Consider the following 51,232-nt stretch of genomic DNA (forward strand, 5'->3'; position numbering starts at 1 on the left):
TTAAAGAAGATAGCCAATTGGACATGGCGAGGTCCAAAAATGGCCTAACATAGTGGCTCGAAGAGCCCAAATCTCTTAACCTTTGGTCAAAATTTAAAAGGGAATTTCAAAATGGGTTCGGAATTTTTTAATTCCGAACCCATTTTGTCTACAAACTGAGCACAGCCCCATTTAGGGTTGTGCTTTTTTATTTAAGAACGATGAACCCATACTAGGTCCTCATAAAAGGGCGTTTTTTTGGTAACGTCAAAGTAGGTGTACAAGCATTTCCTAATTAGCACCATAACATATTAGGAGGTGATTAAATTGACAGTTAAATTAGAAACTTTATTGGATCGTTCGGAAAAGAATATGGGCAGCGGAATTCATCCAGTCGTAAAAGAATCAGCATTGGAAATGGTTAGACGGGCATACCAAGAAGGTATTTTCGTCCAAATCAGCGCAGGTTATCGGTCTATGGAAGAGCAAGCAAAGCTATATGGTCAAGGTCGCCTAGGTTATATCTACGATGGTAAAAACTATAGTGATTTATCGAAACCGAGAGTGACAAACGCGATGCCAGGTCAATCTTACCATAACTATGGACTAGCCATTGATTATTTCATAGTCAGCGATGATGGAAAGAATGCCATATGGACAGTTGATTCAAAATGGAAACGGGTAGCGGCTATTGGTAAATCCTTGGGCTTTGCATGGGGCGGGGATTGGTCAAGATTTAAAGATTATCCGCACTTGGATATGACGGGCGGACTGACTTATTCTCAGTTAAAAGCGGGAGCAAAGCCTAGACTGATATCAAAAGTGAATGGAACCACTCCACCAGCAACACAAGTCGAATCGGAAGTCATTGTAAAAGATACGCCTGCAAAGGACAGCGGCAATCAGACTATCAAGTCCATTCAAAGGACATTAAATAGCCGGTATCATGCAAAAATAGATGTTGATGGTTATTATGGTCCTAATACTAAAAAAGCACTGATAAAGGGTTTTCAAACCGAATTGAATAAACAATATGGTGCAAAGATTAATGTTGATGGAATATGGGGACCCCAAACAAAAGCGGCTTCACCGAATGTTAGGGAAGGGTCGAAAGGGAATATCACCTATATCCTTCAAGCTGCACTTTATTTGGAAGGGCATAATAAACATGGCATAGATGGTATTTTTGGAAGCGGAACGGAAATAGCGGTGAAGGCATTTCAAAGGGCCAATGGATTATCTGCAGACGGGATCGCCGGTGAAAATACCTTCGCAAAATTATTTGGATGAAATATATGAAATGTAATAGAATATAATGCTTAAATGCAATTAGTTAGCAAAAGCCCTAAAAATGAGGGCTTTTTTTGTATGAATGAAAAATGATTTTTAAAATAGCAGTTTTTTTTAAAGTACATATCCCAATCGTTTAAAATCGAAGCTGATGATAGATATTAAGGTGAGGAAACGAAAGTAGCTGTGAAAACTTATCGGAAACGAAAAAGGTTAGTTGCTGACGGACACCTCTAAAAAAACCTTTACGTATCCTTTAATATCTCAAATTAAATAGTCATGACGTTTCCCAACCATTTCTGCAACTTCACGACTATCTACCAGTAATTGTTCATATTGATTTACAACCTTTAATTCATTTACCTTTTTTCGGAAATCCGAAGGCTTCAACTTTACATCTACTCAGGTTTTCTTATGCCGTCTTTGTAGTGAGCTAAAAATGATGTATAATGAAAGCGTTTTTAACACTTTGAAAGTGGGTATAGACAGCATGGAAATCATTTCTAACATCTTGCATAAACCGGAAACAAATAATGAAATACACTTTATAGGAAATACCGAAGATGAGATTTCGTTTGTGAATAGTAAAATCAAATTTTGGGGTAAAGGAAATCGGTTAATTATTGAACGCGGAGCAGGATTTAAAAATGCAACGCTAAATTTTAATGGCAACAACTCGCTCATAATCATTGGGAAATCAAAACGCGATGCAACAATGAGCGTCAGTGTTTGGAATGATAATACATTTTTCCTTGGTCGCAACTATTCATTTAATGGTTTAGCGAGATTTATTCTCTCTGAGCAAAAGAATCTATTCATCGGTGATGATAATATGTTTTCAAGTGGTGTAGTCGTTCGTTTGGCAGATCCACATTTGATCTACGATGTAACAACTCAAAAACGGATAAATCCAACAAAGAGTGTGTACTTAGGTGACCACATTTGGATTGGGCAGGACGTCATGATTCTAAAAGGAGCAGAAGTAGGTACAGGTTCAATTTTAGGGGCAAAGTCACTCGTGGCAAAATCTATCCCATCAAATGTAGCAGCTGCAGGAAGTCCTGCACGTGTGGTGCGGAAAAATGTTTTTTGGGCACGCCCATCTGTACATGCATATACTGAAAAAGAAACAGTTGAATCACAAAATTTCCCAGATGGGCGCTTTGTCTATACGCCAAAAGGCTCGACAGCGAAACATTTTGCGAAAATTGAAGAACAGCTTAATACCGTAACTTCTGTAGAGGAGAAGACTGACATATTAACGCCTTATCTTGATGTAACAAGCAAGAATCGTTTCTTTCTTCCTGTGCCTCCAGAGAAAAAGAAAACATTTTTCGATCGAATCTTCGCAAATGAGGCAAGAAGTAAATGAATGAATTTATCTCAAAAAATATATCAAAACTCTGAGTTGCTTTCGTTATTTTTTTTATAAACAGAGCGACTTTCTTTTAAAACCACAGAGAATTATTTGTATAAAAATTTTTGGACATTGATACACTTAAATCACTACAGACAACACTACCAATATGGAAAACCCGAAAGGCTCTTATCGTACCAAAAATAAATCCAGTTTGGACATCTATTACATTTTTCTTCAAAGGAAACATGGTTATTTGAGTTATCAAAGTGAAGATATTTTAAAAGTTGTCCTTTCACAAATATGAATTGTAATATTTATCGAGTATTTATGCTCATTTTTGTTCACTTAAAATTGACTGAAATATAATAGTGTTTTTAATTTTCCATCATATTTCTCCAATAAAGTTAAAGCAGGACATAACTTTATTGGAGGAAAAAATGAAAAAATTATGGAAAAAGCCCATTTTGCCTATCGCCACTATTAGTCTAGCATCTGTGATGATTGTAAATGCCATTCCAGAAACTCCAGTTCAAGCAGAATTGAATGCTCAATTACAAGTGAAGAGTTATGTGCTTCCGTTAGGAACACCTAATTTGAATGAGCAAAGAACTTCCATGAATCCAGCACCAGGAGTGACGTATACCAGAATCCACCGTGGTGAAGCATCTTCTAGTGACTATTTCACAGTGGATGTGGCATTTGTAAAAACAAAGAAGCAGGCAAAGATATTGTTGGGAAATTTAAAGAGAGAGGGTTTCAAAAATGCTCGTATCATAAGAGAACCGGATCGGGCCATGGATGATGGGGAAAAAGGTACACTTGGATACATTGTCCGCATCGGCCAATATCAGCTGGAAGCGGATGCAGCCGAAATGAGAAACAAGTTATCCCAAAAGGGATATTCGGGTTTACGGACTGTTTATACGGGTGAAGACGGAGAGAAAACAACAGGACCATGGGTAGTAAATGTCCTTGAAGTGGATCAGGATCGATTTCAAGGGCATGTGGAGCCTGAATTGGCAAATGATGCAGTGACAGGGAAAGAAACATTGACCCAAATCGCTGACAGAAATGATGCCATTGCAGGAGTTAATGCCGGATACTTTGTTGTAGGAGAGAAGGATGGAACACCAGGCGATCTTGCCGGTATATTCGCCAGCAAGGGTCAACTTGTCAGTGAAGCGATAAATGGCCGTTCAGCTCTGATTTTATCTTCTGTTGAAGAGAAGGCAAACATTGCGTCTGTTTCCACGTCAATTCAGGCTACGTCATCTGATGGTGCGGTCAGGGAAGTGGATGGATTAAATCGGAAACCAGGATTAATCCGCAATTGTGGCGGTGTTGGAGGAGATACGACAACAGAACGGGCGAAACATGATTTTACTTGTAAGGATGAAAGTGAGCTTATCCAATATACGTCCGTATTTGGAGGAAAGACAGAATCGGGTGACGGTGTGGAAGTGGTTGTAAATCATGCCGGAGAAGTGGCGGAAATTCGTAACCAACGTGGAGGAGCCATTCCGGGCAGTGGTTCTGTTCTTGCGGGAACGGGGGAGGCGGCAGAGTGGCTTCGTGACCATGCCCGACAAGGGATGAAGATTCAGGTGAAGAGTGAAATCATCGGGGATGGAAAGCAATTAAAATTAGACCAAACCACCAGTATGATTAATGGAGGTCCTCGTTTATTGGAAAAAGGAGAAATTTCCATCAATGCTGTAGAGGAAGGCTTTCACTGGGAAGAAGATCCTGGGTTTTATTATCGTTTTGGGGAGCGCCGTAATCCTAGAACGCTTGCAGGAATCAAAGAGAATGGCAATCTATTATTTGTCACCATCGATGGACGCGCACCCGGATGGAGTGTGGGAGCTAATTTTGAAGAAAGTGCAAAAGTCATGAAGTCATTAGGAGCTGTCGATGCCATCAATCTAGACGGCGGCGGATCGACGACCATGACAGTTGGGGATGACCGAGTCACAAGACCCTCTGATGCAGCAGGTGAACGTCCGATTGCCGACGGAATAATGTTAGTAGAATAGGTGGGCAGATTAACGACTTCATTTAGCAAATAAACTTAAACTCTCTTCAGATAGGTTTCTGAAGAGAGTTTTTTGTTGTGATATTTTGAAATTAGTTAATATAAGGATTTTGAAATACTTTCAGCAGTTTTTAACAATAAAGAGATATGTTGTTCCATCGATTCTTTATTCCAGCGAAAGACAGGCCCGGAAATGGAAATAGCTCCAATGATTTTTCCTTTCGCACCGAATATAGGTGCTGATATTGCAGCTACATTCTTCGTGATTTCTTCCTCATTAATTGAGTAACGGGTATTTACTATAATTTCTAATTGTTGTAGTATTTTTCTTTCTTCCTTTGGAAGGTGGTTAAATACTTGTGCCTGTAACCCTTCGCTAAGAAAATACCCACCCGCTTGAGCCGAGATGTAGCGGAATCCTATTCACTTGGATTCGGTTTAGCTACCCTAGCTATTGCCTATGTGGTATCAGCATTAATTCCTGCTCTGTTTATTCGGGGAAAAGGATAAAATTCTATCAGTATTAGAAGTTATACAAAATGGTATTGTGGAAGAAAATGATGAAACTAAGTTAAACTTAGATTATGCTAAAGAAAATGGTCTCTCGACTTCAGAAATTAATAATCTCTAACAGGAACTTTTTGGAATTTCTTCGGGTGATTTAAATGAAATTGAAAGCGCAACAGAATTATTAGAGAAGGAAATACTTGAACAAGACGATTTTATTCAAATAGACGAACTAACAGCGCCAGCTATAGGTAGACATTCTGCACCGCCTTCAGGATTCGAAAAGGCTTTAAAACTGGTATTTGGAGCTGTTGTCGGGATAATGTTGCTACTTTAATTGTTCAAGACTTGTATAAATTAGGAGCTTATTCTGCTTGCCACAAATGGGGTAAAAAGAAACCTAAAGTTAAAAATTCGTGTAAAGCACTAGGATACTGGTAAAATAACCGAAACTAAGGGGGAAACACAATGATTGACATACCTGACTTTTCGAGAATAAAAATGCTGAAATTATCAATACATTCTTTGCTTTTATGCATTTTATTAAGCTTAGTTAGTTTAATTATTAACGATGTTTTTTCACTTTTCGTTGATCAAAGAATTAATTTAAATCTACTTTTTATTCCAATAATCATGGTTTTTTGGATATGTATATCAATTAAAAAACCAACATACCAAAAATAATTTCTAGTTAGGAGTCTGGGCACAATACTCAGGCTTCTTTTATTTGCCCTAAATAAGAGAGTGATTCCATTGAATCAATTCATGCATGACAGGATTTATGTCTGAAGGAGATCTCATTTAATATTAGTGGTTATGGTTAAGTCTATATATGTGTGGTATTTATTGTGGATGGGATTATTAAAAGGTTGTAGGACTAATTCATTTCTTCTGGGCATCAGATTTCAAATTTTTTACATTTTTGAAGAGGGGAATGTCAAAGGTAAAGTTAACAATTGAAGAATATATTTGCTTAATACAAATGGAACTTTTATATATGACAACAAATATAACCATAAATAATTAAGCTAGTATGTCAGCAGGAGGATTATATGCTGAAGCAAATTACTTCAACAAGGATACAAACTTGCCAGTAAACCAACGTGTTCATACCCTCAAGGTTGTCATATTAAATAAAGTGTCTAACTTTTTTTGCGCCGATAGTGGAAGTTCCTTATTAACTAGTTACAAAACTCACTTATAATCTGGTTCTTCATTTCTTCAATCGGAAAACCTTGTTGGTAGGTGGATATCATCAACATAATACCTTGTAGCACAGATGAAAAATATAACGATCGTTTCCTTGGTTCCTTTTCACCCATATTTTCAAATATTGTACATTGAAACTCAAATTGTCTAGCATTTTCTTCAATAATGCGATGACTGTATTTTATCAACTCTTCATCAGACTCTGGCTGAGTTTGCAGGTGCAGATAAAACCGATGGACTTCAGGTTTTTTGTGGATATTATCAATGGCACCATTTACTAAATGTTCAAGCTGTTCACGAGGTGTATTTAAGGTGAACGCTTCTTCCATGACTTCAACCACTTCCCTGATTCTGGCCTCGACCATTTCAGAAAGCAGTTCTTCTTTTCCTTTGTAATAATTATAGAGTAACCCTTTCGAAATACCCGCCTTCTTTGCTATATCGCTTATAGAAGTAGCGTAATATCCTTGTTTTATAAATAACTCCATGGCAGCAGCGCGAATTTTTTCTTTGGAAGCTTGGCGAATGCGGTCATTTTCTTCGGGTGTACGTGGCATTTTAACTTCAATCCTCCATAAAAGCAGTGAATTCTTGATATAAAACTTCAGAATGGGTTAGGGGCAGCATATGATCGGCATCCTCTATTTCGATGAAACGGATGTTTGGAACCTTACGGAAACAATCGGCAACCCGAAAATTGTCTGCCAAGTCCTTTTTACCGATAAAAAATAAAGTTTCGGGGTTCAATTCTCCTAATCGTTCCATTGCTGGCGGCTGAGGCCATTTCATGCAGAAATCAGCGGGCCACTTGAGCATGCGACCGAAATGATGCCTGAGCATTTGAACAGTGAGATCTTTATGCGGACTATCGATAACAACTTGATATGTTGGTGAATGAAGGGCAAGCTCTAACATCTTATCTATATTGGGGGCACTTTCCAATATCTTATTATGATATTGTTCAAACTCCTTTGAATAGGGAAAACCAGTTAAAGAAGGAGCAATTAACACAAGTTTCGATACTCTTTCAGGGTAATTAAGAGCGAAATCAGTTGCAATCTGCCCGCCCATGGAATGGCCAATAAAGGTTGCCTGATGAAGTTCCAGGTAATTCATTAGTGCCAGTACTTCGTCTACATAGTTTACATGTTTTATAGGGGATGGTGATTTACCGGCACCACGGCCATCAAAAGCAATAACTTTGTAATGCTTAGATAAAAGAGATGCTAAAAATGTCCATTGCCTCAAATCAGTCCCACCACCATGAATAAGAACAACAGGACGACCATTGCCAGTAATCTCGAAATGTAAATCCAATGCAACCCCTCCCTTTTTCACTGAATTTTCAGTTTTATTTTATTATTGAATGAATGTTTAGTCAATAGAAAATGTAATTTAATTCCTAATGATCTTAGATACTATTTCCATTCCGAATAATGGCGCTAACCAATAGACAAAGTACAAATATAGCATCTGTCAAATGCATCGTTAATGACAATGGACATTCTAAAAAAAAGAAGCCCAAAAATCCAAAAACCAAAAAAATGGTGTACCATATGGGGGATCAAACAAAGCGAGCTTTGTTAATGAGCATACGTACAATAAACACAAATATAATTTTGAAATAAAATCATCAGCTAAGGCTACTTAATATGGAAAAGATGTTGATAATTGAATTTATCGCACATGTAAGGCCTCTAAAAAAACCAACAATATACCAATTGGAAATTGAAGAGGATAATATCTATGCTATTAATGGTGGTTCTGATGGTATCACCCCTGAATTAAGCAAAGGAAGACAAGAGCTTGAAAGAAGAAAAGCAACTGTTCAAGTTGAATTGTTGGGTATATATAACTTTATTAAGCAATATCACCTTGAAGAAGATCAACCAATTGAATGGGTAATGGAAAAAGCCAATGAACAATTTGGACTAGCTATTAAAGAAATAGAAGCAATATACCTTAAGGTAGATAGTATTTTATTTGGAAAACCATTAGTATAACTTTATAAAAAAAGCACTTAACCTAAATGGTCGAGTGCTTTTTGAGTCTTATTTAATACTTCTTTATTCTTATTAATGAAAACTTTATTTCTTAATATCATTTCTTTATTATTAAGCTCATCATTCAGTTCGGTAGTATTGTCCAGTTTCTCTAGAAGTGAGACTATTGATGGCATTGCTAATAATTCATGGAAAGCTATGTTTGTTTTAGTAGATAAGATTTTTAGCTCAGTAAGTTGACGAGGAGATAAAAAAGACTCAAATGGTTGCCTTTCATTTATTTCCATGATTGTACCCTCCATATGATGATGAATTATTAAATTGTAATTTGATTATAAAATAGATAAGTTCAATAAATGTATTAATCATGTAAAGATTTGATGAATTGCAGAATATAGGAGGGATTTGAGTAATCTGGTGTTTATTTGCAGGAAATCATCACCTTTTATAGAACTTTTAGTAAAGGAGATGGTAAAATGAGTTGGAATAAAGAAGATCTAAGTCAATATAATTTTGCGGATTCACCATGGTTTATCGTGTCTACTAATGGAAAAGTAGATATAGGAATCCAACAAGGTTTTGGAGATACAAAAATTGGATTACAGCCTGAGGGAATGTATAAATTGGTTCATGAATGGCTTAAAAGCAATCATGATTTAAGTTCTGATCAAAAGAATACATTAATAGAACAATTAAAATAAAAAAAACGGAAGTAATCAATATGTTAGATCCAGGAGTTGTTGGAAGCAAACAAATTGATCGAGGTACAGTTACATACTAAATAAAGAATTTGAAGGCACCTATTCATTGGGTGCTTTTTATTTTGGAGAAATAACGAGAACACTACTTAACGCATTGATTATTGTCTTAGATGCAGTGATTGGTGCGTTTGTTTGTATTTTATCAGTATATTCATTATTTGATGAAGAAAGGGAGATGAGAAAATGGAAAAGGACAAGAAAATTAACGAGTTTGAAGAGTTGTTATCGAGTGATGATAACCTGACCGACAAAGAGAGAATGTTTTGTTTACAATACCTGCGACATTTTAATGCAGCTAAAGCATATCGGGAAGCATTTGATGAAACGAAGTATGACAAGCAGGCAGCTCATATTTTGATGAAAAGTGAGAAAATAAATAGCTATATTAAGAAATTGAAGAAGGAATTATTTACAGAAACTATAATGGATAGTAAGGATGTTTTGGAGCAGTATATTAAAATTGCCTTTGCCGATATTACCGATTATGTAGATTTTGGAACGAAAGAAAAAATTGATGAGAATGGTAATACGTACAATGCAAATTATCTTAATTTTAAAGATTCTTCAACTGTAGATGGTTCAGTAATTGAATACATTGCAGGTGGTAAAGCACCAACATTAAAATTAAGCGACAGGACTAAAGCACTGGAGATATTAAGTAAGTTCACTAATTTAATTGATGGGGATACGGATAAGGAATTTAAAATCGTTTTAAAACGAGCTGGCGAGGATGACTGAATTAAAAATCAATCCACACTTTGAGGATTTCATTTACGATTGGGATCACACTAACTATCTATTAGTTGGTGGGTATGGATCGAGTAAATCATTTAATACAGCACTTAAAATCATCCTCAAATTATTAAGTGGAACTGTACGAAAAAAGAATTATTAAATTGGAGGATACTTATTACCATCACAGTGTAGTTACAGATAATAAGTTTGCAACGGAGAAATACATAGAAGCTTTACAAGAGACTAAAGAATATGATCCCGATACCTATAGGATTAAATTTGAAGGAAGATTTGGATTTAGCGGTTTACGGGTGTTTTCGCAGTTTCAAACAATGCCTCATGATGAAATAATTGAAAAGATAAGGAAAATACAAAATCCTTCACGAAAATGTGGAATGGATTTCGGATTTGCGACATCTTACAATTGTTTGGTAAAGCTTGAAATTGATAAAAACGAAAATATTCTCTACATTCATTATGAATATTATGACAAAAATAAAACTGATCCGGAGACAGCAGAGGACTTAAAAGATTTTGCATTCACAAAAGAATTGATAAAAGGTGATTCAGCAGAACCAAAGACAATTAGATACTTCAGACAACAAGGATTTAACATGAGGTCAGCAAGGAAGTATAAGGGAAGCAGACTGCAATACACCAAAAAGGTAAAAAGGTTTAAGAAAATTATTTGTAGTGATGCGTGTCCTAATGTAATTCGTGAGCTGCAATGGCTAACATTTAAAAAGGATTCAAAAGGAATAATAAAAGAAGATGAGTTCAGCACTGATCCGCATAGCCTCAGTGCTATTTGGTATGCCTTAGATGATTATGATCACATTGATTTAAAAGGTGACAAGATGAAGGAATTAACTAAAGAATCGCTCGGTATATGGTAGGAGGTGGAATATTGTTTAGGTTAGACAAAAGTCAAATTGAGGTTATTGTACCTGGAATAATTGAAACGCTTATTTATAAGCATGATACAAAACGTGAAGAAAACTTGCACAAATACTACCTGGGTGAACACAAAATACTCGATAGAAAATTTGCAGACGAGAGTAAGCCAAATAATAAAATTGCGGCAAATTTCTGTGAATATATAAGTGATCAACATGTAGGTTATTTCATGGGGAAACCTGTTGTTTATTCAAGTAAGAATAAAGAGTATATGCAGGAAATACAGGATATTTATGATGCTAACGATGCGCAGAAAATCGACTATGAAATCGCTGAACAGTGCAGTCGCTATGGTTACGGAGTGGAGATACTTTACACTAAGGAAACTAAATCAGGTAAGAAAGAACCTAGATTTAGGCCTTTACCATTGATTGAGAATAATATAATTCTTGTTTTCGATAATAGCGTAGAAGAGAATCTAATATTAGCAATTAGATATTGGGAAAATGAGGATATATTGAATGATGGTAAATCCTTACATGCTTATGTCTATTCTGAGCATACGAACGATCACTTTGTCCAAAAGGATAATGAAGAATTCCTTTTAGAAAGTGAAGAAGCTCTTGGATATGGTGAAGTGCCAGTTAATTATTATTGGAACAAGGGAAGTCAGCTAAAGTCTGATTTTGAAGGTATTATAACCTTAAATGAGAGTTACGAAGCGTTAGTGAGTGATGATGTAAATGAATCGGAATCCAGTACAGACGCGATTTTAAAAGTATGGGGAATCGATAGTATTAGAAGAAGAAATACAAGCAGGGTTCAATTATCAACTTGCTTCTATAGAAGACCTTCATGACTATGTAGCAGCTACTGGTGAGTACTTTACATACAATGTTGAAACTGCTGAGGGTGTTGCTAAATGGCACACAGAAATCAATAATTTCCCTGATGGAAATGATTATATCTGTGAATATCGGGTGATTAAAAGTTAGTGATTATTGCAGTAGTAGCATCAATAGTTGGTTTATTTGGAGCTAGTCAAGTTGATTACAAACATAGTGCTGATCCGGGCGGTGGGCCACTTTAAATGAGATAAGATTATTTTTAGAGAGTCTAAGATGGATTTTTGGACTCTCTAAACTAACATATTACTTTGTTATGAAGAAATAAACTCACTATTTAAACACAAGAAAAAAACTACTAATTGTTAGTTAGTAGTTGTGATCAAATAAAGAGTAAATAATGGCGGTTTGAGAGTTTGAATTTTTTTATAAATATTGGTCACAAAATTGGTCACAGATTCATCTGAAACCCTTGATAATAAGCATTGATTAGATGATTTATTGGTCACACTTTTTCAACTTTTATTTATTATTTTTTCAATTAGTACTTGCAAATCATCCGGCCTATGAAACTCAATCGGCGAGACACCTTTATCGAACTCTATCGTATCGGATTCTATCATCAATACATACTTCCCATTAATCTTCCCTAAATGGATGCTATCGCCAAAATCGGCTAACAGTCCTTTGATGGACGTACTCCCAAGCCTCATCCGCAGTTCGGCTTCAGGTGTATGCTCGACAATCTGGGCTGTGGCTTCGACGACTTGGTGTGTTTCAAGGCGTTCCTGGATTTCCCTTTTTTCGCTAGTTTCCCAGATTTCCAGGTCCTGTTCGAATTTCTGCAGTTCGTCACTGTTTTCTTCGAATTGTGCGGATACATGTTCATGGACCATGTGGATGACCTGGTTTTTCATGATTTCAGGCATCGATTCGCCATATTCGACGAATTTCAAGAAGTCCTCGAAGTAGCGGGCATGTGAGGCCTGGTGGATTTTCAGTTCGCCTTCTTCGACCATTCCTTCTTCGGGCATGTATGGGTGGAAGGTAGCTGAAGTATTGGTATGACTACATTTAAGGCACTTTGGATGTGTAGCGGTCACACATTTGATCACATTCCGATGATTATGTCCAATTTATCAGAGACGGACTTCTGCATATCGGGCAAGACATGACTATAAGTATTGAGTGTTGTTTCAATATCTGCATGACCTAGCCGTTCCGAGATAAGCTTCACATTTACATTTTGTTGAATCAAGATAGTAGCATGTGTATGTCTAAGGTCATGGAAGCGTATTTTTGGCAGTCCAATCTTCTCAGTTAAATTATAGAACTCTTTTCGGAAGTTTCTTGGTATCATGGGATTTCCGCTTTTTGTGCAGATAACTAGGTCAAGATCACGATAGCTTGAGCCAACTAAAAGCTTTTCCTCTAAGATTTGCTTTCTATGTGTCCTTAATTCGTCTACTAATTTACTGGGGATGTGAATGGAACGGACGCTAGCTTCATTCTTTGCTCCTGCCTTAATCTCTGCGTTTTGCGTAAGCGTCTGCCTTACAAATATTGTTTGTGACTCAAAGTCAATGTCTTTCCACCTAATTCCAAGAATTTCTCCTTGTCGCATCCCTGTAAAGATTGACATGAGAAATCCTATATAGCATCGTGTGAGCCGTTTTATCTTCTTGGCTTCGCTAATAAAGAAATTGATCTGATCTAAAGACCAAACATTTATTTCTTTTCGTTTTATCCTTGGCAGAGTAATCCCTATAGAAGGATTGTCTTTTATAAGCTTCAAGATTTTAGCTTTCTTAAGAGACGAACTGACAATTCGAAAGATAAGATGGATAGTGTGTCCTGAATAAGACGTATCGTTAACTAGATCATTAACAAACTTTTGAATTTGCATAGGAGCAATTTGCTGTAATTTAAGAAGACCAAGTCTTGGTTTTATGACATTTCTATAAAAGATGGAGTGTGTCTCAAAAGTAGATGCCTGTAGACGACTTTTTCTTTCTTGAAGCCATTCTTCCATATATTTACCGTAAGTCATGTGAGTCAAATCAAGGAACTCGTTTTCTAATATTTCTGCCTTTAACCTAATCATTTCATCATTTGCATCCTGTTTTGATGCAAATCCTCTTCTGAGAATTTGCTTCCTTTTACCAGTTAAAGGATCTTTTCCAGCATCAAACACTAAATCCCATTTGCTAGTCTGTTTATTCTTTTTAACACTACCTTTCACAGTTGAACAACCTCCTAAAAGTTGCTCTAAACATGCAAAAGGGATTCCTAACTTTATTTTAGCATGATGTTATAAATACTTGCCAGGTATTTAACTAAATGAGAAGGAAGATTAAGGCTGCTATTTTTTGTATAAGAAAGGGAATGGAACGGTAATTATCACATATTAAGCCCCTCTTCCTATGGAAGTATAGGGTAGTAGGTGAATCGACACAACTCAGTGTGGAAAACTTCCGCTACTAGACTGATATTGTTTACAATATATCTATTATATTAAAAAATTGAAATAACCATGATATTTGAACTTGTATGCTTTTATTTATACTTTTTTCTTAAATAATTTACCCTAAATGTTATAATTACAATACTAAAAGAAGTGTAGGAGAGAGGATTCTATTTATGATTAAAAATGGTATAAGCTCTGAATTATTGAATATCAAATCTTTTCTAACGGAAGATTTATATAAATTTTTGATTCCAGATTTTCAAAGGGACTTTGTATGGGGGCAAGAAGAAGTTCAACAGCTACTAGATGATTTATCAGAAGATACTAATGGTTTTACATTGACGGAGGATGATCTAGAAGGATATTTATTAGGAAATATCGTTCTAATTAAGCCGACTGACAGTGAACGATATCTTGTAGTTGATGGACAACAACGTCTTACAACAACAACATTAATATGTAAATCTTTGGAGGAAATCGTTGAAGCTAAAATAACTGTTTCACAAAATCCAAAAGAAATAAAGAAATGGCAAATGAAATTAAATGACATTGTTCAATCTTATGCAATTTTAGATAATGATGATGAAATTAAAGATTGTAAATTAATACATGACCCAGCATTAAATTTTGGTAAGGTATATAAAAATATTCTTTACAATAAAGAATACGAAGTAAAGCTAGAGTCTGATTCAAAAATAGAAGAAGTCTATACGTCAGCGAAAGATTATTTAGAAGCACTTAGTGATGAACAGCTGAAAAATTTCATTTCTTATATTAAAAGTCGTGTTTATTTTATTGTGACAGTATCAACTAGCTATAATAAAGCGTTTCAATTATTTGAGGTACTTAATGATAGAGGAAGAAGCTTAGAACCCCTCGATTTAGTTAAAAATTTATTTCTTAAGACTATATCAAAAGTTGGAAAATCCAAAGAAGATGTAGAAGAATTTAATAATGACTGGAATGAATTCATTTCTAATCTTCAAGTAAACCCTAAAAAGAAAATATCTTCTTCAACTTTCTTGAAACATTTCATAATAGGGAAGTATGCGGAAAATATAAAAAAAGATCTTGTATATGATTACTTTGAGACTAAAAAGTTAACAACAGATGAAATATTTGAGTTAGTAAAAGATCTTAAATATGTATCTAAAATCTATGCTGAATTAGAAAAAGGAAATTATAAGGTGTTTTTAGATGATCATAATATGTTTATTATTTTTAAACTCTTCAATATTAAACAATTGCATTCATTATTAATTCCCTTCTACAAAGCAGATCAGAAATTGAAAGAACAGGTATTAGATCTGGGGGTAAGACTTGGAGCTTCTGTTTTATTTACATTTACACAAATGAATTTTATTGAAAGTATCCTACCCTCAATTTTAGAGAAATACTATGAAGATCTTCAAAATGGAGAATCTGGTGAGAACGCATATAAAAAATTAGATGCTGAAGCTAAGAAAATAATATTAAGTAGATCCACTGATATTAAACAAATCCTACCATTAAGAAAGCTAGTTAATGCAAATGGAAATCTATCTAATAAGGCAGCTGTAATTTTAAAGTTTATTGAATTATATTTCCATGGCAATAGTACAGTAATAGTTCCACCAAAAAAACAGAAAATTACTGTTGAACATATTTTATCAAAAGAAATTATTTTTAATAAAGATAGTACCGATGCAGGTTTTATTTCAGAAGAGGATTTTAAAAATCATATAAATTTAATTGGAAATTTAACTTTACTATATAATAATGAAAACTCGAGTGTAGGAAATAAGAAATTTAATGATAAGATTAAATTATACAGCGATCAAGATTTTATAATTACACAAAGAGTTGCCAGAGATCTGGTTTCAACAACAAAAGGCGGTAAGAATGCAAAGTTAGCTTCCTTGGTAAATGAAAGAGAAAGTAAGTATGTACAAAATTTAAATGGACATTTTGATAAAGATTCTATTAAAGAACGCTCATCAAAAATTGGGGATTTAATATACGATTTGGTAAACCAAAATATTATTATATAAAAAGAAATAAAGACACTTTTTTGTGACCAGAAAAAGTACAGGTATAATCAACCTAAACAGTTAATAAAGTTCCCTTACAATCAGTCTTCTTTAAACTATTAAGGGAGGCGAATTTTTGTGATATCTTCTCTGCTCATGTGACCAATGGAGCCTACTCTTCAATAATAGAATCTGACTGTTTATTCTCTAATAGCAATTTCTCTTTTTCTTCTCGGCTTCTATCAATGCAACCTTCCCTTCCTTGGATGTCTGAGGAAGTGAGGTTGTTGTTGTTTAAGTTGGTTTTCCATTTCATAGAATCGATCAACATATGTTCCAGTTAATAATACTCCTTTTCACCAGTCATTTTGTTAGCAACCATATCGCAACCTTACGAGTTAAGAAGTGGCAAGGTGAAATTCTCCCTGTTATCTAGAAAATCGCCTTTAATGAAAAAATCTAACGGACTCAAATTTGAGTTCGTTAAATTTCCCTCATATTTACTCATATCAAGAAGGAAGTTTGCGTGACGTTTTTCAACCATTTCAGCTACGTCTATGTTACTTACCACTAATTGTCCTTCTTTTTCAATAACCGTTAATTTCGCTTGTAATCGTAATTTCTCCAGTGAAATAGTTCGTGTAATGTAAGGTTAATTACAATCGCAGCAATACTTTTAGCTGGATAAAACCTCGGTTGCTCCACGGAATAACACTTTCTTCATCTCCATTACCTTCTCTTTCCCCCAGTAGTTCCTTAAACTGAAGAAACCTTCGTTGATCTTCTCCATATCTGTATCATAGAACCACCAAGAGACAAACAGTTGCTTTCTGGGCCGACTACATGCTACATAAAATAATCGTCTTTCTTCCTCGGAATCTACGTTCATCCGATGCGGAAATAACTCTTCATTTACATTAGGTACAAATGCTACATCCCATTCTAAGCCCTTGCTTGAATGTGCTGTGACGATATTCTTGGACTTCTTCTTTCTTGTCATGGACCTTCGATACATGTGTAAGGAAGGTGATGATATTTGGAAATTTACTAGCCATCTCACACAATCGCTCTACTGCATCCAATTTCTCTGGAATAAAAGAGACTGAGATGGTGCTATCATTTATTTACTCGATTAGCGAGTCAGTTTAACTATGTTGCGCATAAAACGACTTCTAAGATTTATGGCTTGAAGAACATAAAGGGGTTTTGCTAAACCCTTGTAAGATAATGGGGCAAATGTTGCTGTGATATCAAAAGCATTGGGCAGCTTGCCCAATGGATATTTAAACTACAAACCGATTCATATTCTTTCTCAGATTACGAAAAACAGGGTGGTAGAAATATTTTTGTGCCTTTAGTTACATTGTGGTTGCTCTTTTTTTTGTAAAAGAAAAGGAATGGGGGCGGTATATCACATATTAAGTCCCTCTTCCTATGAAAGCATATGGTAGTAGGTCGATCCACACATACCCGTGTGGAAATTTCCGATACGAGACGGAAATAGTTATCACATTTTTTAATTCTTAGAAATATGGAATAAAAATAAGGTAATTAATTTTTAAAACTTTGTATTAAGCTCAACTTGGTATTACTAATAGTAAACGATTAAATTTGCAAAACATTTGTTTAACAATTATGAATTTTTTTAAAAAAATGAATAAAAGTTAATGATGTTGCAGATTATAAAATCAGGCAACGATATACAGCAGTTATATTCACAAAAATTAATAAAAGATGGAATTTATTCGCAATTCTCCAATCAATTAATAACAAACAAAACTATTACATTAGGAGGAGAAAGGACACCATTATTTGACTATAAAGCAGAATTGAGGCGAAAAAAAGAAAACAAGGATATTGGGACAATGGCTGATGATATCAAAGCACTATTGGGAGTGTCATTGTAAAAAAACAAGTGTAATATGGATAACTCAGATTTGGGTTATCTCCTTTTTAATATTGAGGGGATAAATAACATATAATCGCATTACAAGATATCGTAACCAAGCTAATAAAACCTGTCTTTTATTGTTTGCTACAAAAGCTATGTTGATTATGAAAAAATGTACTCAAACTAAAACAGTTTAGTTTAACATGCATAACTGATAAAATTGCTCTAAACCAGTCCAAAAAGGAGTTGTTATAATTAGAAATCATCAAACCGTTACTTATTGATGTTTTACATAATTTAAGTTTAAATGAAAGTTAATTAAAAAAGACAGCAATTGCTGTCTTTCTGCTGTACATTAAAACATTTTAATAACATCTACTATTTGAACATTACTTTTAAAGTCTTGTTCAATTTCCGTCGGTAAATCAATGTTATTTCTTGGTTCCATTACATTAACAGTGATTAAATCACCTTCTCTACTAATTTGTCCCTTAAAGCAATAATATGTACCTTCTACCAAAATAACTTGAGAGACAGTCATTTGGTTAACATGGACTTCATAAAAAAATCTTTGAATATTTATTCTTTGTTGATCTGTTAAGGTCAGATTCAATTCTTTCGGTAATGTCCCATTCTCTTGCAACGCAATAGGAGTGCTTATATATACCTCATATCCAGTAGCTTCAATATACAAGAGCGAGGAATAATTATAAACGCCGTATTCACTTTCTATTTTTACTTTTGAGTAGGGTTCACTTCCTGATAATAAAAAATGCCATGTTGTATTGTTCATTTTCAACAACTTGGGTATATCAAAATTCTTCTCTACTAGATGCTTAGCATTGAAGAGTTCCTTTATGTTTAAAATTTTGGTGCCTTCTTCTTCTGTATCACTAAGATTATTTAAAATAATTGCCAACCTAATTGAAAAGAAAATAAACAAACCTGTTACAATTATGGTTAAAAATAAAGATAAATAATGAGTAGTACCTTTTTTATTTAATATAGTAAAAAAGGTAGAAAGTCCAGATATAAACCATATCGGTACAAGTATCCATAAAACGATTATGCTTGTCTGTATAGCTTTCATGAGTACTTTCGGTGTTTTACTGAAATATTCAAAGTCCACAACATTTTGTTCGAATTCACTCGGATCTTCTCTTTTTACATTGTTTCTCATCTTCCATATTAGCTTTTTTAGTTCAGATGTATGGTTTTGATATTGATGAGATAAAAAGATTGTAAACACACCTAAAACAGAAAAAATACTAGCCGTCAGCCAGCTAGTATATTCAACGGTTTCATTAGCTAGTATTAATTGATTCTTTATGTTAATAAAAACTTCTTTCAAGCATTGTTTCAAAATAATCACCAACTAATAATTTTTCAATTGCATTCATTCTTTCAACATCTGTACTCATCATGGATGTTGTTACTTTGTTCGTGTTCGTTTGCTTATAACTACTCGTGATAACACCTTTCCCGTCTTGCATCAAAAAGGAATGAATACCAATATCCAAAGGCTTACAAAGAATGCTTAATTCGATCCTCATGTACAATATCACGTAGTCAAGTAGCAGTTCATTGCGAGTGAAGACAACCAATAGTTTTTTGTCTTTATCAATCCAAATTGCTGCTTCATCGAAATCTAGATAGTGTTGATTCGTTACGTAATAGGAAAAGGAGTAACAATCGAATCCACCAATTCGTTTTGAAAGGGTACATCGAAAGGTGATATTCTCCATTTTTATGTCTAGATCAATGTAATTTTCCATTTGAAATAGGTAAAATCCATTACTAAACTTCACAATGTATCACCCCCTATGTAAGATAGGTATTAATCACATCCAATACTTTCGCTTTGTCTGGTGTTGGGAGAGTTAGCTGATTGATATCGTTTTTCACTTTGCTAAGCACACTCGTTAAAAAGGCAGAATCACGAACTTTAGCCCTAGCGATAATCTCTTTGATATTCGCATCGACTTCTTGTTCTTTATAACACTTATTTAGTGAGTCATTTAGTGTCTTGATAAGATGCCTATTAATTAGACAAATGTATAACGTGTTTTGTAAGTTAGAATATTGAAATTTAATCGTTGCTTGAAAATCAATAGTTACGTTGACCATTTCGATGGAGTTTTCACCCGTCTTAAAACGCATTTGGAAGCGGACGGATTTTATAAGGTCACCTAGTCTTACACGGTCTCCCACTTCATAACTGTCCAATAAGTTGTTTCCGCTAAGTCGGACCGACCTTACCTTTTTTTCTTGGTTTTTATTAGCGAAAGCAACACTTAAATAGTCGTTAATTTCGTGTCCGTCTTGGTTTATACTTTTTTCAATATAATCAAGCAGAATGATTGTTTGTTTTTCAAGTTGAAATTCATTTTCTACCACGGTATTGCTTTTTTTTCTACTAAAGGAGAAGGGAGTAAAGGATTTAAAAATCCTAGTTACATGCTTTTGAAATATTTTGTGAGTAGCATTCGATTGGTTTCGCTCACCACATTGTATGTAGCTAAGGTTGGTAACAGAATCAAAAACAACATCAAAGGTTGTCTTGCTATCTAAATCACCTTTTTTTTTGGTTCCTCCAAATTCCATTTCTTCTTTATATTTTTCAAACGTAACAGGTACTTTCAAGATGGTTCCATCTAGTATGGTAATTTCCCCAGCACGTTTAATGTATATGAACGAATCGTTATAAGATTTCTCTTGCTCAAACGGTAAACCAGTTTCAATTTTATCTTTTAATTGTGCTAATGTCATTCCGTCACTCAATTCGTATTCAAAAACGAAGTTTGGATAACCTCTTGAGAAAGTCTGATCTAAAACATCAAAAATTCCAATTAATAAGTCAGTATCTACATCTTTTGTTCGAAGAAAATTGGCTAAGTCATCTACACTAGCAATTGAAGTTGAGACCTCATGATGCATAAGTAAATACAAACGTACAACTTCCAACTTTTTATCTGTTTCCCTTTCTAACAGACTCTTTATTCGTTCAATTTCCTTTTCAATATTTATAATATCCGTTGATGTTTCCACATCTTCTGAAGTCAAAGTATCCATATCCATTTTATTCCTCCTATCCAATTCCAATAATTTTACCATAAAACTATTTTAATAATATCAAATTTTGAAAAATTTCGGATGCCGTTTATTAAGTTTTCTAAGCCAATGTACTTATCGTTATCGGCTACTTTGGTTGAGGAAGGATTAACGCTTTATGAATTAGAATGAAGTATAGAAGAATTAGTAATAGAATTTAATCAATATTTGAATTAATAGAAATGGGAACCGAGTACCTAACTATGGAAATACAAGGTACAGTAATACAGCGTTAAGGTATTCATCAAGGACAATACTTTGTGGCACTTAGACAGTCAATCCTTTCTAAATCCTTTAAAGGGGAACTAGGAACAAAGAATCAAGTGAAGAAAATGCGATTGAATTACTGAAAGAAATGTTGCAAGAACAAGTGGAATAGTTGTAAGCAGGCATTCAAATTATTGGATGCTTTTTTTGATTGTGTAATGCCTACTGTTAAGTAAGTGTGTTAATGCGTTGGTACTTTAAAGAAACCACTCTCATCCACAAACAAGAACTCGGCAAATGTTCGACACGAAACAACTTTTAGATGTATTTTAGTGCTGTAAAGTGATAAAATGTATAATGAAACCCTAATGTTGTTCGACAATGATTATCGATAACAAAGGTGTAATCTAATATGTGAAAATCTCCGCTATTATCCTATAGTTTTCGATAACCTGTTTGTAAATCTAGAGCGTGCCTTAAGTTTACAATCAATAAGCATTACAATATTGTAAACTTAGAGTATTCATTAGATTTACTTTACAAAATGTAAATGAAGTCCTGGAATCTATTTTTACAATGTGCTATCTTTGATTCATCAGATACATATGGAGGAACGATGAACTTGAACATAGCATATATTAGAGTATCAACAGTTGAACAGAACGAAGCAAGACAAGTACAAGCAATGAAGCTGTACAACATAGATAAGGTGTATCACGAAAAGGTTTCAGCTAAGAATATAGAAAGACCTAAGCTACAAGAGATGTTAGACTTTGTAAGAGAAGGAGATACAATCTACGTTGCAGACTTCTCAAGATTAGCACGATCTACAAAAGACTTGTTAGAACTAGTCGAACTATTAGAATCAAAAGGAGTTCAATTAGTATCCATTAAAGAGAATATTGATACCTCGACAGCAACTGGTAGATTGATGTTAAAGATGATTAGTGCAATTAATGATTTTGAACGTGAAAATATGCTTGAAAGACAACGTGAAGGTATTGCTATAGCAAAAGCAGCAGGAAAGTACAAAGGACGAAAAGAAGTATCGATTCCAGACTTCGACAAGCAATATCAAAGATATATCATTCGAGAACTATCGAAGTCTCAGCTTGCAAAGGAATTAGGTGTATCAAGACCAACACTAGACAAATTAATAAAAGAGCATCAACACGTGACTATTTAAATGGACTTCCAGAAGGAAGTCTCTTTCTTATGGGTAGGGTAGTGTAATTACCGCATGTCTAATGGGGGGGGGATTTCCCACATTATAAGCCTCACATCTATAGGATATGTACAATAGTAGGTGTATCCACACGTCACGAAATGACCCGATTCGAGTAGGTACTATTGCATTGAAAAGCCTCCAGTTAAATAGGAGGCTTTTATTTTTACTTTTATTTATCAATTTCTTTGCAAGTACATAAATTATTGCCACGAATATGATAAACATGAGGACCATTGGAACAAATTGAGTAAAGTTATCCATAAATTAATTCCTTTTCTATTAATTTATTTTACTTTTATGACTATAATAACAGTAAAGGATGTCAGATTTTTATAATTCTGGTAAGAAACTGAAACGCAAGTGAATAACAACTTCTAGATTTACTATGAATTATTGATTAAATACAGTAACTAGAGAATATTGGAGGGGGACAATTTGAAGGTGGATCAGTTGCATGAACTAATTCAAACATTTAGTACAAATGAACAACAAATAGCAAAAGAAGACTATGCCTATAGTCTAGAAGAAGTGGATAAGGGAAACGAGACGTCTAAATTTTTATAAATTTCAACGAAAGGTAATAGAGTGTGTTCCATCTTCCTATTAAATTAAGAGACTCGGTTTTTGATCAGTTTAAAGAAAAGATGAAAATATATATTCCTGTTGATCCGAGAGACAAAAACCAGATTGACATTGAGTTGAAGGACATTGTAACGCTAGAAAGTATAACGGAATTAATAAACCTTGCCTATAAGGAATGTGAAAAAAGGCTAGGTGTTAAATCTATTTATGAGAATACCCGCCTTTAACATTTATATCAACAGTTATAGAGATGAACAAACAATGGGGGAAAATTATGAAGTATGGGTTGAGGGGCAAGACCTCATTGAGGTACATCATATTAGATAATATAGTTCGAAATAGATAATCATTAACCTTTAGCAAGACCTCGTTTCTGTTAAATTTATCATGTATAATTGATTTGGAAAATATTACTTGAGTATAATCTTACTAAATGTGGGGGAACCGATGAATTTATTTAATATCATCACTGGTAGAGCTAAATTAATCGAAGAAGTTCAAGAGTTAACGTCAACAGTAGCAAGATATAAGAAAGAAACAAAGCAACTTGAACAACAGATTAGATCATATGAAAGTAATTATACTGATGCGATAAAAAACATTAGTAACTTGAAAGATACCATCGCATCTGCAGAGCTAGAAATCACAGCACAAAACAAAGAAATTCAGGAAAAGGAAAAATTGATCACTACCTATAGTAAGTATTATGGAGATATTTTAGACGTCGATAGAAAAGGCAATAAAGGCCTCTCGGAACATGATCAAGATAAAAGTTTTTTTGATTTCCTAAGACCCAAAAACGATAATAATGATTTTAATGATGACCAAGTTGAAGCCATTCGCTACAATATGAAAAAGAATTTGAGGATAATAGCTGGTGCCGGTAGTGGGAAAACACAAACCATTTGTGCAAAGACAGCTTACCTGATCATGATGGAAAATGTTAAACAAGATAAAATAGCGATGTTTACGTTTACAAATAAAGCAGCCTCTGAAATGCGGACAAGAGTCAATGAATTTTTAGATGAAGAAGAATCAAAGGTTGTTGTTGGAACCTTTAACGGTATATTTGCCTCTCTATACAATGACGTAAAAAGAAAGTTTCCCTATGTGGAACGTATAGGAATCGAAGGCGAGGATGTGAATGAAGGCCAAAGAAAGTACAACAGGTTATTAAATGGTTTAATCAGGAAATATGGATTGAAACCAATAAACGAGGGAGAGAAACCATTAAAAGAGAAGATTGGCTATTGGACAAACATGGGCTTTACATCTGATGAGATGACAAAGTTTATAAAAAAGCATTTTGATGATCTTGAGCCAAACAGTGATAACCCTCTAAGCCTTCGCTTTTCAAATATGATGACAGAGTTCAACGAACAACGAAAAACAGATAGAATTATGGTTTTCGATGACCAAATCGTTAACCTCTTAAAGGTGTTGCAGCAAGATGATGATGCAAGAGAATATTTGCAGCAACGTTTTGATTACATATTTATTGATGAATTTCAAGATACCAATCCGTTGCAAATGGAAATCATCAAGTTACTATGCCCGCCGGATAAAAAGGATGCAGCTAAGTTAATCATTGTAGGAGATGATGACCAAAGCATTTATTACTTTAGGGGAGCAGAGCCTAAGTTCATCAAAGAATTTGCACAGACCTACTCAACACATACCCTTACTCTTATGACAAACTATCGTTCTATTGAATCCATTGTCAAGGCAGGCAATCGAGTGATCACACATAATGCTAAAGACCGAATCAAAAAATCCATGACACCTTTTCATTATAAAAATGGTGATTGTTATATAAAAGCTCTTTCCAATCCGGCAGAAGAGGCAAATTGGATTATTAACCAAGCTGTTAAGATAGGGACCAATGAGCAACAAGAAGTGGATTATTCAAAAAGTGTTGTATTGTATAGGTCCAGTACTCAGCTTAAGACATTACTTCAGCAATTAGAAATATTGGACATTCCTTTCGTGATTGAAACCAATCAGGATCTTATGGGTATTTTTAATATCGATGGGTTCAAGCAAGCTTTTGATAACTGGGTTAAGTTTATCAATGAGGGACAAAGTAAGCTAGTTGAATGGAATATGATTTTAAAACACACTGCTAATGCTTTTTATAGAAATAATAGGGATATAACCGAATTTCAAAGAGGGAAAGGAGATATTGATCCGTCTGACGCAGCTGAATTTATTTGTGGTAGGAGTTCAGATAAGAATAAAAAGATGGTCATTGAGTATTTAAACGATCTTATCCAATTAAAAATAGGCAAACCAGTGTCTTTAAAATCCTTAATCAAGAAATTCTTAACATTCCCAGTCATTGAGAAGCAATTAACGAAAGAAGAAAAAAAGTGGATTGAAATGGAAAGTGAAGAATTCGACTCATGGACAAGCATGATGCAAAGATATTCCCAGATGAAAAAGAAAAAGGATGAGATGAAGAAAAAGATAGAGGATTACCATAATGGAAATTATAATGCTCTTTACCTTTTGACGATTCATAAAAGTAAGGGCTTGTCGTTTGAGAATGTTTTTTTGATTGGACTTTACGAAAATGGACTGCCTAGTAAACGTGCCATAAAAAAACCGAACAAAACAGAATTGAAGAAACATGTGGAACTAGCGGATCCACCTTCTACGATTGAAGAAGAAAGGCGATTAATGTACGTAGCGGTAACCCGTCCCAAGAAAAATTTATACATTACATTGCCAAAGACCATCAATGATAAACCGGTTAATAGATCTGTGTTTATAAAGGAAATTCAACTGCCTGTTAAATGATAGAGTAACTCAAAAGAAAAGACAGTTTTAAGCTGTCTTTTCTTTTTAACCAAATTTGTGATGTACTCTCTGCGTAAATTATGAAGCATTATAAGAAAAGCATAATGGATACTCTTTTAACTTGAAGAAAGAGGGGATTTATCAAACCGAACTTTTGAACAACAACAAGCAGCATAAAAGGAATAGATATAACAGAAATGGTTAGAGAAATGGAAAAAGCCTCAGTCATGTAGTTAGGCCCTAATAAGATTTTGTGAAACCAACAAAAGAACAATTATATGAATTGTTTGATAAGTTCTTTAATAGGTAAATTAAAAAGTGTGTTTGCATTACAAGTTTAATTGTACTATAGCGAAATGAATAAAATTTTGATTTTATTAAATGTATAATTTCGTTATGGTAAAATATTCATATGCCACTACTTATTTATTACTTCGAGGGGAAAAGGGGGATAAGAACTTGAATTTAGAAGAAGCGATTAAGCACGCACTAAACGGTGAAGGAATACTATTTGCAGGTGCTGGGTTTTCAACAGGAGTGAAAAATCAAAATGGTCAAGCATTTAAAAGAGCTAACGAACTGTGTGAAGTGTTATGTAAAGAATTAGAGATTGAGTTTTATAATGATCTAGGTTATATTTCTCAGAAATTTATAAGAGAAAAAGGTGAGGATGCCTTAATATCTTTTTTACAAAAAGAATTTATATCTTTGGAAGCTCTAGATTTGCATAAGGAAATAATAAAAATTAATTGGAAGCGTATTTATACAACAAACTATGATGATGTAATAGAAAAAGCTTCAGATGAAACAGGGCTTTCAAGAATTCCAATTACTCTTGGAAGAGATCCCAAAACATGTATTGACAAGTCCAATCTGGTCATTCATTTAAATGGTTACATAAAGGATTTAGTGCCTGTAAAGTTATACTCTGAATTCAAACTTTCTCGTGAAAGCTATATCAATGATTCGTTCACAGATAGCAAATGGGCAACATTATTTAGGCATGATATTGAAAATGCTAGGGTAATATTTTTTGTGGGTTATTCCTTAAACTATGATATCGATATACAAAGAATCCTGAGTACTAACGAACATATTAGAAAAAAATGCTTCTTTATTACTAAAGAGGATACAAATCAAATATCAATTGATATTATGAATGACGTTGGAAAAGTAGAAACAATTGGTATAGAAGGATTCTCCAATAAAATTAAAAAGATAACAGAGGAGTATATACCTTTAGAGTTTAAAGACGATTCTTTTTATTCTTTTAATCATTTAAATACAAATGATATCTCTATTGAAGATATAAGAGATAAAAATGTAATAGATTTGTTCATTAAAGGTGATGTATCTTTTTCGCATATTTTTAATTACGGTAATGAAAAAGGAAAGTATTTAGTGAATAGAACGCAAGTAAGTAGAGTCTTAAATGATTTTGAAAATGGCATGAAATTAGCTATTATACATTCCAATCTAGGGAATGGAAAAACTATGTTTATTAATAATCTTATTTCAAATCTTATAAAAGATGGAAATCAGGTTTTTATATTAAATAATAAGACAGAAACATATATTTCTGAAGTTGAAAAAATCTCAAAGATAAAGGGAAATAAGTATATCTTTATTGAAAATTACAACCTTCATTTAGAAGAGTTAAGAGCCTTTAAATTGTTTGATTCAAAGGAAATGAAATTTGTTGTTACTGCACGAAGTTTTATCAATGATGGATTTTACTTACATTTAACAAACGCAATGAATCTTGAAGATGAAAACGTTGGTATCTATGAAGTTAATAGACTCAACCAAGAGGAACTTTTGTCATTGATTTGTCTTCTAAACGAGTATCACTTATGGGGAGAAGAATCTACATTAAATAATAATGCGAAATTAAGATTATTAAGAACAGAGTATAAAGGTACGTTTCAGAGTATTTTATTAGGTTTGTTAAAGTCAAAAATAATGGTTGAGAAAGTAAATCAAATCCTACGAGTGATTGAAGATAATAATGAATTGGAAGAAATAATATTTACTTCCTTTATAAACAGTATAGTAAAACTAAATTTACAATTAGACGATATTATTTATTTACTTGAACAAGTGAAATTTAGTGCTAGGATAACAAGAGATCCTGATGTAAATGAATTAATTGATGTTAAACAAAATAAGATAATAGTAAAGTCTTCAGTTTTAGCACAGCATGTAATAAAAAATACTAAAAACTCCAGCAAAGTAATTGATTTACTAATAAAATTGATGCAATCTGCAGACAGCAAAGATATTAGTGGTAAATATCGCCCGTTAATGAAGCTCTTAGTATCTTTCTCGAATTTAAGGTTGATTATGAGTGAAGAGGGTGTAGATTTTTCTAATCATATAATTAAATACTATGAAAATATTAAAAACTTACAATTTAATAGAAGGAATCCATTTTTCTGGTTTCAATATGCAATCGCAAGACTAGATTTAAAACAATATGCTGAAGCGAAAATATACTTCGACAATGCATACTCTTATGCTAGAGAGATGGATGCTTTTGATACATTCCAATTGAATACTCACTATGCACGATATTTACTAGAAAGTGAGATTCACTATGGTAAAGATTCTTCTTCTGCGTTTGGCAACTTTATAAAAGCACATGAATTGATATATCATAATAGAAATAAGCCACTTAGTTTGCATTATCCACTTAGACACGCAAAATATTATTTAGAAATATACAACAAGTTCTATTCTGGTTTTTCTGAAGCTGAACAATCGAAGTTTGTTTATAGTTGTCATCAAATCATCGAAAAGATTGAGCAATATAAAGAGGCGATGAATAGAAACGAAAGAGCAATTCATTCAGTTGTTATCGAGTCAGAGCAAAAAATCAAAACGATTTTGCATAAAATCAGAAATCTTAACGTAATAAATAAAACTCCAAGTAAAACCAGTAAGGGTATTAAGTCTTAAAGAGTAAGAATACCAATTGAATAAAAGTTGACACAAACAGCAAAATACTGTTTGTGTCTTTTTGTAATGAGGGAGTTAGAATGTTCCTTATTAATGCTGGATTAGCGTTTTGAAACCAAAGATTCTGTAACCGATTGAGTGTGGCTATTCATATCAATTGTGATTATTTTATAAATGCAGTGGCAGCTATGGTTAGATTGTTTGTCTTGTTATAAGTTTGATTGATAATGAAATCCAGTTAATTGATGGGAATATAGCGTACTTATTAAAATCTTCATGAAACACAACACATATAGATAAGGATTCGCACATTCGCATTATTTTAAGCGAATTACAACCTGGCAGTATAGTGAAGAGGCTATAAATAGTAAAGGTAAAAATACTAATATGAAAACGAAATTGTAAGAGCGAAACAGGACAAGTTAGGAGAGGAGGCGAAGTTGAATTAGGGCGATTTAATTAAGAATCTAAATGGAGATCTACTAATTCGTAATAAGTTATGAGTCTAATACAAGTGGAATTAAAAATAAAGGAGAAACGCTAGTGCATAAACATGAATATATCTCTTATACTTTAGCAACAGAAACAGCTGCAAAAGTAATTTCGAGTTTTTATAGGGAAGATGAAGAAAGTGAAGTATCCTTGGAGGATTTTTGGAATTGGGATAAAAAAAACATAATGCCAATTCTTATTAAACCGCATAGAAGAACTATCATACACATGTGGCTACAATATTATGTTCATGTAGATAGCGAATTAGAAATGGCAAAAAAAAATCTAGACAAAGTGGATTATATTAACGAGATGATTTACTTATTGCACGAAGCGGAGGTGCTTCCCAGAGAGTATGAACCAATTCGCTATACTGCTGAGTATTTCCGTTTGGAATTAGACGAAGCGGAATTTATAACAAAGATTACAGAAGAAAATAACGAAAAAATACAAAATTTAGAGCAACAGGTTTCCTCTAACCTTCAAAAAATAAATGACCTTATTATACATTCTGCTTTTCAAATCATTATGCAAAATCGTATGTTTCTTCATGATTTTCATTTAAGGTTCAGTGAAATCATAAAGAAGAACTGTGACTGGATTAGTGAACAGTACCCAGAAGATGTTACAGATTCTAAGAGATTAAAAAGGGCAACCTATTGGCCTACTTGGTTAGAAGATGCTATTTTCTATCGTGATAAAGGTACATGTGTTATTTGTCGAAGTGATATATCTGGATTAAGGAATCTTGGTATTAAACAAGCAATAGACCATATTGTTCCTATTAGTCTGTATGGGAATAATGATGTTACTAACTTACAAATTCTTTGTCGCAGTTGTAACGAGGTAAAAGGGAATAGATCTACAGCAACAAGTGGAATAAATGTCCCTTTTTGGAACTTAGAATAGTTTCGGTTTACAAGAAGTACCAAGGATTTAAGGGCGATTAAGTAACTCTAACAAAAGAATGTGAGCCTGTTGTCTTAAAGGTTGTTCTACTGCTATCGGTGAGCTAATGATAACTGTATTAAGTGGCATAACCGAATTTGAAGCAGACATTGACAAGATTAAGGAAAGACAAAGTATGTATTAACTTAGTTAAGCAAAAAGGTGTGTTAATAAGGAAAATCGAACAAGTACATAAGCATAAAGGATTACATCATGCTTTGAAGCTATCTGACATAACTAAGATAAGCAGAGCAACCCTGTACAGGGCAGTTAAAGAACAATAGCATTAAGATGGAATTTGATTTTAAACATTAATGGAGGAGAGGATGTTGAAGATATTAACATGGAATATAAATAAAGGTGGGTCATTACAACGTATTAATAGCATAGCTCAGCAAATAAACAAGCACTCGGCTGATATTGTATTACTTTGTGAATACTGGAGTGGAGAAAAGGGTGAGGTACTCAAGAAACTGTTAAGGGAATATGGATATGAATATGTCGTTACCAGTAATGGTGAAGCAAAACAAAACCACCTACTATTTGCTTCCCGTTATCCCCTTGAAGTACTTCCATCTACCTATCAAAGAGAAAAAAATAAGGAACGGTGGCTTGAGATTAAGTTGATTCAACAGGACTTACATATTCTTGGCATACACATTCCTACCAGTCAGGATAAACAAGAAAAACAAGACTTTTGGATAGAAGTGAATAATTTTGCAAAGAAGAATGTCAATAATAAGGCTGTAATCTTAGGAGATTACAATACTGGTTTGTTAGAAGATGCGCAAGGTGTCCCTTTTTATGGGATGGTATTCATGAGAAATTTGCTAGATTTAGGTTGGATAGATACATGGAGATACACTCACGGCAATTTTGGTGGATATTCCTGGTACAGTACAAAGGGGAATGGTTTTCGGATTGATCACGTTTTTGCATCACCCATTTTATATGAAGTGATATTAGAATCGTATTTTTCACACCAAGAAAGAATGAGCAAAATATCAGACCATTCTGTATTGATCGTGGAACTTGCAATATAAACTTAATCACATATTCTAATACGCCTACAAAGAAAAGGTAAGGGGGTGTTTTCCACTTTATAAGCCCCCCGTCTCTATGCACTATAGTGAAAATGAAATTGAGTTATCGACAATGTTAGTTGATTATGCGAAAACAGATATGGAGACAGACACCCCTAAAACGCTTAAGCGGTTGAGCAGTTAATGAGACAGTGTTCTGGTGCTAGTATCTCAGGAGGGCAAGGCACTTGCTAAACTGCGGGATGACTTCCGTGAAGGTAGACCAAGAAATCACTTCAAGCAACAAGTAGAACATGCCTTGAAATGGCTTGAGACTCATACATACAGGAAGTAGAAGCAATGACAGTCATTCCTAAAAGACGTTCATTCGCAGGAAGAATGAGCAACAAGCTAAAATTATAACTTAGATTCAGAGGTAATTTTGAATATATTAAAAGTTTTGAATTGAATTAATTGGAGTATTTTGGTATAATTTAATTGTCTTATCTAACTGGTGATAAGAGGAGAAGGTTTGGCATTGTCAACTTCGGCAATGTTAAGAATTAGCTTTACGACTAGAGTCGCCAAGACATCGATCAGTAAGTCAATGAGCATAATATCCAATCCTTCCACAATCAAATAGACAATCATTTGTTTAATTAGATTGTACCGTATAAGTGTAAACAAGTTAGCCTTACTGTCAGGTGATTATGATGCGAAAGGTATTATTATAGACTAATACCCTAAACACCTTATTATCTTTCAGGCGAGAAAGTGTATGCTAGGGAGGTTTTCTGATGGATCAGAGTAATAGGCTACAATTACATAATCTCCCCAGCTCTTCACAAATAGACATGAAGAGATACCGCTCTAAAGGATATCTTCATTTTGATAAAAGAATAAAAATGGAGCATGTTTACCAAAAAATTCAGGATCAAAACTGGGTTGCGGGACATGCTTTTTTGCCATTCATTCATTATAAGATTAAGTTAAATAAGTATACGGTAAAGCCAGATGTTACTTCAAAAGATCTGAGATTATGTAAAGATCAGAAGTTCTTCAAGTTTAAAAAGCCTAAGGAAAGAATGATATACTATGCTTCGCATTTAGATAGTTATATATACAAGTACTATGGTGAGCGATTAAATGATGCCTACAATGAATATGCAAAACAGAAGGGTATTGATGAAATTGCTATCGCATATAGGAATAATAAGTCGGGTGAAAATAATATCGACTTTGCAAAAGAAGTGTTTAAGTTTATCCTTCAACAGGATAATGCTGTAATTATAGCTTTAGATTTCACAAAGTTTTTCGATACTATTAATCATAAGGTTTTGAAAGAGAATATTAAAACAGTATTAGGTGTTGATAAGTTACCTTTGGATTTTTATAAAGTGTTTAAGAGTATTACTAATTTCAGTTACATCGATAAGGCAGCAATAGATGAATACTTAACTAGTAAATATGGGGAAAAGCAGTTGAAGAAGTTGAAAAAGCAAGGAACTCTAAAACGAATTATGAATCCTTCTGAGTTCAGAGAGTTCAAAAAATACCGTATTGAGACACATGAGGAGGATTATGGAATTCCTCAAGGGTCAGGTATGAGTGCTGTTTGTTCCAATGTTCATCTTATTAAATTTGATGCGAGCCTAAAGAAATGGGCTGAAAGTAAGAATGCTTTATATAGAAGATACTGTGACGACCTAATTATTGTTATTCCTTTGGCAAAAGACAACAAAACGAATGTTAATGCCTTGGTAGATGAAGTATATGAGATAATAAAAGAATACGATGATTTAAAGGTCCAAGAAGAGAAAACCGAGATACGCATCTATGAAAATGGACGAATAAAGACACTGGAAAATAAGCTCGACAAAATTGATTATCTTGGTTTCTTATTAGATGGTGAGACGATAAAAATTCGTGAGAAGAGTGTATTTAAATACTATAGCCGTGCATATAGAAAGGCAATGATATCTACAAAAAGGACCAAAGTTAGGGGTATTAAAACTTACCGATGGAAGTTATATAAGCTTTATACTCATCTAGGCTCTGATTATAAAGGATATGGTAATTTCATATCGTATGCCCAAGAAGCGCATGAGAAAATGATTGAACTACCAGTTCGGGTTTTAATTAAAAATCAGGTGAGAAAGCACTGGAGTAAAATTCAAAGTAAGTTACGTAAAGGGGAGTAGCGTTTAAAGAAATGTCTAATACTCGAGTGATTGAACACTTTTCGAAATATGAGAAAATCCTTAGAATTAGATGGACGATTCAAGAGGTGGGGGGATATTTTCATATTATGCGCCCACCTTCTATGATACAAAGCTATAGGGTTAATCCACACATTACAGATAATTGTTATCCCCGAGAAACCCGCACTTATATTGACTCCCAAAATCCAATACCTATTGTTAGAATGCTCCTTTAATTGCTTAATGAAATATCGATTTTATTCACTGTTAAAATAGTTATTAGCCAAAACAGTCATAAGAAAAGTGACTGTTTTTTGCTTGGAATAACTTCTTTAATAATCTTTTCAAAAACAATTTTATTGGTTATATGATTTTGTTGGAAAGATAGTACCCCTGTACATACCCCAATTTTTGAATGTATATAGTATAATGGAATGTACAATCTTTCAGAAAATGGATCAATAGATACTTTTCATTTTTTCAAGGGAAATGAGATGTACTTGCTAACTTGGTAGAGATAGCGGAGAAAGTGTATGTCATGACCCTCATACAACATTAATGAAGCTGCGATTGTACCGAATAACCGTTTCGTAGCCAAGTTGGATATAAGTTATTACATCGAGAATTTGGTGATCTAATTGATACATAAATAGAATCAATGATAACTAAGCAATAGGAGGAAAACAGGAGTGTATAGATTAGATGCAGTCAACAATAGATTAGAAGAAATCCAAGAAACTACTTTCACCGAAAATGATTTGAAAGAGCGGCAACACATCGAAGAGTGGATACGTAAAAGCCCAGATGTATTAGGTGAAGACCTACTGATAATTGCCCATGAATACGATAAATTTGAAGTGAATGAACGGCTAGACCTTCTAGCAATCGATAAAGAAGGTAATTTAGTGATCATTGAAGTGAAAAGAGACGCAACGGGTAGCAATGTCGACTTCCAAGCTCTGAAATATGCTTCATATTGTGCAAGACTAAGTCCACATGATATTCTGGAGACTTACGAAGAATATATAAAGGTGAATTCTGCAGTAACTAATGCTAAGGATGAACTTATGGAATTTTTAGAAGTGGAGATCGAAGAGGAATTAAACAATATCCTTAACAACAGCCAACGGATAATCATAGTTGGAAAAGATATTGATAAGAGAATTCTTTCCGTTTGCACTTGGTTGTATGAGAATAGCATTGATATAAAATGTGTAACGATAAAACCTTATAAGTTTGAGGATCAGATCATCTTAGACACAAATCAAATTATTCCACCATATAGGCTTGAGGACTATTATATTAATAAGAAGACTACAGCTAAAGAACGAAAAATTAGCATAGATCAAGATGTATCAACCTTTTTGCAGGAAATTTCAAACTTCGTAAATACGAAAACTGAATATACGGCTCGCTATGGTGGCAAAAGAGATTACTTTGTCGGACATCAGTTTTTGAACATTCCGTGGAGGTTTGTTTTTGTTTATAAGAAAGACCGAACATCCTCTGTATTTATTGAGTCTTATAAAAAAGAGGGAACGGACTTAATTCGATCCATTGCTTCTAATCACCTTGAAGAATTAGGAGTGTTATTAGGATGCGAAGTTGAATTAATTAGAGGCTCAAGAAACACAGATCTTTATAAGTTAGTTGCTAAGTTAACCTTCTCTGAGCATCAGTCATTTGATGACTGTGTCAGTCAGTATACAAACACTTTTGTGAAGTATCAACAGTTCTTAAAAGCCAAAGTTCGTCATTCTTAAAATAAATGGTACTTGGTGGAGTTTAACTGTTATTTGATGACTCAAATGTTAAGTCATCACGAGAGACACGTTCTCCACCTTTTTTGTCCCGAGCAGTGGATTTGTTAAGATAACATCGAAGTTAGAACTTCTTGAACAATCTATTTTGTCTAAAGCTTTAAGTGAAATATGAAATAGTCATAAAGTTAACCTTGAGTTATAAAATGTCAAACGGTCTAAGTTCGAAAAGTGACCGTTACAATGAACCGAAGAAAAACAGCGATATATAAGGTTGCTCAGCTGATAGAGCAACGCCCTTCCAAGGCGTCGGTCGGTAGTTCGAATCCCTCCCAGTACGTTACATTGAGAAAAGGGTTGATATATAAAGGTTCTCTGGTTAGAAATAATCAAGAGTTCCACTGTATATCAACCTTTTTTGTGTTGTTTTTAGGTTTAGCCGTCGAACAGGTAGCCAGTATATATAGGACGATTTTGACGTTCCGAGACGAATAGGCAGAAGGTGTTATTTTAATAGAACATTTAATGTAAAATAGAATATATCAAAACAAGCACGTTGTTTAGGGGGAAGCAATTTGAATAATTTTATTGTTATGCAAGGTCACACATACCAAGAAGAAAAAGGTCTAGGGATTATTTGGTCGCCACAACAAGATAAAGGGGGAAATGTACCACATTCATGGAAGCGAATGACAGAAGCAAAAGAAGGAGATCGAGTATTTCACTATGTAAAAGGTTTAATTGTTGCAATTAGCGTTGCAAATGATAATTATCAAAATGCTCCTAAACCTTCTATTATGCAAAATCATAGCAAATGGAACGATGAAGGATATTTGGTGAATTTAGAATACCATGAATTAGATGTACCTTTAAATGTTAGAGCTAGTTTTAATGAAATTCTTCCGCTCCTTCCAATTAAGTATTCGGCATTTCAAAAAAATGGTGATGGAAATCAAGGCTATTTATATCCTTGTAATGAGGAACTGGCTATTAAACTTCTAGATTTGATTAGTGATTTAAATATATATCAAGTAGACCAGGAACAACTTGAGCTATCGATTGATAATGTGAGAAGAACAGAAAGAAATACATTAGTTCCAGTTATTGCAGAAACAGAATCAGAAGTAAAAACAAAAATCCGTTTAGGTCAACAAAAGTTTCGCAAGTATCTTACGCCATTGTGGGATCATAAATGTGCATTATGCAATATTGACTTACCTGAGTTACTACGAGCGAGCCATTCGAAACCGTGGAAAGATAGTACAAATGAAGAACGTTTAGATGCATACAACGGCGTACTGCTGTGTTGTAATCATGATGCACTTTACGATAAAGGATTAATTACATTCGATGGGCAGGGACGTTTGCACATTTCTTCAGTGATCTGTCATGAAGATTATTTGATGTATGGATTAAAACCAATGACTAAGATAAAGATTCATTCCGAAAATAAAGTGTATTTTAGGTGGCATAAGAAGAATATTTTTAAAATAGTGTAAGCTATAATTCGAATTGGTTTATAAATTGAGGTTGAAGTTGGTTAGAAATTTAAAACTAAGCATATTTAGAAAAAGGTAATTATCAAGTTTTTAGTTCAATTAAGGATAAAAAATTCCATGCCACAATAAGAACAAGAATTTCTGGATATTCCTTCATTTTTTTCTATAGTACTTTCATGGGACAAATCAAAAAGAAACCTTTCAAAAATAAGAAAGGTTTCATTAAAAAATGGAATTTTATAATTTTAGTTCCAATCACAAGCATTACCATCATTGTCTCGATCTAAATCATGAGGATCACTTGCTGGACCTCCAGCTGCTATATAAAATTCTTGTGCCTCAACACCGCCACTAGGGAAATCGGAACAGTTTTTATCAGCGCCAAACGGATCATATAGGAGATTCGAAGAGGTAGCTTCAGCGGCGATTCGTTCCTGTTCAGCAGCGTCTTCCTTGGCTTTTGCTTCAGCGGCGATTCGTTCCTGTTCAGCAGCGTCTTCCTTGGCTTTTGCTTCAGCGGCGATTCGTTCCTGTTCAGCAGCGTCTTCCTTGGCTTTTGCTTCAGCGGCGATTCGTTTCTGTTCAGCAGCGTCTTCCTTGGCTTTTGCTTCAGCGGCGATTCGTTCCTGTTCAGCAGCGTCTTCCTTGGCTTTTGCTTCAGCGGCGATTCGTTTCTGTTCAGCAGCCTCTTCTTTGGCTTTTACTTCCTTCGCTAATTGGGCTTGTTTCTCTAATTCAGCCTTAGCTTTTGCATCAGCTTCTTTTTCTTTCTTTACTTTTTCAGTATTAGATGTATTAACATCCATATCTTTGGTAGCACTATCCGTATCAGTATTAGCAATTACAATAATAAAAGATAGAAGGATACCAGACCAAATGATCATGAGAGGTCTTTTAATCGAGGGCTTTCCTGTACTCTTTTTTAAATAGTGAAATACACCAAACCCTACAACAACCAAACCAATAATACTCCACCAAGATGATACTAAGAAAATTAATGATAATAATAATAATATAACTAAAAGAATAATAGCCTTTTTCTTCATTATCGTTGCTCCCTACTTATTAATATAATAGCTATCATATTTAAAACTATTAAATTAATAGTAAGGGTAATATGAAATTAATACCATAGATTCGACAAAATAAGACATAAACTTTTCTTTATGATTAAAGGTAAATTAGCAAAACTAATTGTCTGTTGCATATTTTTACCTTTTTATAATTTCTCGTAGTGAAGTGGGGATATCATCTTAATAACTTGCAAGGATGAAAAGGGGAACTAGTATGAAAAAAATTACTTCTGAGATTATTAAATTTAGAAATGATCGAATTCCAATTGTATACATTCAATAAATGTGTTAGGCCTACCTCTTTGAGATAGGTCTAATCACATATGTGTGGTTTCATATATCAACTGACTATTAGTAAAGTAGAAAAAAATCAATAATAATTACTTCACTTTTAAATTCCTCCCTGTTATAAAATCTATATTTTAGTCGCTTTAATAAGATGGTTATGATAAATGATAGTGTTGGTTCAAATATTAGAGCATTTTTCTTTTGATAACTATGTAAAACGTTGAGTTTTATTTTTATATATTAAAATAATAATTAAGTTCAATCTTTTAGTGTGAATTAAATGTAATAAAGTATGTTTAAGTTAGTGGGGTTTAGAAAAAAATAGTTAAGAAAAATAGAGTTAATCAAGGTGAATTTAGGTTAGTTAAAGTAAGTTAAGGTAAGTTAAGATAATTATTTGAATATTCAAAATTCTCGTTGACATATAAATATAGGGTAGGTAAAATGATACTGAAAGAACTTCTCGGGTATTTTTGGTTAAAGTGGTAACTATATTCGTTAGGGATAGGAACAGGATAACGATAGTTGCCTCCACTTTTAGTAGAGAAGAAGTTCTAAAGAATAATAAGGGAGAAAAAATAAATGAGTAATAAAATTGATACAACCCGTGAAGTTAATGAAAATTACATTGAAAAAGAAATAAAAATTCCTAAATAATGACTTTTTAGGTATTAATGCTAGTTCTGAAGAGTCGAACTCATTACATGAGAATCCCCATTTAGAATTTAAGGTATCTAAATGGGATGAAGATAAATGTATATTGGAACTAAAGAATCAATATGAAATGCATGGAATACTCAATGCTACGACAGTGCATAAATACAAAGGCGGAATGGCGAAATACATAGAGAAAAACCATGGAAGTATTTCAGCTTTCTGTGATGCTAATGGTTTAAGCTACTTGTTTAGAAGCAACAAAAATAATTGGACGGAAGAGAAAGCAAAAATAGGACTACAAAGTATTTATCAAGAAGTCGGATTATTTAGCACTAGTGAATTAATGGCTCGGAATAGTGGACTAGAGAAATACTTAAGAACTAAGGCGGGAGGAGTTAGGGAATTTTGTGAAAAGAATGGTTTATCCCATATTTTAAAAAAACCAAAAGTTCATAACTGGACAGCGGAAAAAGCTCTTGATATAGTCAAAACAATACACAAAGAATATAAAAAGCCTGTAGGAATAAACCTGCTCACGAAGTCAGGTTATGGAGGCCTGTATCAGTGGGCTACAAAGCAATATGGTAGCTACAAAGAATTTATTATACAACATGAATTGATAGAGTACACAAGTTATCAAAATAACTGGACTGATGCTCTATGTTTTCGATTGATTAAAGATCAATTTATATTAAATGGTGGCGTTTTTAACCCCGAAATTATAAAGAGTAAATATAAAGGCGCACATGCGTATATCTATAACAAACATGGGAGTTTTGAAAATTTCTTAAACACTTATGATTTACAGGATTACGTTGAGATTAATAATACGATTTATACAGATGAAATAGTTCAAACAAAAATAAAAGAGGCTTTTACATTATTTGGAGAAAAAGTTTATAGTAGTTGGTTACATGAAAACGGCTTTAGTGGTACAGCTATTTATCTTACTAAGATAGGAGAAGGAAGCTTTATTAATGGAGCAATTAAATTAGGGTTAACAGATTTCGTCATATCGAGGCACACAGATTGGACAGAAGAACTTGTCTTAGAAAAGATAAATGAAATGTTAGAAAAAAAAGGTGAAGCACTTATTAAGGCGGATTTTGTCAATTATAAGCTAAGTGGAATGAGAGACTGGATCATTAAAAATTATGGTGGTATTAAAGAATTCTTCGAAAAACATAATAGGGCGAATGATTTTGTTAACATGAAACATATCGGCATGGAACTATGGGCTTTTGGTTTGCAATTTGAAGAATTAGCAAAGGAAGCTATTGAACTGATTTTTGAACATGTTTCTTATAATAAATGGATAGATAATGTAAGACCTGACTTCATAATCAATGAAGATTTATGGATTGATTCTAAATTATCATCATTTGCTTATTTCACAGATGATACAGTTAAAAAGTACACAGCTAGACATGAATGCAAAGAACTGTGGCTATTATACTTAAGAGGTCACAAGTTTAACCATGGTAGAGAAGATGTTAAATTAATTGATATTAAAGATTGGTATGTTGATTTAATTAAGTTGGGGAGAAGAGATTTAGTTGAGAAGTTTGATGATCTTAGAGAAAAGGTCTATGAAAAAGAAAGAATCGATGGAAAAAGAATTCATATATAATTTTAATACTAATAATTATCAATTTGTCATTCGAGCCAAGACCCTAATAGATGCACTCTAACCGATGGGGTGTGGTTAATAGAAATACAGTGAGATTTTAGTTTCTCACTGTATTTTTAATTTGTAAAGGCTATAAAATTAAAGGAATAGGAAACCCTTATTAACATGTTTTAGAGCATAAATTTGATCACAAATTTGATCACACAAACGATCACATACCCTTATATGGCACAGTTTTAATGATTCCATCAATGATCACAAATCATCACCATTCACTGTTTACTCCCCAACACTTTTCCTACTAATCCGCTCCACAATCTCCATCAAATCATCCGGCTTATGAAACTCAATCGGCGAGACACCTTTATCGAACTCTATCGTATCGGATTCTATCATCAATACATACTTCCCATTAATCTTCCCTAAATGGATGCTATCGCCAAAATCGGCTAACAGTCCTTTGATGGACGTACTCCCAAGCCTCATCCGCAGTTCGGCTTCAGGTGTATGCTCGACAATCTGGGCTGTAGCTTCGACGACTTGGTGTGTTTCAAGGCGTTCCTGGATTTCCCTTTTTTCGCTAGTTTCCCAGATTTCCAGGTCCTGTTCGAATTTCTGCAGTTCGTCACTGTTTTCTTCGAATTGAGCGGAAACATGCTCATGGACCATGTGGATGACCTGGTTTTTCATGATTTCAGGCATCGATTCGCCATATTCGACGAATTTCAAGAAGTCCTCGAAGTAGCGGGCATGTGAGGCCTGGTGGATTTTCAGTTCGCCTTCTTCGACCATTCCTTCTTCGGGCATGTATGGGTATTGAATGGATTTCATATTTTTAGTGGTGATTGCCATTTCAACGTGCCTTATCAAGGTCCGTTCATCCGAAATGGAAGCAACTTTCGGCTCGAAATCACATTTTAATAAGAAAACGAATGGTTCATCAAGATATTTCGTTAATTTTGCCGATGCGATTATGAAGACACCGCCTCGGACGGCACTTGTATCAATATAAGACCGCGTGAATTGTTCATTTTCCCCTTGGAATTCTTCTTTTGTTTTTGCATATCGAACACGGTTAAATACATTGTAATTAGGGTTGGAATCAAGTGCATGCCCTTCTTCGACAATAAAAGAACCGATTTTCGTCGGTATTTGTTCAGTTTTTGGATGACGGTCCACTTTTCGTTTGGAAATCTTCATCAATTCCCCATCCAAAAAGTCCTTTAGAGGACTTTCCTCGTATTCTTGGGTATCGAGAGTTTGGAAATGTTTAAAACGCTTATCAGCCTGATCGCCTTTTCCTTCGACTTGGATTAGATAAAAAGACAGATACGTAATCGTAAAATCCATGAATGTCACCTTCTTCAATTATTAAGCATAATTCCCGTACTTTTTTTAAGACTTAATAAGTATAGTGATGTACATTGATTCCGTCAAACTATTGGTGCATGAATGGTCAGAATAATATTTGTGTATTATTTAATAATAATACATAGAGAAAAAAATGATTTACTATAGGATTAAAAATATTAGCACTTATACAAGGACAAATTAATGGAATATCACTTTATTGATATTAGAATAATGAATTTTTAATCATTCAATGTTAATGATGGATGATTATGTTGAATAATAAAGCTTTCGCTACAAAGATGTTCCGAAAAACAGAATTTTACAATAATAAACCATTGACGAAGAAAAGGGTAATACGTATAATTTGAAAGTCAGATAATTCAGGGATTGCAGAAATTTGTCGAAATTTCTCTGATATAAATGGTAAGTGAAATTATTTGTCTATAGTTTTCAGAATAGTTATAAAATTATGGAGGAGAGAACATGAGTATTTTTAGAAAGAAGTCCATTGAGGACTTGTTGAAAAACGCAGGTTCCGGCGGTAAGGGATTGAAACGGGAACTGGGAGCTTGGGATTTAACGATGCTAGGAATTGGAGCGATTATTGGGACAGGCATTTTTGTTTTAACGGGTACTGGTGCAGTGAATGCTGGTCCTGCACTTTCATTATCGTTCGTCATTGCTGGTCTTGCCTGTTTATTCGCTGCACTTTCTTATGCAGAATTTGCAGCTTCCGTGCCGGTATCAGGTTCGACTTATACGTATGCTTATGCAACTTTAGGTGAATTCGCCGCTTGGATAATCGGCTGGGATTTAATCCTTGAATACTTATTGGCTGTTAGTGCGGTATCGGCCGGGTGGTCGGGCTATTTCCAATCATTTTTAAGTGGATTCGGGATTAACTTGCCGGAGAAATTGACGGCAGCACCAGGTTCGGTCGAAGGTGTCACGACTTATATGAACTTACCAGCCTTTTTGATAGTCATGGCGATTACCTTTTTGATTTCCATAGGTACGAAACAAACGACTAGAATCAATAATATAATGGTCGTTATTAAAGTGTTGGTAGTCTTGTTGTTCATCGTTTCTTCTATATATTATGTGAAACCGGAAAACTGGCAGCCATTCATGCCATTTGGAATCGATGGGGTATTTTCAACTGCCGCTTTAATGTTCTTTGCTTTCATCGGCTTTGATGCAGTTGCATCTGCTGCTGAAGAAACCAGAAATCCAGGTAGGAATTTACCACGGGGAATTCTCGGTTCATTAGTCATTTGTGTAGTGCTTTATATGGCGGTAAGTTTGATCATGACAGGTGTGGTACCGTATGCACAATTCAGCAAGGCTCTTGACCATCCTATTTCTTTGGTCTTGCAAAGCGCAGGACAAAATTGGGTTGCAGGTATCATCGATCTAGGTGCCTTCCTCGGAATGACAACGGTAATCTTGGTTATGTTGTATGGACAAACCCGAATCATGTTTGCGATGTCACGAGATGGGCTGATGCCTAAATCCTTATCAAAACTTCATAAAAAATATAAAACACCTTATGCGGCTTCATGGATATTTGGTTTGATAGCGGCCTTATTGGGAGCATTCATACCTCTTGGTGAATTGGCTGAGCTGGTCAACATTGGAACATTGACTGCGTTTACGATGATTTCCGTAGCGGTCATCGTTTTACGGAAAACAAGACCGGATATGAAACGTGCTTTCTATTGTCCGGCTGTACCGCTCATTCCAGGCTTAGCAATCGTTTTTTGCGTCTTCTTGATGATTCAGCTAGGGAGTCATACATGGATAAGGTTCTTGATATGGATGGCTATCGGAGTCGTCATTTACTTCACTTATTCGCGTAAGCATTCTAATCTTAACCAGCAGGAAAAATAATCATTGAAAAAGGCACTCTCTGGAGTGTTTCAGTTTGACGACAAAAGAGGTTCGGGATGTCTCACCCCGAACCCTGATGTTGATTATCCTTCATGTTTTTTACTTTTTTTGCCTAGTAAGTTATTCGGCAGGAGTGTTGCAAATTTCTTCAATCTAGTGAGGTTTCATAGAAATATAAAGAACCAAAAATAATAAACTAGACTTATTTAAGGGTTCGAGATGAGACTAGCCTCCAGTTTTTTCTTGAAAAAATATTCCAGTTGATTGGAACGGAAGGTACGAGACTCCTGCGGGAAAAGCGCGTCCAAGGGAGACCCCACAGGCGCAAAGAGCGCCGAGGAGGCTTGGCAGACAGTCGGCGGTAAAGGGAGCGGATTTCTGAAATAAACTGGAACTTCTTTTTAGACACTCTCTGGAGTGTTTTTTTGTTTGGACATAAATCGTTCATAAGTCTTGTGTGAAAGAGAAAAATTTATCAAAGTGAATTAAGATTAACAGACTTTATGTCGAAAGAGTATATATGGTAGAAAAAATTGGAGGGCAATTCAATCATGAAAAGTATATGGAGAAATAAACAAAAGATAGATTCAATAGACTATATGCAATATAAAGAACAAGTGGGTATCAATATCACGGAATATCCGAGCGTATTGAATCAAGTGGACATGATTCATTTGACGATCGGGGATTTATGCATAATTCGTTCTTTACAAGAAGGAGTAAAAGAACATTTAACCCAAATTGTAGAAAATTTTTATAAAAATCTAGAAAATGAACCCTCATTAATGAAAATCATTTCGGATAATAGTTCTGTTGAGAGATTGAAAAAAACCCTGCATCGCCATATGTTCGAAATGTTTAGCGGTGCCATTGATGATGCGTATATTAAACAACGTTATATTATCGCACAAGTACATGTGCGAATTGGATTACAGCCAAAATGGTATTTGAGTGCTTTTCAGGATTTATTGCAATCATTAATCATTCATGTGATTTCCGGTATAAAGAATATTGAGCAATATCAAGATAACATTCTGGCTGTCACTAAAATTTTTAATTTAGAGCAGCAAATAGTTTTAGAGGCTTATGAACTTGAAAATGAGAAGATTCGCCAAAAAAACCTAGCAGAAAAAGAAACGATTAAACTACAGGTCAATCATAATGCAGAGGAATTGGCAGCAATCAGTCAAGAGACTAGTTCAGCAACTCAATTAATGGCAAATAAGGTAGGCGAAATTCATGATTTCACTCAAAAGGGGTCAGAGATTGCAATACACGCAGAAGGAAAATCAAATGAAGGAGTCGAGCTTTTACAGGGATTAGAGAAAGGGTTGGTAAAAACGCAGGAGCAAATGACGATTATCTCAAAAGATATGGAACAGCTATCCAATACTTCACAGGAAATTGAACGAATTGTCACGATCATCACTTCAATTGCAGAGCAAACGAATTTGTTGGCGTTGAACGCAGCGATTGAAGCGGCAAGAGCTGGTGAAAATGGTAAAGGATTTGCGGTTGTGGCTGGTGAGGTAAGGAAGCTTTCAGAAAATACCAAGGAATCAGTTTCGGAAGTAGTGAAACTGGTTAATGGAATTGCTCATTTTACCAATGTCATGAACACGTCAATTTCCATGGTTAGCGGGGAAATTACTAAAGGCACGAAACAAGGAATAGAAACTGGCATATTTTTTACTGATATAGCAAAGTCCATGCTTTCTGTTAAAGAGCAAAATATTAAGATCACCAAGGAAATGACAGAGCTAAATGATATATTCGATGAAATTAATGAAGCGTTCAATCAAGTGGCCGTTTCCTCGGATCAATTGACTCAATTGACGATGAACTTGTAATGAAGTTAAACGGTTTGTTTGAAAGAACATCTTATTGGGCTCAATTGTATTTTAAAAAACAACTTGATAGAATATTTCTAAAATGCCCAAAAGTGGTTATAGAATAAGAACAAACAATAAAAAAGAAGGATTTAAATCAATTCCAGGGGATGCCTTTAACAGACTGCTCAATAAATCACTTGATATAAAATAAGTTTAATGTTATATTAATAAAGCGATGAGCTAATTTGTGTAAGTCGAAGAACATGCTTTTAGCTAAACGTCGGGATGTGGCCTGACGGTTCTGCGCCACAAACGCATCAAAGACGCCTGCTGCGTGCAGGCGTCTTTTTCATTTTATCGATTCTTTTCTAGCAGCTTGTACGTCATCTTTGAATTCCTCTTGTATTTCTTCTGTTATTCCCTTGGTTGCATCCTTAAACTCCCTAAGCGAAGTGCCGACTGCCCGTCCGATTTGGGGTAGCTTGTTCGGTCCAAAAACAATTAAAGCTAAAAGAAGGATTAATATTAAACCGGGAAAACCAATGTTAGAAAGCATAAACTAGTCACTCCAATCAAATCTGTTAGTTAATATTATAGACTCCTTCCATGTATTTGCAAATGTTATTTAGGATATATTATAGAGTTCAACATCCGATGATCTTCGCAAAACAAACACTTTCAATTCCGTCCCAATTTTATCTTGCACATTCTATCTAAAAATATTTACGTACCCAAGTATGCCATTCCTTTATAAGATATCAATGAAAGCGGGGGACGGTGAGTGAAATCAGAGTGCCTCCATTATTTTGCCGTTTTGGGCATGACTAATTTGGCTCCACCTGCTTAATGTGTAGCATGAAATTTTTTTGTTGCTTGGGAATGATTAAACTTGCAAGATTGAAGATATTTCGGTATTATAACTATACAAGCTGCGTTGTTCGTAATGATAATTAAGTTTTAACCTTTAAGCTGTAATAGGGAGTTTTACATCGAGACAGGAATGTTATGCCTCGTCACTGACTTGGACAACAGGATTGTTTCTGCAAACACCCACTTTGAGGAGTGGTGGTTTAAAACTTTCTTACTTGAATACGGCAATGGCGGCTTACTACTTTAATAATTAGAAACCAGTTCCGACAGGAACTGGTTTTTTGTTGTTTTTACGGTTTGGAACGTTGAAGATAGGTATAAAAAAGGATGTTATCAGAAATCGTAAATACCATGTAATTAACCTGGTTATGTGAAGTTTTCACGATTTATGAATAATATGTGAAAGTTTTTATTGAAATATCAGATAATTAGCACTTATAATAATAAATAGATAACTAAGTTCACTATTTGTATAAAATGATGATGAGTCGATGTTTTTTAAATGATTACGTAAGCGTTATCATTTGGATGGAATTACTGCAGTCACCTAGAGAGGAGAAAATTTTATGGCTAAAATTAATACGACCGAGGTAATAAGCAACAGTAAATTTAACCGCTTTCATTTTGGGTTGCTGGCATGGTGTTTTATCATTATCCTTTTTGACGGCTATGACCTTGTCGTTTACGGAACGGTTGTCCCGTTATTGACGGAGGAATGGAACCTTACTTCCGTGGAAGCGGGGGCCATGGGCAGCTACGGTCTATTTGGAATGTTGTTCGGGGCCATTTTCTTTGGTACATTAGCAGATCGGATCGGCAGAAAAAACGTAATCGCGATTACACTTATTTTATTTAGTTTGTTTACGCTTTTATGTGGATTTGCGAATACGCCTACGATGTTTTCGACTTTCCGATTTCTAGCGGGATTAGGGCTTGGGGGCATCATGCCGAACGTCATTGCCTTATTGACAGATTATGCACCGAAAACGATGCGGAGCATGGTCGTTTCCATCGTTTTGTGCGGTTACTCATTCGGAGGGATGCTTGCGCCGATACTGGGTATCCTGGTTATGCCGACACTAGGTTGGGAATCAATATTCTGGTTTGCAGGATTACCATTGTTATTTTTACCCTTTATGATGAAACGTTTACCAGAGGCTTCGACACATCTGATCAGAATTAACAAAAAGGAAGAACTGATCAGAATATTATCAAAGGTAAGTCCGGAAAGTAAATTCGACATCAAGGACGAACTTGTGGAAGTGAAAAAAACAGAAGCCAATATGCCGATTGTCGGATTGTTCAAGGATTCCCGTGCTCTTAGCACATTGATGTTCTGGATTGCCTTTTTCATGTGCCTATTGATGGTATATGGATTGAATACATGGCTTCCAAAGCTAATGATCGAGGCAGGGTATGCGCTGAATTCAAGCTTAGGTTTCTTGATCGTCCTTCAAGGGGGAGCTATCGTAGGCACGCTTATCATCGCTAAACTTTGTGATCGTTATGGATCAAAGAAAATGCTTGTGCCGATGTATGCGCTTGGGGCTGTCAGTTTGACGCTATTGGGAATGGGCGGAAGCTCCTTCGTGATTTACACATTGGTAGCGATTGCAGGAGCCTGTACCATTGGTGCCCAAAACCTTGTACAAGCCTATGTTTCCCAGTACTATCCACCAAATATTAGATCGACTGCACTAGGGATGGCATCTGGAATCGGAAGGATCGGCGGTATGCTCGGGCCCATACTCGGCGGTTTTTTATTATCCATCTCGCTACCCATCCAATTGAATTTCATTGCCTTCGCCATTCCGGGTCTGATTGCCGCGGTTGCCTTATCATTCGTTCCAGTGAAAATGGCTTATTACAACAAAAATGATCATTCGGAACCACCTGAAGAAAATGTGGTGGAAACCAATAAAATGAATGTATTGTAAAGTTAAATGCATGAAATGCAGTGAAGGGATACCTTCGCTGTCATTTCATGCCTATTTGTTTTATTGGCCTTTTCCCCGTAGTAATGGGCCTTGACAAGAATTAGCATAAAGATTTACCTGGAATTGTTTGGCTTGACCCATTCTTGAGAAAAGTTGCTTAAATGTTCATAATATCGCAATACGAGTCACTCATTATATAAAGAATAAATGTTAGAATGATGGTACGGATAATTAATTCCTCCTTGAAATGGAGCGAACTAGAAATTAATCTCATCTTTTGTGAGGAGTCATTACTTTGAAAATTTTAAAACATGTAATTTTTTGGTTAAGCATTATAGGAACATTATTCTCTATGATTTATTTCTTTGTAGCGGACATTCCCTTATATGTTAAATTGTTAGGCGGAGCCATCATCCTTTATCTTGGTTATGATCTAATAACAGAATCAAGAAAAAGAAAGCGTAAAGAAGCCTTGGACGCTTAATACTTATACTCATTACAAGCCCTCTTTGATAAGAGGGTTTTTTGTTGATCAATATGGTTAATTGACTTTGATTATTGACAATATTCTAAAAAACTAACTTGATATATAATGAACTTAGTTCTATATATGTATAATTGTCGTTGGAAGTCCATTTTTTAGCTTTTGCCATACCATGCATCATTGCAGCAGTCGCGATTTGGTTCATTCAGGAAAACTTCAGCATATGACCGCAAACAGGCAGGAAAAGAAACTGATATAATGTACACCCAAGCAGCTGAATCACTGTATCAAAATGTTCAAATGAAGATAGACCAAACAACAAGCGGAGAATAAGGGCCTTAAGCCCTTTAATTTCTTTACTGTCTAGGGCCCCATATAATGACTGAAACCCCGACCAAACAGATTACAGCTCCAATCCAATCATATAAATCAGGAGTTTTCTTATCGATGCCCCATCCCCATAAAACCGATAAAACGATGAAAACCCCGCCATATGCAGCATATACACGTCCAAAGGTAGGGAACGTTTGGAAAGTTGCAATGATACCGTATAACACCAACCCGATACCTCCGGCTAAACCTAGATAAATGGATTTACCTTCTCTTAACCAAAGCCATATAAGGTAACCGCCACCAATTTCCGCTAGACCAGCCATAAGAAAAATTACAATAGTAACTAACATATATGTACCTCGCTTCCTCGTTGAATTTTATATGAACCTGTAAATGATCATACTTTACAGAGTTGTTACTAACCAAAGTTAACCGGAACATCACCGTTAAGGCATGAAAAATGATTCTTCACTAAAAGGATATTGTTATGAAGTTGTTTGTGCTGATCTGGTTCCTTCTATTTATTAGATAGAAGTTATAAGTTATTGAAAACCATCTTTCACTTTAAGTGTTTATGTAGATAAGATTAAAAAAAATATATATGGCTGAATGTTCTGACCTCTTGAAGTAGAAGAAACCTATCCAAAAAACTCTGTCATTGTCGATTAATATTTCTTACGATATGATGCATTCAGATTTAATTCAACCATACATTATTGTAATAGGCTTTAACTTGCATAGCACAATATTCATCATATTTCTCAAAGCTACCGACTATAAAAAATAGAAGAATTATTCCTCATGATAAACAGGTATCCATTTTGTGTTCTACACCTTGTTTTCTTTTTTAAAATTTCCAATACGTTAAATACCCAAAAAAAAGACCTGAATTTTTAACTCTAACTTGGATTGCAATACAGATGCAAAGGGTACTATACCTAAATAGGAATATAGTAATCTAGTTGAGGAGTTGCAGCCATGAAATCCCGAACATTTGCATACATGTTAGCGCTATTTCATTCAAGTATTGTCGGCCTATCTTTCTTATTTACGAAAATGGCGATTGCAGAATCGAATCCGCTTGATACTTTGGCGTTCCGATTCACGGTTTCTTTCGTCATCATTTTATTCCTGGTCGCCGTTAAAGTCATTAAGGTGAACTATTCCTGGGAGTCAGTTAAAAATCTGGTCCCGCTATCCTTGTTATTCCCAACTCTTTTCTTTGCCTTTCAAACTTTCGGACTTAAGTATTCGCAATCCACTGATGCTGGGATTTTGTCTGCCGTCACCCCAATTCTAACATTGATGATAGCTGGATATTTCCTGAAGGAGAAAACTTCTTTATATCAAAAACTTTCAATTGTTTTGTCGGTAGTTGGGGTCATTTTTATTTTTGTGATGAAAGGGAGCACCATCAATTTTTCCGACATGCTTGGGATGGTGTTGATCCTGCTATCCTGTATTGCAACGGCGTGTTATACAACGATGACCCGTTCACTTGCAAAGGACTATACACCAGGTGAAATGTCCTTTTTCATGATGGGAACAGGCTTTGTCATTTTTAACGTGGCTGCTCTCGTTACCCATTTAAAACAGGGATCGATGGCGGAATTCTTTACACCATGGTCGAGCATGGAATTCATCAGTTCCATTTTGTATTTGGGAATATTGGCTTCATTGGTCACTTCGTTATTATCCAATACGATTTTATCAAAAATCAAAGCGTCCCAAATGAGTGTGTTTGCAAATCTTTCCACTGTTGTCACGATTGCAGCAGGAGCTCTCATTCTAAATGAAAAGATTACAATCTACGATATATTGGGTTCGATTCTAATCATTTTAGGTGTAATAGGCACGAATTATTTTGGAGTGAAGAAAGAGCATTCAATAAAAGTGAATCTTGAATATAATGAAGGGAAAATGTGAAATGAATGAAAATGGTCCATCCCATTAGGAATGGACCATTCAGTTTGTAGACAAAAGGGGTTCGGAATTAAAAAATTCCGAACCCCTTTTGAAATTCCCTTTTAAATTTTGACCAAAGGTTAAGAGATTTGGGCTCTTCGAGCCACTATGTTAAGCCATTTTAG

At 34.6% G+C, this 51,232-nt stretch carries 37 protein-coding genes, 1 other RNA gene and 2 pseudogenes; 26 read left to right on the plus strand and 14 right to left on the minus strand.

What is annotated here, in order from left to right; translation table 11 throughout:
* Positions 1-306 precede the first annotated feature (306 nt).
* From Q8G36_RS23485 to Q8G36_RS23495, 3 genes are all read left to right on the plus strand, one after another.
* Complete coding sequence (locus Q8G36_RS23485) at positions 307-1,269, plus strand: peptidoglycan-binding protein (RefSeq protein WP_305162190.1); 963 nt, start codon at positions 307-309, stop codon at positions 1,267-1,269.
* Positions 1,270-1,711: 442 nt separating this feature from the next.
* Positions 1,712-2,641 (plus strand): acyltransferase, encoded by a 930-nt coding sequence (locus Q8G36_RS23490; RefSeq protein ID WP_305162191.1) that lies wholly within the window; start codon positions 1,712-1,714, stop codon positions 2,639-2,641.
* 425 nt (positions 2,642-3,066) lie between these two features.
* On the plus strand, positions 3,067-4,665 hold the full coding sequence (locus Q8G36_RS23495; protein WP_305162192.1) for a phosphodiester glycosidase family protein: 1,599 nt from the start codon (positions 3,067-3,069) through the stop codon (positions 4,663-4,665).
* Between the two features lie 95 nt (positions 4,666-4,760).
* On the opposite strand, the gene Q8G36_RS29415 is transcribed toward Q8G36_RS23495, so the two are convergent.
* The 3 genes from Q8G36_RS29415 to Q8G36_RS23505 all read right to left on the minus strand — a co-directional run bounded on the left by Q8G36_RS29415 (position 4,761) and on the right by Q8G36_RS23505 (position 7,697).
* Positions 4,761-5,087, minus strand: coding sequence for an IclR family transcriptional regulator domain-containing protein (locus Q8G36_RS29415; RefSeq protein WP_370694107.1), 327 nt, complete (start codon positions 5,085-5,087; stop codon positions 4,761-4,763).
* Positions 5,088-6,352: 1,265 nt separating this feature from the next.
* The gene (locus Q8G36_RS23500; RefSeq protein ID WP_305162193.1) at positions 6,353-6,937 is read right to left on the minus strand and encodes a TetR/AcrR family transcriptional regulator; all 585 of its coding nucleotides are present in this window, start codon (positions 6,935-6,937) and stop codon (positions 6,353-6,355) included.
* 7 nt (positions 6,938-6,944) lie between these two features.
* Positions 6,945-7,697, minus strand: coding sequence for an alpha/beta fold hydrolase (locus Q8G36_RS23505; RefSeq protein ID WP_305162194.1), 753 nt, complete (start codon positions 7,695-7,697; stop codon positions 6,945-6,947).
* Between the two features lie 335 nt (positions 7,698-8,032).
* Here Q8G36_RS23505 and Q8G36_RS23510 point away from each other — a divergent pair, with 335 nt between their 5' ends.
* Positions 8,033-8,383, plus strand: coding sequence for a hypothetical protein (locus Q8G36_RS23510; RefSeq protein ID WP_305162195.1), 351 nt, complete (start codon positions 8,033-8,035; stop codon positions 8,381-8,383).
* Between the two features lie 17 nt (positions 8,384-8,400).
* On the opposite strand, the gene Q8G36_RS23515 is transcribed toward Q8G36_RS23510, so the two are convergent.
* Positions 8,401-8,670 (minus strand): hypothetical protein, encoded by a 270-nt coding sequence (locus Q8G36_RS23515; protein ID WP_137016856.1) that lies wholly within the window; start codon positions 8,668-8,670, stop codon positions 8,401-8,403.
* Between the two features lie 189 nt (positions 8,671-8,859).
* Here Q8G36_RS23515 and Q8G36_RS23520 point away from each other — a divergent pair, with 189 nt between their 5' ends.
* The 4 genes and pseudogenes from Q8G36_RS23520 to Q8G36_RS23535 all read left to right on the plus strand — a co-directional run bounded on the left by Q8G36_RS23520 (position 8,860) and on the right by Q8G36_RS23535 (position 11,635).
* Positions 8,860-9,084, plus strand: coding sequence for a hypothetical protein (locus Q8G36_RS23520; RefSeq protein WP_251433464.1), 225 nt, complete (start codon positions 8,860-8,862; stop codon positions 9,082-9,084).
* A 243-nt stretch (positions 9,085-9,327) separates the two neighbouring features.
* A complete protein-coding gene (locus Q8G36_RS23525) occupies positions 9,328-9,882 on the plus strand; it encodes a terminase small subunit (RefSeq protein WP_305162196.1) in 555 nt (184 codons plus the stop codon).
* Positions 9,875-10,775: pseudogene (locus Q8G36_RS23530) on the plus strand (PBSX family phage terminase large subunit). Before Q8G36_RS23525 ends, Q8G36_RS23530 begins: the two are co-directional and overlap by 8 nt.
* Positions 10,776-10,786: 11 nt before the next feature.
* Entirely contained in the window at positions 10,787-11,635 is an 849-nt protein-coding gene (locus Q8G36_RS23535) for a phage portal protein (RefSeq protein WP_305162197.1), read from the plus strand.
* Between the two features lie 501 nt (positions 11,636-12,136).
* On the opposite strand, the pseudogene Q8G36_RS23540 reads toward Q8G36_RS23535, so the two are convergent.
* Both Q8G36_RS23540 and Q8G36_RS23545 read right to left on the minus strand, forming a co-directional pair.
* A pseudogene (locus tag Q8G36_RS23540) lies at positions 12,137-12,742 on the minus strand (DUF3898 domain-containing protein); the annotation flags it as partial.
* Positions 12,733-13,863, minus strand: a complete 1,131-nt coding sequence (locus tag Q8G36_RS23545; RefSeq protein ID WP_305162199.1) for a site-specific integrase — start codon at positions 13,861-13,863, stop codon at positions 12,733-12,735. The pseudogene Q8G36_RS23540 and the gene Q8G36_RS23545, both read right to left, overlap by 10 nt.
* A 398-nt stretch (positions 13,864-14,261) precedes the next feature.
* On the opposite strand from Q8G36_RS23545, the gene Q8G36_RS23550 reads away from it, so the two are divergent.
* Positions 14,262-16,118 carry a DUF262 domain-containing protein gene (locus tag Q8G36_RS23550; RefSeq protein ID WP_305162200.1) on the plus strand — a complete coding sequence of 619 codons (1,857 nt, stop codon included), beginning with the start codon at positions 14,262-14,264 and terminating at the stop codon, positions 16,116-16,118.
* 655 nt (positions 16,119-16,773) lie between these two features.
* Here Q8G36_RS23550 and Q8G36_RS23555 read toward each other — a convergent pair.
* The gene (locus Q8G36_RS23555) at positions 16,774-17,097 is read right to left on the minus strand and encodes a 3'-5' exonuclease (RefSeq protein ID WP_305162201.1); all 324 of its coding nucleotides are present in this window, start codon (positions 17,095-17,097) and stop codon (positions 16,774-16,776) included.
* A 667-nt stretch (positions 17,098-17,764) separates the two neighbouring features.
* Between Q8G36_RS23555 and Q8G36_RS23560 the strand changes: the two genes are divergently transcribed.
* Entirely contained in the window at positions 17,765-18,004 is a 240-nt protein-coding gene (locus tag Q8G36_RS23560) for a hypothetical protein (protein WP_305162202.1), read from the plus strand.
* 339 nt (positions 18,005-18,343) lie between these two features.
* Here the strand turns inward: Q8G36_RS23560 and Q8G36_RS23565 are convergent, their stop codons facing one another.
* From Q8G36_RS23565 to Q8G36_RS23575, 3 genes are read right to left on the minus strand one after another with little or no spacing between them, the layout of a single operon-like run.
* A complete protein-coding gene (locus Q8G36_RS23565; protein ID WP_305162203.1) occupies positions 18,344-19,351 on the minus strand; it encodes a hypothetical protein in 1,008 nt (335 codons plus the stop codon).
* Positions 19,320-19,796, minus strand: coding sequence for a hypothetical protein (locus Q8G36_RS23570; protein WP_305162204.1), 477 nt, complete (start codon positions 19,794-19,796; stop codon positions 19,320-19,322). Before Q8G36_RS23570 ends, Q8G36_RS23565 begins: the two co-directional genes overlap by 32 nt.
* A gap of 13 nt (positions 19,797-19,809) precedes the next feature.
* Positions 19,810-21,066: a hypothetical protein gene (locus tag Q8G36_RS23575; protein ID WP_305162205.1), complete on the minus strand. Its 1,257-nt coding sequence runs from the start codon at positions 21,064-21,066 to the stop codon at positions 19,810-19,812.
* 856 nt (positions 21,067-21,922) lie between these two features.
* On the opposite strand from Q8G36_RS23575, the gene Q8G36_RS23580 reads away from it, so the two are divergent.
* From Q8G36_RS23580 to Q8G36_RS23620, 9 genes are all read left to right on the plus strand, one after another.
* Positions 21,923-22,492 carry a recombinase family protein gene (locus Q8G36_RS23580; protein WP_305162206.1) on the plus strand — a complete coding sequence of 190 codons (570 nt, stop codon included), beginning with the start codon at positions 21,923-21,925 and terminating at the stop codon, positions 22,490-22,492.
* 477 nt (positions 22,493-22,969) lie between these two features.
* On the plus strand, positions 22,970-23,098 hold the full coding sequence (locus Q8G36_RS23585; protein WP_305162207.1) for a hypothetical protein: 129 nt from the start codon (positions 22,970-22,972) through the stop codon (positions 23,096-23,098).
* A gap of 465 nt (positions 23,099-23,563) precedes the next feature.
* Complete coding sequence (locus Q8G36_RS23590) at positions 23,564-25,915, plus strand: UvrD-helicase domain-containing protein (RefSeq protein ID WP_305162208.1); 2,352 nt, start codon at positions 23,564-23,566, stop codon at positions 25,913-25,915.
* 459 nt (positions 25,916-26,374) lie between these two features.
* Positions 26,375-28,873, plus strand: coding sequence for an SIR2 family protein (locus tag Q8G36_RS23595; RefSeq protein WP_305162209.1), 2,499 nt, complete (start codon positions 26,375-26,377; stop codon positions 28,871-28,873).
* Between the two features lie 543 nt (positions 28,874-29,416).
* Positions 29,417-30,274, plus strand: coding sequence for an HNH endonuclease (locus tag Q8G36_RS23600; protein ID WP_305162210.1), 858 nt, complete (start codon positions 29,417-29,419; stop codon positions 30,272-30,274).
* A gap of 365 nt (positions 30,275-30,639) precedes the next feature.
* Positions 30,640-31,356, plus strand: a complete 717-nt coding sequence (locus Q8G36_RS23605; protein WP_305162211.1) for an endonuclease/exonuclease/phosphatase family protein — start codon at positions 30,640-30,642, stop codon at positions 31,354-31,356.
* A 776-nt stretch (positions 31,357-32,132) separates the two neighbouring features.
* Positions 32,133-33,536 carry a reverse transcriptase domain-containing protein gene (locus tag Q8G36_RS23610; RefSeq protein ID WP_305162212.1) on the plus strand — a complete coding sequence of 468 codons (1,404 nt, stop codon included), beginning with the start codon at positions 32,133-32,135 and terminating at the stop codon, positions 33,534-33,536.
* Between the two features lie 689 nt (positions 33,537-34,225).
* Complete coding sequence (locus Q8G36_RS23615; RefSeq protein ID WP_305162213.1) at positions 34,226-35,299, plus strand: endonuclease NucS; 1,074 nt, start codon at positions 34,226-34,228, stop codon at positions 35,297-35,299.
* 572 nt (positions 35,300-35,871) lie between these two features.
* Positions 35,872-36,795, plus strand: coding sequence for an HNH endonuclease (locus Q8G36_RS23620; protein ID WP_305162214.1), 924 nt, complete (start codon positions 35,872-35,874; stop codon positions 36,793-36,795).
* Between the two features lie 245 nt (positions 36,796-37,040).
* Here Q8G36_RS23620 and Q8G36_RS23625 read toward each other — a convergent pair whose 3' ends face one another.
* Positions 37,041-37,841, minus strand: coding sequence for an excalibur calcium-binding domain-containing protein (locus Q8G36_RS23625; RefSeq protein ID WP_305162215.1), 801 nt, complete (start codon positions 37,839-37,841; stop codon positions 37,041-37,043).
* Between the two features lie 1,075 nt (positions 37,842-38,916).
* Between Q8G36_RS23625 and Q8G36_RS23630 the strand changes: the two genes are divergently transcribed.
* On the plus strand, positions 38,917-40,443 hold the full coding sequence (locus tag Q8G36_RS23630) for a hypothetical protein (RefSeq protein ID WP_305162216.1): 1,527 nt from the start codon (positions 38,917-38,919) through the stop codon (positions 40,441-40,443).
* Between the two features lie 279 nt (positions 40,444-40,722).
* Here Q8G36_RS23630 and Q8G36_RS23635 read toward each other — a convergent pair whose 3' ends face one another.
* Positions 40,723-41,793, minus strand: coding sequence for a DUF3900 domain-containing protein (locus Q8G36_RS23635; protein WP_305162217.1), 1,071 nt, complete (start codon positions 41,791-41,793; stop codon positions 40,723-40,725).
* A 486-nt stretch (positions 41,794-42,279) separates the two neighbouring features.
* On the opposite strand from Q8G36_RS23635, the gene Q8G36_RS23640 reads away from it, so the two are divergent.
* Positions 42,280-43,686, plus strand: coding sequence for an amino acid permease (locus tag Q8G36_RS23640; RefSeq protein ID WP_305162218.1), 1,407 nt, complete (start codon positions 42,280-42,282; stop codon positions 43,684-43,686).
* A gap of 551 nt (positions 43,687-44,237) precedes the next feature.
* The gene (locus Q8G36_RS23645; RefSeq protein ID WP_305162219.1) at positions 44,238-45,536 is read left to right on the plus strand and encodes a globin-coupled sensor protein; all 1,299 of its coding nucleotides are present in this window, start codon (positions 44,238-44,240) and stop codon (positions 45,534-45,536) included.
* A 331-nt stretch (positions 45,537-45,867) separates the two neighbouring features.
* On the opposite strand, the gene tatA is transcribed toward Q8G36_RS23645, so the two are convergent.
* Entirely contained in the window at positions 45,868-46,074 is a 207-nt protein-coding gene (tatA, locus tag Q8G36_RS23650; RefSeq protein ID WP_101222064.1) for a twin-arginine translocase TatA/TatE family subunit, read from the minus strand.
* Positions 46,075-46,441: 367 nt separating this feature from the next.
* Here tatA and ssrS point away from each other — a divergent pair.
* From ssrS to Q8G36_RS23665, 3 genes are all read left to right on the plus strand, one after another.
* Positions 46,442-46,629, plus strand: a non-coding RNA gene (gene ssrS, locus Q8G36_RS23655) — 6S RNA.
* A 325-nt stretch (positions 46,630-46,954) separates the two neighbouring features.
* Positions 46,955-48,325, plus strand: a complete 1,371-nt coding sequence (locus Q8G36_RS23660) for an MFS transporter (RefSeq protein ID WP_305162220.1) — start codon at positions 46,955-46,957, stop codon at positions 48,323-48,325.
* Positions 48,326-48,620: 295 nt separating this feature from the next.
* The gene (locus tag Q8G36_RS23665; RefSeq protein ID WP_063233876.1) at positions 48,621-48,809 is read left to right on the plus strand and encodes a hypothetical protein; all 189 of its coding nucleotides are present in this window, start codon (positions 48,621-48,623) and stop codon (positions 48,807-48,809) included.
* A gap of 356 nt (positions 48,810-49,165) precedes the next feature.
* On the opposite strand, the gene Q8G36_RS23670 is transcribed toward Q8G36_RS23665, so the two are convergent.
* A complete protein-coding gene (locus Q8G36_RS23670; RefSeq protein ID WP_305162221.1) occupies positions 49,166-49,492 on the minus strand; it encodes a YnfA family protein in 327 nt (108 codons plus the stop codon).
* A 628-nt stretch (positions 49,493-50,120) separates the two neighbouring features.
* On the opposite strand from Q8G36_RS23670, the gene Q8G36_RS23675 reads away from it, so the two are divergent.
* The gene (locus Q8G36_RS23675) at positions 50,121-51,068 is read left to right on the plus strand and encodes a DMT family transporter (protein WP_305162222.1); all 948 of its coding nucleotides are present in this window, start codon (positions 50,121-50,123) and stop codon (positions 51,066-51,068) included.
* The last annotated feature ends 164 nt before the right edge of the window (positions 51,069-51,232 follow it).

Source organism: Peribacillus frigoritolerans, from assembly GCF_030676415.1.
GTDB lineage: Bacteria > Bacillota > Bacilli > Bacillales > DSM-1321 > Peribacillus > Peribacillus frigoritolerans_A.

Bases quoted from the DNA above. Each gene is read 5' to 3' on its own strand.
- Q8G36_RS23500 (WP_305162193.1), bottom strand. From the start codon at position 6,937: ATGCCACGTACACCCGAAGAAAATGACCGCATTCGCCAAGCTTCCAAA.
- Q8G36_RS23670 (WP_305162221.1), bottom strand. From the start codon at position 49,492: ATGTTAGTTACTATTGTAATTTTTCTTATGGCTGGTCTAGCGGAAATT.
- Q8G36_RS23590 (WP_305162208.1), top strand. From the start codon at position 23,564: ATGAATTTATTTAATATCATCACTGGTAGAGCTAAATTAATCGAAGAA.
- Q8G36_RS23520 (WP_251433464.1), top strand. From the start codon at position 8,860: ATGAGTTGGAATAAAGAAGATCTAAGTCAATATAATTTTGCGGATTCA.
- Q8G36_RS23580 (WP_305162206.1), top strand. From the start codon at position 21,923: ATGAACTTGAACATAGCATATATTAGAGTATCAACAGTTGAACAGAAC.
- Q8G36_RS23640 (WP_305162218.1), top strand. From the start codon at position 42,280: ATGAGTATTTTTAGAAAGAAGTCCATTGAGGACTTGTTGAAAAACGCA.
- Q8G36_RS23550 (WP_305162200.1), top strand. From the start codon at position 14,262: ATGATTAAAAATGGTATAAGCTCTGAATTATTGAATATCAAATCTTTT.
- Q8G36_RS23645 (WP_305162219.1), top strand. From the start codon at position 44,238: ATGAAAAGTATATGGAGAAATAAACAAAAGATAGATTCAATAGACTAT.
- Q8G36_RS23510 (WP_305162195.1), top strand. From the start codon at position 8,033: ATGGAAAAGATGTTGATAATTGAATTTATCGCACATGTAAGGCCTCTA.
- Q8G36_RS23605 (WP_305162211.1), top strand. From the start codon at position 30,640: ATGTTGAAGATATTAACATGGAATATAAATAAAGGTGGGTCATTACAA.
- Q8G36_RS23495 (WP_305162192.1), top strand. From the start codon at position 3,067: ATGAAAAAATTATGGAAAAAGCCCATTTTGCCTATCGCCACTATTAGT.
- Q8G36_RS23525 (WP_305162196.1), top strand. From the start codon at position 9,328: ATGGAAAAGGACAAGAAAATTAACGAGTTTGAAGAGTTGTTATCGAGT.
- tatA (WP_101222064.1), bottom strand. From the start codon at position 46,074: ATGCTTTCTAACATTGGTTTTCCCGGTTTAATATTAATCCTTCTTTTA.
- Q8G36_RS23575 (WP_305162205.1), bottom strand. From the start codon at position 21,066: ATGGATATGGATACTTTGACTTCAGAAGATGTGGAAACATCAACGGAT.
- Q8G36_RS23675 (WP_305162222.1), top strand. From the start codon at position 50,121: ATGAAATCCCGAACATTTGCATACATGTTAGCGCTATTTCATTCAAGT.
- Q8G36_RS23560 (WP_305162202.1), top strand. From the start codon at position 17,765: ATGATGTTGCAGATTATAAAATCAGGCAACGATATACAGCAGTTATAT.
- Q8G36_RS23490 (WP_305162191.1), top strand. From the start codon at position 1,712: ATGTATAATGAAAGCGTTTTTAACACTTTGAAAGTGGGTATAGACAGC.
- Q8G36_RS23610 (WP_305162212.1), top strand. From the start codon at position 32,133: ATGGATCAGAGTAATAGGCTACAATTACATAATCTCCCCAGCTCTTCA.
- Q8G36_RS23625 (WP_305162215.1), bottom strand. From the start codon at position 37,841: ATGAAGAAAAAGGCTATTATTCTTTTAGTTATATTATTATTATTATCA.
- Q8G36_RS23555 (WP_305162201.1), bottom strand. From the start codon at position 17,097: ATGACAAGAAAGAAGAAGTCCAAGAATATCGTCACAGCACATTCAAGC.
- Q8G36_RS23635 (WP_305162217.1), bottom strand. From the start codon at position 41,793: ATGGATTTTACGATTACGTATCTGTCTTTTTATCTAATCCAAGTCGAA.
- Q8G36_RS23515 (WP_137016856.1), bottom strand. From the start codon at position 8,670: ATGGAAATAAATGAAAGGCAACCATTTGAGTCTTTTTTATCTCCTCGT.
- Q8G36_RS23660 (WP_305162220.1), top strand. From the start codon at position 46,955: ATGGCTAAAATTAATACGACCGAGGTAATAAGCAACAGTAAATTTAAC.